53 protein-coding genes and 1 pseudogene (1 of these 54 running past the window's edge) are annotated in these 56,951 nt (G+C 69.3%); 26 read left to right on the top strand and 28 right to left on the bottom strand.

Features of this window, described 5'->3' with window-relative positions; translation table 11 throughout:
- Window positions 1-401: 401 nt before the first annotated feature.
- From OO71_RS39765 to OO71_RS39775, 3 genes are read right to left on the bottom strand one after another with little or no spacing between them, the layout of a single operon-like run.
- Entirely contained in the window at window positions 402-1,310 is a 909-nt protein-coding gene (locus OO71_RS39765; protein ID WP_033295228.1) for a glycine betaine ABC transporter substrate-binding protein, read from the bottom strand.
- Between the two features lie 26 nt (window positions 1,311-1,336).
- Window positions 1,337-2,227: an ABC transporter permease gene (locus tag OO71_RS39770; protein WP_033295229.1), complete on the bottom strand. Its 891-nt coding sequence runs from the start codon at window positions 2,225-2,227 to the stop codon at window positions 1,337-1,339.
- Window positions 2,220-3,413, bottom strand: coding sequence for a quaternary amine ABC transporter ATP-binding protein (locus OO71_RS39775; protein WP_033295230.1), 1,194 nt, complete (start codon window positions 3,411-3,413; stop codon window positions 2,220-2,222). Before OO71_RS39775 ends, OO71_RS39770 begins: the two co-directional genes overlap by 8 nt.
- A gap of 132 nt (window positions 3,414-3,545) precedes the next feature.
- On the opposite strand from OO71_RS39775, the gene OO71_RS39780 reads away from it, so the two are divergent.
- Window positions 3,546-3,683: a hypothetical protein gene (locus tag OO71_RS39780; RefSeq protein ID WP_156096793.1), complete on the top strand. Its 138-nt coding sequence runs from the start codon at window positions 3,546-3,548 to the stop codon at window positions 3,681-3,683.
- Window positions 3,684-3,945: 262 nt separating this feature from the next.
- Here the strand turns inward: OO71_RS39780 and OO71_RS39785 are convergent, their stop codons facing one another.
- From OO71_RS39785 to OO71_RS39795, 3 genes are all read right to left on the bottom strand, one after another.
- The gene (locus tag OO71_RS39785) at window positions 3,946-4,821 is read right to left on the bottom strand and encodes a cyclase family protein (RefSeq protein WP_033295232.1); all 876 of its coding nucleotides are present in this window, start codon (window positions 4,819-4,821) and stop codon (window positions 3,946-3,948) included.
- Between the two features lie 266 nt (window positions 4,822-5,087).
- The gene (locus OO71_RS39790) at window positions 5,088-5,696 is read right to left on the bottom strand and encodes an HU family DNA-binding protein (protein WP_033295233.1); all 609 of its coding nucleotides are present in this window, start codon (window positions 5,694-5,696) and stop codon (window positions 5,088-5,090) included.
- Between the two features lie 409 nt (window positions 5,697-6,105).
- On the bottom strand, window positions 6,106-6,807 hold the full coding sequence (locus OO71_RS39795) for an IclR family transcriptional regulator (protein WP_051792855.1): 702 nt from the start codon (window positions 6,805-6,807) through the stop codon (window positions 6,106-6,108).
- Window positions 6,808-6,948: 141 nt separating this feature from the next.
- Between OO71_RS39795 and leuC the strand changes: the two genes are divergently transcribed.
- From leuC to OO71_RS39810, 3 genes are all read left to right on the top strand, one after another.
- On the top strand, window positions 6,949-8,373 hold the full coding sequence (gene leuC, locus OO71_RS39800) for a 3-isopropylmalate dehydratase large subunit (RefSeq protein WP_033295235.1): 1,425 nt from the start codon (window positions 6,949-6,951) through the stop codon (window positions 8,371-8,373).
- A 32-nt stretch (window positions 8,374-8,405) separates the two neighbouring features.
- Window positions 8,406-9,008, top strand: coding sequence for a 3-isopropylmalate dehydratase small subunit (gene leuD / locus OO71_RS39805; protein WP_033295236.1), 603 nt, complete (start codon window positions 8,406-8,408; stop codon window positions 9,006-9,008).
- A gap of 242 nt (window positions 9,009-9,250) precedes the next feature.
- Entirely contained in the window at window positions 9,251-9,883 is a 633-nt protein-coding gene (locus tag OO71_RS39810) for an HU family DNA-binding protein (protein WP_033295237.1), read from the top strand.
- A gap of 603 nt (window positions 9,884-10,486) precedes the next feature.
- Here OO71_RS39810 and OO71_RS39815 read toward each other — a convergent pair.
- Window positions 10,487-11,860, bottom strand: coding sequence for a UDP-N-acetylmuramoyl-tripeptide--D-alanyl-D-alanine ligase (locus tag OO71_RS39815; protein WP_033295238.1), 1,374 nt, complete (start codon window positions 11,858-11,860; stop codon window positions 10,487-10,489).
- On the bottom strand, window positions 11,857-12,813 hold the full coding sequence (locus OO71_RS39820) for a D-alanine--D-alanine ligase family protein (protein ID WP_033295239.1): 957 nt from the start codon (window positions 12,811-12,813) through the stop codon (window positions 11,857-11,859). Before OO71_RS39820 ends, OO71_RS39815 begins: the two co-directional genes overlap by 4 nt.
- Window positions 12,814-13,018: 205 nt before the next feature.
- Between OO71_RS39820 and OO71_RS39825 the strand changes: the two genes are divergently transcribed.
- On the top strand, window positions 13,019-13,717 hold the full coding sequence (locus tag OO71_RS39825; RefSeq protein WP_033295240.1) for an aspartate/glutamate racemase family protein: 699 nt from the start codon (window positions 13,019-13,021) through the stop codon (window positions 13,715-13,717).
- A gap of 6 nt (window positions 13,718-13,723) precedes the next feature.
- Here OO71_RS39825 and OO71_RS39830 read toward each other — a convergent pair whose 3' ends face one another.
- The 4 genes from OO71_RS39830 to cofC all read right to left on the bottom strand — a co-directional run bounded on the left by OO71_RS39830 (window position 13,724) and on the right by cofC (window position 19,909).
- Window positions 13,724-15,730, bottom strand: a complete 2,007-nt coding sequence (locus tag OO71_RS39830; RefSeq protein ID WP_051792857.1) for an ATP-binding protein — start codon at window positions 15,728-15,730, stop codon at window positions 13,724-13,726.
- Window positions 15,731-15,874: 144 nt separating this feature from the next.
- The gene (locus OO71_RS39835) at window positions 15,875-16,822 is read right to left on the bottom strand and encodes an NUDIX hydrolase (protein ID WP_033295241.1); all 948 of its coding nucleotides are present in this window, start codon (window positions 16,820-16,822) and stop codon (window positions 15,875-15,877) included.
- Window positions 16,819-19,221: an RNA degradosome polyphosphate kinase gene (locus OO71_RS39840; protein ID WP_211260812.1), complete on the bottom strand. Its 2,403-nt coding sequence runs from the start codon at window positions 19,219-19,221 to the stop codon at window positions 16,819-16,821. Before OO71_RS39840 ends, OO71_RS39835 begins: the two co-directional genes overlap by 4 nt.
- A gap of 55 nt (window positions 19,222-19,276) precedes the next feature.
- The gene (gene cofC / locus OO71_RS39845; protein WP_033295242.1) at window positions 19,277-19,909 is read right to left on the bottom strand and encodes a 2-phospho-L-lactate guanylyltransferase; all 633 of its coding nucleotides are present in this window, start codon (window positions 19,907-19,909) and stop codon (window positions 19,277-19,279) included.
- A 112-nt stretch (window positions 19,910-20,021) separates the two neighbouring features.
- Between cofC and OO71_RS39850 the strand changes: the two genes are divergently transcribed.
- The 3 genes from OO71_RS39850 to OO71_RS39860 all read left to right on the top strand — a co-directional run bounded on the left by OO71_RS39850 (window position 20,022) and on the right by OO71_RS39860 (window position 23,036).
- A complete protein-coding gene (locus OO71_RS39850) occupies window positions 20,022-20,726 on the top strand; it encodes a lysophospholipid acyltransferase family protein (RefSeq protein WP_425388742.1) in 705 nt (234 codons plus the stop codon).
- On the top strand, window positions 20,726-21,745 hold the full coding sequence (locus OO71_RS39855) for an NAD(P)H-dependent glycerol-3-phosphate dehydrogenase (RefSeq protein WP_033295243.1): 1,020 nt from the start codon (window positions 20,726-20,728) through the stop codon (window positions 21,743-21,745). The genes OO71_RS39850 and OO71_RS39855 overlap by 1 nt, the downstream gene beginning before the upstream one ends.
- A gap of 811 nt (window positions 21,746-22,556) precedes the next feature.
- Window positions 22,557-23,036 carry a cysteine dioxygenase gene (locus OO71_RS39860; RefSeq protein WP_033295244.1) on the top strand — a complete coding sequence of 160 codons (480 nt, stop codon included), beginning with the start codon at window positions 22,557-22,559 and terminating at the stop codon, window positions 23,034-23,036.
- Here OO71_RS39860 and OO71_RS39865 read toward each other — a convergent pair whose 3' ends face one another.
- Genes OO71_RS39865 through OO71_RS39890 form a run of 6 tightly spaced genes read right to left on the bottom strand, consistent with a single transcriptional unit; the run spans window position 23,037 to window position 27,673 of the window.
- Window positions 23,037-24,014, bottom strand: coding sequence for an asparaginase (locus tag OO71_RS39865; protein WP_033295245.1), 978 nt, complete (start codon window positions 24,012-24,014; stop codon window positions 23,037-23,039).
- A 10-nt stretch (window positions 24,015-24,024) separates the two neighbouring features.
- Entirely contained in the window at window positions 24,025-24,846 is an 822-nt protein-coding gene (locus OO71_RS39870) for a class I SAM-dependent methyltransferase (RefSeq protein ID WP_033295246.1), read from the bottom strand.
- Window positions 24,843-25,214 (bottom strand): VOC family protein, encoded by a 372-nt coding sequence (locus OO71_RS39875; RefSeq protein ID WP_033295247.1) that lies wholly within the window; start codon window positions 25,212-25,214, stop codon window positions 24,843-24,845. Before OO71_RS39875 ends, OO71_RS39870 begins: the two co-directional genes overlap by 4 nt.
- Complete coding sequence (locus OO71_RS39880; protein ID WP_051792859.1) at window positions 25,211-25,960, bottom strand: FAD:protein FMN transferase; 750 nt, start codon at window positions 25,958-25,960, stop codon at window positions 25,211-25,213. Before OO71_RS39880 ends, OO71_RS39875 begins: the two co-directional genes overlap by 4 nt.
- The gene (locus tag OO71_RS39885; protein ID WP_033295248.1) at window positions 25,957-26,337 is read right to left on the bottom strand and encodes an FMN-binding protein; all 381 of its coding nucleotides are present in this window, start codon (window positions 26,335-26,337) and stop codon (window positions 25,957-25,959) included. The genes OO71_RS39880 and OO71_RS39885 overlap by 4 nt, the downstream gene beginning before the upstream one ends.
- A 10-nt stretch (window positions 26,338-26,347) precedes the next feature.
- The gene (locus OO71_RS39890; protein WP_245633933.1) at window positions 26,348-27,673 is read right to left on the bottom strand and encodes a ferredoxin reductase family protein; all 1,326 of its coding nucleotides are present in this window, start codon (window positions 27,671-27,673) and stop codon (window positions 26,348-26,350) included.
- Between the two features lie 112 nt (window positions 27,674-27,785).
- Between OO71_RS39890 and OO71_RS39895 the strand changes: the two genes are divergently transcribed.
- Window positions 27,786-28,487, top strand: coding sequence for a response regulator transcription factor (locus tag OO71_RS39895; protein ID WP_033295249.1), 702 nt, complete (start codon window positions 27,786-27,788; stop codon window positions 28,485-28,487).
- Window positions 28,484-29,920 (top strand): sensor histidine kinase, encoded by a 1,437-nt coding sequence (locus OO71_RS39900; RefSeq protein WP_033295250.1) that lies wholly within the window; start codon window positions 28,484-28,486, stop codon window positions 29,918-29,920. Before OO71_RS39895 ends, OO71_RS39900 begins: the two co-directional genes overlap by 4 nt.
- On the opposite strand, the gene OO71_RS39905 is transcribed toward OO71_RS39900, so the two are convergent.
- Window positions 29,892-30,566: a pyridoxamine 5'-phosphate oxidase family protein gene (locus OO71_RS39905; protein ID WP_033295251.1), complete on the bottom strand. Its 675-nt coding sequence runs from the start codon at window positions 30,564-30,566 to the stop codon at window positions 29,892-29,894. The genes OO71_RS39900 and OO71_RS39905 overlap by 29 nt on opposite strands.
- 87 nt (window positions 30,567-30,653) lie before the next feature.
- Here OO71_RS39905 and pdxR point away from each other — a divergent pair, with 87 nt between their 5' ends.
- Together pdxR and OO71_RS39915 are read left to right on the top strand one after the other, a co-directional pair.
- Entirely contained in the window at window positions 30,654-32,024 is a 1,371-nt protein-coding gene (pdxR, locus tag OO71_RS39910) for a MocR-like pyridoxine biosynthesis transcription factor PdxR (RefSeq protein ID WP_033295252.1), read from the top strand.
- A 168-nt stretch (window positions 32,025-32,192) separates the two neighbouring features.
- Entirely contained in the window at window positions 32,193-33,290 is a 1,098-nt protein-coding gene (locus OO71_RS39915; RefSeq protein ID WP_033295253.1) for a D-alanine--D-alanine ligase family protein, read from the top strand.
- 27 nt (window positions 33,291-33,317) lie between these two features.
- Here OO71_RS39915 and OO71_RS39920 read toward each other — a convergent pair whose 3' ends face one another.
- Both OO71_RS39920 and OO71_RS39925 read right to left on the bottom strand, forming a co-directional pair.
- Window positions 33,318-33,851 (bottom strand): DUF3515 domain-containing protein, encoded by a 534-nt coding sequence (locus OO71_RS39920; protein ID WP_033295254.1) that lies wholly within the window; start codon window positions 33,849-33,851, stop codon window positions 33,318-33,320.
- Window positions 33,852-33,870: 19 nt separating this feature from the next.
- On the bottom strand, window positions 33,871-34,104 hold the full coding sequence (locus OO71_RS39925) for an Lrp/AsnC ligand binding domain-containing protein (RefSeq protein ID WP_033295255.1): 234 nt from the start codon (window positions 34,102-34,104) through the stop codon (window positions 33,871-33,873).
- A 145-nt stretch (window positions 34,105-34,249) separates the two neighbouring features.
- On the opposite strand from OO71_RS39925, the gene OO71_RS39930 reads away from it, so the two are divergent.
- The 5 genes and pseudogenes from OO71_RS39930 to OO71_RS39950 all read left to right on the top strand — a co-directional run bounded on the left by OO71_RS39930 (window position 34,250) and on the right by OO71_RS39950 (window position 38,000).
- Window positions 34,250-35,209 carry a thiamine-phosphate kinase gene (locus tag OO71_RS39930; protein WP_033295256.1) on the top strand — a complete coding sequence of 320 codons (960 nt, stop codon included), beginning with the start codon at window positions 34,250-34,252 and terminating at the stop codon, window positions 35,207-35,209.
- A gap of 25 nt (window positions 35,210-35,234) precedes the next feature.
- Window positions 35,235-35,714 (top strand): GNAT family N-acetyltransferase, encoded by a 480-nt coding sequence (locus OO71_RS39935; RefSeq protein ID WP_033295257.1) that lies wholly within the window; start codon window positions 35,235-35,237, stop codon window positions 35,712-35,714.
- 11 nt (window positions 35,715-35,725) lie between these two features.
- Window positions 35,726-36,257: pseudogene (locus tag OO71_RS46795) on the top strand (gamma carbonic anhydrase family protein).
- 206 nt (window positions 36,258-36,463) lie between these two features.
- A complete protein-coding gene (locus OO71_RS39945; RefSeq protein WP_033295258.1) occupies window positions 36,464-37,141 on the top strand; it encodes a uracil-DNA glycosylase in 678 nt (225 codons plus the stop codon).
- A 67-nt stretch (window positions 37,142-37,208) separates the two neighbouring features.
- Entirely contained in the window at window positions 37,209-38,000 is a 792-nt protein-coding gene (locus tag OO71_RS39950; protein WP_033295259.1) for an alpha/beta fold hydrolase, read from the top strand.
- 51 nt (window positions 38,001-38,051) lie between these two features.
- Here OO71_RS39950 and rpmB read toward each other — a convergent pair whose 3' ends face one another.
- Window positions 38,052-38,243, bottom strand: a complete 192-nt coding sequence (gene rpmB, locus OO71_RS39955; protein WP_003091970.1) for a 50S ribosomal protein L28 — start codon at window positions 38,241-38,243, stop codon at window positions 38,052-38,054.
- A gap of 134 nt (window positions 38,244-38,377) precedes the next feature.
- Here rpmB and OO71_RS39960 point away from each other — a divergent pair, with 134 nt between their 5' ends.
- The 3 genes from OO71_RS39960 (at window position 38,378) to OO71_RS39970 (ending at window position 42,650) form a co-directional block, all read left to right on the top strand.
- Complete coding sequence (locus OO71_RS39960; RefSeq protein ID WP_033295260.1) at window positions 38,378-39,967, top strand: DAK2 domain-containing protein; 1,590 nt, start codon at window positions 38,378-38,380, stop codon at window positions 39,965-39,967.
- Between the two features lie 2 nt (window positions 39,968-39,969).
- Window positions 39,970-42,123 (top strand): ATP-dependent DNA helicase RecG, encoded by a 2,154-nt coding sequence (gene recG, locus OO71_RS39965; RefSeq protein ID WP_033295261.1) that lies wholly within the window; start codon window positions 39,970-39,972, stop codon window positions 42,121-42,123.
- A 110-nt stretch (window positions 42,124-42,233) separates the two neighbouring features.
- The gene (locus tag OO71_RS39970; protein ID WP_281178527.1) at window positions 42,234-42,650 is read left to right on the top strand and encodes a GNAT family N-acetyltransferase; all 417 of its coding nucleotides are present in this window, start codon (window positions 42,234-42,236) and stop codon (window positions 42,648-42,650) included.
- A 457-nt stretch (window positions 42,651-43,107) separates the two neighbouring features.
- Here the strand turns inward: OO71_RS39970 and OO71_RS39975 are convergent, their stop codons facing one another.
- Window positions 43,108-43,722, bottom strand: coding sequence for a TetR/AcrR family transcriptional regulator (locus tag OO71_RS39975; RefSeq protein WP_033295263.1), 615 nt, complete (start codon window positions 43,720-43,722; stop codon window positions 43,108-43,110).
- Window positions 43,723-43,753: 31 nt separating this feature from the next.
- Here OO71_RS39975 and OO71_RS39980 point away from each other — a divergent pair, with 31 nt between their 5' ends.
- Window positions 43,754-44,971 (top strand): erythromycin esterase family protein, encoded by a 1,218-nt coding sequence (locus OO71_RS39980; RefSeq protein ID WP_051792862.1) that lies wholly within the window; start codon window positions 43,754-43,756, stop codon window positions 44,969-44,971.
- A 1-nt stretch (window position 44,972) separates the two neighbouring features.
- Here the strand turns inward: OO71_RS39980 and OO71_RS51080 are convergent, their stop codons facing one another.
- The gene (locus tag OO71_RS51080) at window positions 44,973-45,305 is read right to left on the bottom strand and encodes a DUF4288 domain-containing protein (RefSeq protein ID WP_033295264.1); all 333 of its coding nucleotides are present in this window, start codon (window positions 45,303-45,305) and stop codon (window positions 44,973-44,975) included.
- A gap of 139 nt (window positions 45,306-45,444) precedes the next feature.
- Here OO71_RS51080 and OO71_RS39990 point away from each other — a divergent pair, with 139 nt between their 5' ends.
- The 3 genes from OO71_RS39990 (at window position 45,445) to OO71_RS40000 (ending at window position 50,815) form a co-directional block, all read left to right on the top strand.
- A complete protein-coding gene (locus OO71_RS39990; protein ID WP_084145609.1) occupies window positions 45,445-46,377 on the top strand; it encodes a S8 family peptidase in 933 nt (310 codons plus the stop codon).
- Between the two features lie 143 nt (window positions 46,378-46,520).
- Entirely contained in the window at window positions 46,521-49,898 is a 3,378-nt protein-coding gene (locus OO71_RS39995; protein WP_033295265.1) for a pyruvate carboxylase, read from the top strand.
- 119 nt (window positions 49,899-50,017) lie between these two features.
- Entirely contained in the window at window positions 50,018-50,815 is a 798-nt protein-coding gene (locus OO71_RS40000) for an arginase family protein (protein WP_033295266.1), read from the top strand.
- 142 nt (window positions 50,816-50,957) lie between these two features.
- Here the strand turns inward: OO71_RS40000 and OO71_RS40005 are convergent, their stop codons facing one another.
- From OO71_RS40005 to OO71_RS40015, 3 genes are all read right to left on the bottom strand, one after another.
- Window positions 50,958-51,344 carry a GntR family transcriptional regulator gene (locus OO71_RS40005; RefSeq protein ID WP_033295267.1) on the bottom strand — a complete coding sequence of 129 codons (387 nt, stop codon included), beginning with the start codon at window positions 51,342-51,344 and terminating at the stop codon, window positions 50,958-50,960.
- Complete coding sequence (locus OO71_RS40010) at window positions 51,345-52,073, bottom strand: hypothetical protein (protein ID WP_033295268.1); 729 nt, start codon at window positions 52,071-52,073, stop codon at window positions 51,345-51,347.
- A gap of 267 nt (window positions 52,074-52,340) precedes the next feature.
- Entirely contained in the window at window positions 52,341-54,137 is a 1,797-nt protein-coding gene (locus OO71_RS40015) for an alpha/beta fold hydrolase (protein WP_051792864.1), read from the bottom strand.
- A 52-nt stretch (window positions 54,138-54,189) separates the two neighbouring features.
- On the opposite strand from OO71_RS40015, the gene OO71_RS40020 reads away from it, so the two are divergent.
- Window positions 54,190-54,849, top strand: coding sequence for a response regulator transcription factor (locus OO71_RS40020; protein WP_033295269.1), 660 nt, complete (start codon window positions 54,190-54,192; stop codon window positions 54,847-54,849).
- Window positions 54,846-56,066, top strand: a complete 1,221-nt coding sequence (locus tag OO71_RS40025; RefSeq protein ID WP_063740174.1) for a sensor histidine kinase — start codon at window positions 54,846-54,848, stop codon at window positions 56,064-56,066. The genes OO71_RS40020 and OO71_RS40025 overlap by 4 nt, the downstream gene beginning before the upstream one ends.
- A 390-nt stretch (window positions 56,067-56,456) precedes the next feature.
- Here the strand turns inward: OO71_RS40025 and OO71_RS40030 are convergent, their stop codons facing one another.
- On the bottom strand, window positions 56,457-56,951 hold the 3' portion of the coding sequence (locus tag OO71_RS40030) for an alpha/beta fold hydrolase (RefSeq protein WP_033295270.1). It continues 306 nt past the right edge of the window; 495 of the gene's 801 nt are visible here — the last part of the coding sequence; the start codon falls outside the window, past its right edge; the stop codon is at window positions 56,457-56,459.

A 56,951-nucleotide genomic window follows, 5' to 3' on the forward strand; every position in this document is an offset into this window, starting at 1 on the left:
GACGGCATACGAGATCATGCCTAGTCTCGTGGGCTCGGAGATGTGTATAAGAGACAGGGCTGAGGAAAGGGCGACGGGGAAGGACGGGCGGAAAGAGCGAAGGGGAGGGGCAGAGGAGGGCAGAGTGGAAAGGGCGACGGGAAAGAGCGGGCCAGGGCGAGGGGTCGTGAGGGGAGTGAGGCCGGACGAGTGGAGGCTGAGGTTTGTAGCCGGAACGGATCGGGCCGTGGGAGGGAGTGGAACCGAACCAGCGGAGGCAAAGGTTTGCAGCCGGGTCGGATCGGGCCGCGGGGAAGGCACCGAACCACCATCCAGCACCCGGAGACGGAGACGGAACCGGGAAGACGAAAACGGCCCCGCACCCCCAAGCCAAAGGGGATGCGGGACCGCCCGCAGAAAGGTCAGATACCCGCGAAAGCCTGGTCCACGAACTGCTTGTGCTGGTCCGCCCACTGCTTTGCCGCGGCCTTTTCCTGGCCTTTCGGGGCCTTCTGGATCGCGTCCTCCAGTGAGCCGAGGTCCTCGTCCGTCATCTTCAGTTTCTTCGACACCCCCGCCAGTGCCGGGAAGTCCTTCTCGAAGCCCTTGCGGCCGATGGCGTGCAGTTGTTCGCCCTTGCCCATGGCGCCCTTCGGGTCCTGCAGGTCCTTCAGCTGGTACCTCGAGTATGCCCAGTGCGGGTGCCACAGCGTGACCACGATCGGCTTCTTCGCCTTGATCGAGCTGTCCAAAGCGGCGAGCATGGCGGTGGTCGAGGAGCTCTGCAGGGTCATCGTGCCGTTCAGGTCGTACTGGGGGATCGCGTTCTTCTCCACGATGCCCGTTTCGCCTGCGCTGGCTTCGATTCCGGTGATCTTGCCGCCGAACATGCTCGCCTTCGCCTTGAGGTCGGCGATGCTGTTGACGTCGCTCACGTAATCCGGTACGGCCAGGTTCAGGGTTGCGTTGTCGTACCACACGCCCAGATCCTCGATCTGGTCCTTGTACTGGTCCCAGTACTGCTTGTGCGTTGCCGGGAGCCAGGAGTCGAGGAACAGGTCGACGTCGCCCTTTGCCAGGCCTGCGTAGATCGGGCCGACGTCGAGCAGCTGTGTCTTGACCTGGTATCCCTTCTCCTCCAGTACTGCCTGGTACAGGTTGGTCAGCGCGACGTCCTCGTCCCAGTTGATGTAGCCGATGGTGACGCTCTTCGCCCCCTGGCTGCCCCCGGACTGGGCCTCCCGCCCGCCGCACGCTGCGGTGAGGCCGATCAGGGCCGTCACGGCGGCGCCTACGGCGAAGATCCGGGTGAAGCGTTTCGTGATGCGCACTCGTTCGTCCTTTCTGGGTAGGGAGGTCAGGCGGCGGCAGTCCGGCGCAGTGCGCGGCCGACTGCCGAACGGGCCCCGAGCGACGAGGTGAGCCGGTCGAGGTAGATCGCCAGTACCACCACGCCGAGGCCGGCGTTGAAGCCAAGGTCCAGCTTGAGACTCGTGACCGCGGCGTACACCTCGGCGCCGAGCCCGGGCGCGCCGACCATGCCCGAGATCACGACCATGGACAGCGACAGCATGATGATCTGGTTGATGCCCGCCATGATCGACGGCATCGCGAGCGGGATCTGGATCTCGGTCAGGATCCGCCGCGGCGGCGAGCCGAACGCTTCGCCCGCCTCGACCATTTCCGGGTCGACCTGGCGGATGCCGAGCTCGGTGAGCCGTACGCCCGGCGGCAGCGAGAACACCACGGTCGCCACCACGCCCGGCACCGGGCCGATCGAGAAGAAGAAAATGACCGGGATCAGGTACACGAACGCGGGCAGGGTCTGCATGAAGTCCAGTACCGGCTTGACGATCCGGCTCACCGCTTCGCTGCGCGCGGCCGCGATCCCGGTCGGCACCGCGATCACCACCGCCACCACCCCGGCCACGAGCACCTGCGACAACGTCTGCATCGCGGACGGGAACTCGCCGAGACTGTCCATCAGCGCGAACCCGATCGCCGACCCGAGCCCGAACTTCCAGCCGCGCAACCACCAGCCGAGCAGTGCGAAAACCAGCGCGAGGGCCAGCGACGGCGGCCAGGTCAGCGCCGAGGCCAAACCGGTGACCGCGCCGTTCACGACCTTGTCGACGAAATCGAAGAACGGGCCGATGTTGCCCTGCAGCCAGTCGACGATCGCCTTGAACCAGCTGCCGACCGGGATCTGGGGCAAATGCCAGTCCACGGCGAGGACGCTCTCAGGCATGTGCGTCCACCTCCTGTCCCACGCTCAGTGCATTCAGCAGCGCTTCCCGCGTGACCATGCCGAGCAATGCGCCGTCGCCGTCGACCACCGCGAGCGGCGCGGGCGCGGACGCGGCGTGCCCGAACAGGTCTGCCACCTGGGTTTCCGGACCGGTCTGCGCGGCCGACCGGTCGACGACGTCCGCGATCGAACCGGCGTCGCCGTCCGCGGCTTTCGCTACCGCCGCGCGGGTGACAGCTCCGGCGAACCGGCCGTTGTCGGTCACCAGGACCCCGGAGAGTTCGTTCCGGCGCATCGTTTCGAGCGCTTCGGCAGGCGAAGTGGCCAGGGTGAACGAGATTTCCGCGGGCGCCATGACCGCGGACGCGGTGAGCACGCGCGTGCGGTCGACGTCGCGGACGAACCTCGTCACGTACTCGTCCGCCGGCGCGGTCAGCATTTCCTGCGCCGTCGCGACCTGGACGATCCGGCCGTCGCGCATCATCGCGATCCGGTCGCCGAGCCGCATGGCCTCGTTGAGGTCGTGGGTGATGAAGACGATCGTCTTGCCGAGCCGCCGCTGCAGGTTCAGCAGCTGGTCCTGCATCTCCTTGCGGATCAACGGGTCCAGCGCGCTGAACGCCTCGTCCATCAGCAGGATCTCGGTGTCCGCGGCCAAGGCGCGGGCCAGCCCGACGCGCTGGCGCATCCCGCCGGACAGCTCACCCGGCAGCCGGTCCTCCCAGCCGGTGAGGCCGACCATCTCGAGCGCTTCGGCGGTGCGCTCCCGCTGCCGGTCCCGCGGAGCGTTCTGCACACTCAGGCCGTACGCGACGTTCTCCGCGACCGTGCGGTGCGGGAACAGCGCGAAGTGCTGGAATACCATGCTCATCCGCCGTTGCCGCAGCTCGCGCACCTGTGCGGCGGACATCGCGGTGAGGTCCATGTCGTCCACCAGCACGCGTCCCGCGGTGGCCGGCAGCAGGCCGTTGAGCATGCGCAGCAAGGTCGATTTGCCGGAGCCGGACAGGCCCATCACGACGAAGATCTCGCCGCGCTCCACGGTGAACGAGGCATCGATCACCGCCGCGGTGACGCCCGGAAGGTCCACCTCGGCGCGGTCGGCGCCGTCCTCCAGCCTTCGTACCGCTTCCGGTGCCCGGCGGCCGAACACCTTGTACAGCTTGTCCACACGAACTATCGGCACTGTCTTCCCAAGTTCTCGAGCGGGGTCCTTGCCGGGCGACATGATTGCATATACCAACACTTAGCGGTGCTGATTGCGCCACCCTTTTACCGCCGGAGCTCGGTTTTCGTGGCCTGGCACCCACTTTTCCCGGTGCCTCGGACGGTGCCGCCGGACCTGCCTGCGGTACCCGGGAAAACCGGGTGTGCGCTGGCGAAACCGGCCGATTTCCGGCGGTTCGCCCGTACCTGTGGCACCCGGCCGCCGGACGCGGTGGTCACGTTCGCATAACAACCCGGAAGTCCGTTGTGGACAGTGCGCGGCCCGCGTGACGGCCGCCACCCCGCAGGCACCCACTGTGCCGGACCGGGCACCACGGGGCAACCGGCTTGCCCGGCGGATCCTTGTGAAGCCTTGACGCGAGGATCCGCCGGGAAGTGCCTGTCCCGGGCGATCCGCCGGACGCCGGAGAAGGAAGTCCCTCCACCTCGGCGGGAAATGCCGGTGTTCCTCGGGATTTCCATGCTCCGGCCAGCCTAGGGTCGGGCGGGTGTCAGAAGATCGCCTGCGGGTTCACCGGCACCCCGGTGAGGCGGTGGATCCGCGGCGGGGCCACGGACAGCAGGAACGAATACCGGCCCAGTTCCGCGCACACGGCAGCGAGCTCGCCGACGGCTGCGGCGTCGATCAACGGCATCCCGAGCAGCGGCAGGGCGATCAGGTGCAGCGGTCCGGGGTGGTCCGGTTCGATCGGCGGCTGCGGGTCGCCGCGGTCGCCCGCGTACAGTGAAACCCCGCGCTCGTGCATCCACCGCACCGCATCCAGTGTGACCCCGGGCGAAGGGCGCGCCGGATCGGACGTCATCGGCCAGCCGAGGCGCAGGACGAGCGCGTCGCCGGATTCGACGCGGGTGCCAAAACGCTCTTCCGCCGCTTCGAAATCCGCGGACGTGACCGCGTATCCCGGCGCGAGCGGACCGTCCGCGGCGAGGTCGAGCAGCACCCCGCGGGTGAGGATCCCGGCGGCGAACGCGGTGGTCGACCCGTGCCCGGCGCCCGCTGCCGTCACGCTTTCGGCCGCCGGGCGGCCCGGGTACACCTTCCCCTCGCGGCCGATGTGGCACAACGCGTCCAGATGCGTGGCGAGCGGATGGTGGCTGGTGATGGTGAGGAGGTCGGCGGCGGCGTCCGGGAGACCGGTGTACGTCATCACTTGCTGCACCGGTGAGTACGGCCCGTCGGCGCGCGCGAACGGGCCGCTGAGCACCGGTGTCGGATCGATCGGCAGGGCCAGGGAAACGACCCGGCCGAGCCGTACCTCGCCGGCCGCGCGGGCGCGGACCTCTTCGGTGATCAGGTTGAGGGTGCCGAGTTCGTCGTCGGTACCCCATCGTCCCCAGTTGCTCGGCAGTGCGCCGGTGTCGGGCATCGTGCTCCGTTCGGTCGATCGGCTGGTCCCTCGATGGTGGCAGGTACCCGGAGCACGCTGCAGGGGGCCGATCGGCCGGGTGCGCGGGGGAAGGTGTTGTGCCGCACGGGGAAACGGCGGGACCCGCAAGCGTCCGGGGACAGCGCGGTTCTTCCCGATCGTGCCGCAACCGGGGACAAAACGGGAAGCCCCGGACAAGCAACAGGCCCCGCCCGGGGAGAAGCCGGGCGGGGCCTGTCGGTGATGCTTTCCGGAAAATCCGGACGTTACTTCTTCTTCGCGGCCGAGGTGCGCTTGGCCGGTGCCTTCTTTGCGGTCGCCGTGGTCTTCTTGGCGGCCGGCTTGGCAGCGGCCTTCGCGCGGGTGGTGGTGGCCTTGGCCGCAGTGGCCTTGGCGGGAGCCTTGGCGCGGGTGGTGGTGGCCTTCGCGGCGGTGGCCTTGGCGGGAGCCTTGGCCGCGGTGGCGCGGGTCCGCGTGGCAGCCGGCTTGGCTGCGGTGCGGGTGCTGCGGGTGGCCGTGGTCGCCGTGGCACGCGTGGCGGTGGCCCGCGTGGTGGTGGCGGTCGCCCGCTTGACAGCGGTGGCCTTCGGCAGCTTCTTGGAGCCGGAGATCACGTCCTTGAACGTGGTGCCGGCCCGGAATGCGGGCACGTTGGTCTTCTTGACCCGCACGGCTTCACCGGTGCGCGGGTTGCGCGCAGTGCGGGCGGCACGAGCGCGCTTCTCGAAAACACCGAAGCCGGTGATGGTGACCTTTTCGCCCTTGTGGACGGTGCGGATGATGATGTCGACGAGACCGTCGACGGCTTCCGCGGCTGCCTTCTTGTCGCCGATACGCTCCGACAGAGCTTCGATCAGCTGGGCCTTGTTGGCCATTCCAGTTCCTCCAACCAGAACTTGTCTTATACGGCCAATACAGGCCGAACGAGGCCATTATCACCTATGAGCTCGGCAAGTCCAATCGGGACCTGCCTTTTTTCGTTGGAGAGCCCTGATCGCGCGACCCCGGCCGAAGCCGTCCGGGCCGGATTCTTTCACTGGCCGGAAGACTCGCGAGAGTGCTTGCGGCACCGGCATTGTCGCATGTAGACACCCCGTGTACTGGGGTTTTGTCCCGGGTGCGGCTTCGCGTGATGGTTCGCGGACGGCCCTTCCGGCGACCACGGAAGCGTCGCGACGGTCTACTGAGGACGATCGAAAACCGTACTGAAAAGGCCGCCCCCCCACCGGCGTGGCGGGAGGCGGCCCGAGGCGTTTCGCGGTGGGAGCAGTGGGGTCAGGTGGGTCAGAGACGTTCCTGAAGGGCGTCCGCGGCGGCGAGGAGGTCGGCCGCCCAGCGCGCACCGGGCTTGCGGCCGATGCGCTCGATCGGACCGGACACCGACACCGCGGCCACGACCGCACCGGAGGAATCGCGCACGGGTGCCGAAACGCTCGCGACCCCCGGCTCCCGTTCGGCGACGCTCTGCGCCCATCCGCGGCGGCGCACCTCGAGCAGTGTGCGCTCGCCGTACACCGCGTCGGCGAGGATCGTGCGCTGCGTGTGCGGATCCGACCAGGCGGCAAGGACCTTCGCGCCCGAGCCCGCGGTCATCGGCAGCCGCGAACCGATCGGAACCGTGTCGCGCAGCCCGCTCGGCGGCTCGGCGGTGGAAACGCACACGCGCTGCACGCCGTCGCGACGGTAGAGCTGCACGCTTTCGCCGGTGATGTCGCGAAGTTTCGGCAGCACCGAACTCGCCGCGTCGAGCAACGGGTCGGTCGATCCGCCCGCGAGTTCCGCCAGTGCCGTACCCGGCCGCCAGCGCCCGTCCGGCCCGCGCCGCAACAGGCGATGCACCTCGAGCCCGACCGCGAGCCGGTGCGCCGTCGCTCGCGGCAGGCCGGTACGCGTGCAGAGTTCCGCGAGCCCGCACGGGTCCTCGGCGACCGCCTGCAGTACGGCCACGGCTTTGTCCAGTACTCCGATACCGCTATGCTGTCCCACGACGCGATACTATCTTCCCGCACTGTGGGAAGTCCAGATTCTGGGAAAAACGAACCCGGGCTGCGCCACGGGCGTGGCTCGCCCCGCCTCGGACGTACCCGAGTTCCGTGCTCCCGGCCGATCCCCTGGAAGGAGCCGGAGATGACCAGCCCGACCGGCAAAGCCCGTACGCTGGCGGAGAAGGTGTGGGACAGCCACCTGGTGCGCCGAGGCGAAGGCGCCGAACCGGATCTGCTCTACATCGACCTCCACCTCGTGCACGAAGTCACCAGCCCGCAAGCCTTCGACGGCCTGCGGCTGGCCGGGCGGCAGGTGCGCCGCCCCGACCTCACCATCGCCACCGAGGACCACAACGTCCCCACCGTCGACATCGACCTGCCCATCGCGGACCCGGTGTCCCGCACGCAGGTGGACACCCTTCGCCGCAACTGCAAGGAGTTCGGCGTCCGGCTGCATCCGATGGGCGATGCCGAACAGGGCATCGTGCACGTGATCGGACCGCAGCTCGGCCTGACCCAGCCGGGAACCACCGTGGTGTGCGGTGACAGTCACACTTCCACCCACGGCGCGTTCGGTGCGATGGCGTTCGGCATCGGCACTTCGGAGGTCGAGCACGTGCTCGCCACCCAGACGCTGCCGTTGCGCCCGTTCAAGACGATGGCGATCAACGTCGACGGCGCGCTGCAGCCGGGCGTCACCGCGAAGGACGTGATCCTTGCGGTGATCGCCAAGATCGGCACCGGCGGCGGGCAGGGGTACGTCCTGGAGTACCGCGGCAAGGCGATCGAAGCCCTGTCCATGGAAGCCCGGATGACCATCTGCAACATGTCGATCGAGGCGGGCGCGCGCGCCGGGATGATCGCGCCGGACGAAACGACGTTCGAGTACCTCAAGGGCCGTCCGCACGCGCCGAAGGGCGCGGACTGGGACGCCGCGGTCGCCGACTGGCGCGAGCTTCGTACCGACGAGGGCGCGAAGTTCGACGAAGAAGTGCACCTCGATGCAGACCGGCTGACGCCGTTCGTGACGTGGGGCACGAACCCGGGACAGGGCCTGCCGCTGGGTGATTCGGTGCCGGACCCGGCCGCGATCGCGGACGAGAACGAGCGCTTCGCCGCCGAGAAGGCGCTGACGTACATGGATCTGGCGCCGGGTACGCCGCTGCGCGAGATCGCGGTGGACACGGTGTTCCTCGGCTCGTGCACGAACGGCCGGATCGAGGATCTGCGTGCCGCGGCGGAGGTGCTGCGCGGGCGCAAGGTGGCCGATTCGGTGCGGATGCTCGTGGTGCCCGGTTCGATGCGGGTGCGCAAGTCCGCCGAAGAGGAAGGGCTGGACAAGGTCTTCACCGCGGCCGGCGCCGAATGGCGGCAGGCGGGATGCTCGATGTGCCTCGGCATGAACCCGGACCAGCTCGCCCCCGGCGAGCGCAGCGCGTCCACGTCCAACCGCAACTTCGAAGGACGGCAGGGCAAGGGCGGGCGCACGCATCTGGTGTCGCCGCTCGTCGCCGCCGCCACGGCCGTGCGGGGGACGCTCTCGTCCCCGGCCGACCTTCCCGCCTGACCCCGCCGCCCGATCGGAGAGGAGCTCCCACCATGGAACCGTTCACCCAGCACACCGGCATCGGGGTGCCGCTGCGCAGGTCCAACGTGGACACTGACCAGATCATCCCCGCCGTCTACCTGAAGCGCGTCACCCGCACCGGATTCGAGGACGGGCTGTTCGCGGCCTGGCGCGGACAGGACGACTTCATCCTCAACCAGGAGCCGTTCTCCCGCGGCTCGGTCCTCGTCGCGGGCCCGGACTTCGGCACCGGCTCGTCCCGCGAGCATGCCGTGTGGGCATTGATGGACTACGGCTTCCGCGCCGTGATCTCCTCGCGGTTCGCCGACATCTTCCGCGGCAACTCCGGCAAGGGCGGTCTCGTGGCCGCGCAGTGCGATCAGCAGGACGTCGAACTGCTGTGGAAGCTGCTGGAGAACGAGCCCGGCACCGAGGTGACCGTCGACCTCCAGGACAAGACAGTGCGGGCCAAGGACTTCACCGCGCCCTTCGAGATCGACGACTACGTCCGCTGGCGGCTGCTCGAAGGACTCGACGACATCGCGCTCACCTTGCGCCACGCGGGGGACATCGGCGAGTTCGAGTCCGCCCGCCCTTCGTGGAAGCCGCTGACGCTGCCCGCGATCCCCTCCTGACCGGCAGCGGCGGGGTACGGATTCCCTGCTCGGAAAGGGAATCCGGACCCGCCGCGCCCCCTCTTCATCCACGCCGGACGGCACCTTTCGAAGGCCCGGAAAGGGTCCCTCGGGAGGCGGAACTGTTCCCTTCGCCGGGTCCATTTCCGCGTGCCGTTTGGAATTTGTGCTGCATTGGTAATACCGTATGCATCAGTCGGCCGACGTGGCCGTGGACGAAGAGTTCTTCTTGGAGGACTGGAATGGCCAACAAGGCCCAGCTGATCGAGGCGCTGTCGGAGCGTCTGGGCGACAAAAAAGTTGCTTCGGAGGCCGTCGACGGTCTCGTCGACATCATCATCCGGACGGTCAACAAGGGCGAGAAGGTGAACATCACCGGATTCGGGGTGTTCGAAAAGCGCGCCAGGGCCGCCCGTACCGCGCGCAACCCGCGTACCGGTGAAGCCGTCCGCGTGAAGAAGACGAACGTGCCGGCCTTCCGCGCGGGCACCACCTTCAAGGACGTGATCTCCGGAACGAAGAAGCTGCCGAAGGCGGCGGCGGTCAAGCGGGCCACCGGCACCGCAACGCGGACGACCACCACGCGCGCTGCGGCATCGCGTCCGGCTGCCACCCGCAGCACGACCACGCGCACCCGCGCCACCGCGGCAAAGGCTCCGGCCAAGGCCACGGCAACCCGGGCGGCCAAGGCGGCGCCGAAGACCACCACGCGCGCCAAGGCAACCGCGGCAAAGGCGGCCCCGAAGGCCACCACCACCCGCGCGAAGGCAGCCGCGAAGCCGGCCGCGAAGCGCACCACTGCGGCAGCGAAGAAGACGTCGGCTGCGGCCAAGAAGGCCCCGGCGAAGCGCGCTTCGGCGGCGAAGAAGAAGTAACGTCGATTCGACTGCTTCACGGCAGGGCCCCGACCCCGTTACCGGGTCGGGGCCCTGCCGCGTTTCGGCTCGGGTGGTGGGCTTGATCCGCCGATCGGGCGGGATTTCGGGGTGGTCAGGGAACGGGGGAGAGGCGTTGGTGGGCAAGCTTGGTGGGGTGGGGGTTTCGGGCTGGCCGGGGAGCCGTGGGGGAAGCGTTGCCGGGCGAGGGTTGGTGTGCATGAGTGCCGCAAAGCCGCGGGAGAGGCGTTGACAGGCAAGCGTTGGCGGGGCTCAAACGGCACGAGAGCGCCGTTGGCCGGACAAAGGAACAGGGCAGCAGGGAAGCGCCCCGGAGCCACTGCGGCAGTTTGCGAGCCACCCCAGCACCCCGCGAGGGATACCCGGGCGAAACCGCAAAACAGCTGGCCGGAATGCTTACCCGGGCATTGCCGAAGCCGGGTAATCCGCGCGTACCAAAGCGGTGTCGGCACCCGAAAGGCGGCACTCTATAGAATCCCGGACCCGGACAATATCCGCGGCAATACCCATCCGCGCGGGTTGCTTGCGGTAGCTAACCAAAATAGGTGTTCTGCGCCGGAATTCCGGCGCAGAACACCAGTGTCAGGAATTCGCCAGTTCGCGTGCGCAGCCGAAGAGGCTCGAATCGCTCGACGACTTCACGAACACCACGTCTCCCGATGCGATCAGTTCGTTTGCCACCAGCGCAGCCTCGGCCGCGTCCTGTACCGGGTGCACCGCGACCGCCGCGCCGGATGCTCCCCGCGCCATTGCTCGCGGGTCGCCTTCGCCTACGGCGATCAGGATGTCGATGCCCAGTTCGGCCACCAGACGGCCCATTTTCTCGTGCTGCGCCTCCGACGCATCGCCCTGCTGGCCCATTGCACCGAGTACCGCGATGGTGCGGCGGGCTCCGGCCAGCGCGTGGAAGGCGTGCAGCCCCGCGCGCATGGACTCCGGGTTCGCGTTGTACGCGTCATTGATCACAGTGACGCCGTCAGGCCGCTCGGTGATTTCGAAACGACCCGACGAGCGGCGCCTTGCCGCATTGAGCCCGGCGGCGATTTCCTCGGTGGACAGCCCCAGCGTGCCTGCCGCGGCCGCGGCGCCAAGGGCATTGGCCACCTGGTGTTCGCCGATGAGTTCGAGTTCCACCCTGGCCCGGCCGGTCGGCATGACGAGATCGAACGAGGGCCGGACCCGGTCGTCGAGGCGGATGTTCTCGGCTCGTACGCTCGCGTCCGGCGTCCGGCCGTACAGCACGATCTTGCCCTTGGTCCGGTCCGCCATCCCCATGACGTACGGGTCGGCGGCGTTGAGCAACGCGTACCCGTCCGGCGCGAGCGCCTCCACCAGTTCGCCCTTGGCCTCGGCCACATCCGCCAGCCCGCCGCCCATCCGCGACACGTGCGCGGCGCCGACGTTGAGCACCAGGCTCACGTGCGGCGGCGCGATATCGGTCAGGTATGTCAGGTCGCCCTTCCGTCCGGCGCCCATTTCCAGCACCAGGTAACGGGTTCCGGGGCCGGCCTGCAACACCGTGAGCGGCAGCCCGAGCTCGTTGTTGAATGAGCGGTCAGTGGAGATCGTCGGTGCGAACGGTTCGAGGATCTGGGCGAGCAGGTCCTTGGTTGTGGTCTTGCCGACGGAACCCGTCAGCGCGAGGACCGTGCAGTCGAGGTGGGTGAGCACGTGCCGGGCGAGTACGCCGATTGCCGCCTGGACGTCGTCCACCAGTATTGCCGGTGCCGCAACAGGGCGGGAGGCCAGCACGGCCACGGCGCCGCCGGCAACGGCCTTGTCCGCATAGTCATGTCCGTCGACGCGTTCGCCGACCGTTGCGACGAACAGGCCACCGGCCGCCACCTCGCGCGAATCGACGGCCGCCGGTCCGGTCACGACCACCTGCGGGTCCGGGACGTTGTCCAGCCTCGCGTCCAGGACTTCGGCGATCTCGGCCAGTGTCATCGGGATCATGCGGCGCTCCGGGCAAGGGCGAGTTCGATGAGCCGGTCAAGCAGCTGCGGGTACGGAAGGCCGCTCGCCGCCCAGCCCCTGGCGTAGACGGAATGCGAGGTGAAGCCCGGCATCGTGTTGACCTCCAGCACGTACAGCCGGCCCGTCTGCTCCTCGTAGAGGAAATCGACCCGGGACAGGCCATAGCCGCCGATCGCCCGGTACGCCTGCAGCGACAGCTCGCGGACCTCTTCGGCGATCGGATCGGGGATCGGGGCGGGAATCGTGGCGAAGTCGGTGTCGCCGTGGTACTTCGCCTCGTAGTCGAACCACACGCCGTCGACGTTGAGCTCGACGATCGCCGACGCCTCGGCGGTGTCGTAGTCGCCGAGCACACCGCAGGCCAGCTCGCGGGCGGCAATGCCTTGCTCGACCACGATGACCCGGTCGTACCCGAGGGCCAGCTCGACGGCCGCGTCCAGTTCCGCCATGGAGGTGACGCGGGAAATGCCGATGGAGGAGCCGAGGTTGGCCGGTTTGACGAACATCGGCCAGGCGAGCGACTTCACCAGCCCCCAGCGGTCGGTCGTGGTGCGCCAGCCGTGTTCGGTGAACCAGACGTGCGGCGTGACCGGAAGGTCCTCGGCCACGAACGCCCGCCGCATGGCGGCTTTGTCCATCCCCACGGCCGACGCCAGTACGCCACATCCCACGTACGGCAGGCCCAGCGTCTCCAGATGCCCTTGGACGACGCCGCTTTCGCCGTACGGACCGTGCAGCGCGGGGAAGACGACGTCCACCGTGTCGCGGTGCAGGTTCTGCGACCAGGTGCCCTGCCGGTCGATGACGACGAGGACCGGGTCGTACCGGTCCTTGGACAGCTGGTCGAGCACCGCCTGGCCCGATTCGAGCGAAACCTCGTGCTCGGCAGAGGGCCCGCCTGCCAGCACGGCCACGCGCAGGCGTTCAGTCATGATCGTTCAGCCTTTCTTGCCTAAGCCAACCCGGAAGTCGGCGCAGTGTCGGGGATCCGCCCGTCCGGTTGCCAGAGCATTCCCTGCCCACTTTCTGGTCACCTGCCCCACCGGGCGCTCCGCCGCGGCGAATGGACAGTTTTTGGTCTGCGAAATGAGCATGGTCTCGCTCTAGCCTTGCCGGGACGGTGACGAACGGAGTGCCATGCGGACGATCGGGCTGATCGGTGGATTGAGCTGGGAATCGACGGTCATCTATTACCAGGCCGTCAACCAGCGGGTACGCGAGCGGCTCGGCGGCAGCCATTCCGCTGACACGCTGGTGTGGTCCGGGGACTTCCAGCCCGTCGAGGACATGCTCTTCACCGGTAAGTGGGACGAGCTCGGTGAGCTGCTCGCCGGTGCGGGCCAGAAGCTCGAAGGCATGGGCGCCGAGCTGCTGCTCATCTGCAGCAACAGCTGCAGCCGGGTGAACGACGCGCTGGAGCGCGTCGCGAACGTGCCGGTGCTGCACATCGCCGACGCCGTGGGTACCGAGATCAGCGCCCGGGGAATGCGCAAGGTCGGCCTGCTCGGCACCTTGTACACCATGGACCTCGAGGAGTCCTTCTACCCGGAGATGCTGGCGAAGTACGGCGTCGACGTGATCGTCCCGGAGTTAGAGGACCGCGAAGAGGTCCACCAGGTGATCTTCGAGGAGCTCGTGCGCGGGGTGCTGAGCCCTTCGTCCCGGGACGCGTTCGTGCGCACGATCGACAAGCTCGCGGCCGCCGGGGCGGAGGCCGTCATCCTCGGCTGCACCGAAATCGAGCTGCTGATCACCGACAAGGACACCGCGATCCCGTTGCTACCGAGTGCCCGGCTGCACGCGGAGGCCGCGGCCGCGTTCGCACTGGCCGACTGACCGCAGTCAGGCCGACCCGGAAAGCTCGCGGCGCCACAGGTCTTCGCAAAGCCGTTCGATCCCGGTGATCAGGTGTCGCCGGTAGGTGGTGAACGGCAGGCCGAGCCGTTCGGCGGCGGCTTCCTGGGTCGGGGCGCCACGCAGGTAGGTGACGTCGAGCGCGCGATGCAGCTTGCCTGCACGCGGATCCCCGCCCAGGTCGCGGATGCCTTCTTCGAGCACCTCGCGCAGGGCTCTCGCCGGATCCTCCCGCCCGGCCAGCAATCTGCTGCGGGTCAGGGGATTCGCGGCCAATTCCCCGTATCTGGACAGGTGCCGCAACGCTTTCCGGACCGCGTCGGTGAATTCCTCCTGAGACAGCACGGCCAGGGCCGGCTCTTGCGGTACCGGCGTTTCCGGCGCACCGGCGGTCAGCAATCGGTCGAGCCAGGACTGCGCCGGAACGGCCCGCCAGTCGTGGGCGTACAGGACGTACTCGACGTCGCCCTCCCGCGCCGGTTCCCCGAGATCGTGCAGGCCGTAGTACGGATAGCGGCCCCGCAAGGGATCGTCACTGCGGATTGCGACGAACGACCAGGCCAGGCGTTCCGAGCGAAGGAACGAACCCACCGCCCGCCACTGGATCAGGTTCATCACCGGCGACGTGCCGCGATGCCGTTTGCGTACCCAGCTCCGGTAGACCGCGAGGTGTTCGCCGGGCCGCAACGGCGCGGTGGCGTGCGCGGCGGCCCAAGCAGCAGCAGTGACCGGGTCCGCCTGCGCCGCTGCCGCCGAATCCAGGCGCAGCCAGGCGGAGGCCCCGGCGAGTTCGCCGTTCGCCGTGCGCCGGTAGAGGCGAAACGACTGTGGCTGCCGGGCCATCCAGTGGGCGAGACCGGTCACCGAGTCCGCTTCTTCGGTGGCCAGCCGAAGCAGGTCCTCGCTGTCTTCGGGACGGAAGACGTCCTCGTACACCTCGTCCGTACCGCGCCAGACGTGCGGTTTCGGTACCCGGCCTTGATCGCGGTGCAGGTGCAGCAGCGAACCGACGGCGCCGAGCACGTCCGCGTCGTCGGCGGTGCGGATCTGATGGGTCAGGTGGGCCTTGACCTGCCGGTGCAGTTCGGCGTACCCCTGCGGATCGCGCCAGCGCAGGTCGGCTTCCAGTGCCGCGCGGACGACGTCGTGCGGATACACGCCGAACGGGCTCGACTCGACGAACGGCAGCCGCCGCAGCCAGGCGAACAGCTCCGGCACGTCCGCGCCGGGCAGCACTGCCCGCAGAATGTCCTGTGTGGACATATAGGTGTGCGCGCAGACCTCCAGCGCGTGCCGGTGCGCCGGACTGGGCACCTCGCCGACGAGCTGGTCGAGCAGCATGGCGACCATGTCGGGTGGCGGGGCCCAGCGGGAGTCGGGGGCGCTGTCGCCGATCGTGGCGGCGAGCGAAAGGGCGAGCGGGTGTCCACCGGCGAAGGCGAGCAGCGGATCGTGCAGCTCACCGGCGACCCCGCGGGAGTACAGCAGCGCGGCGGCTTCCGCCGGCTCCAGGTCGCGCAGCCCGAGTACCTGCACGAGACCGGCCCATCCCGGATCGGCCTGCCACATCAGGTCCGGGGGAGTCCGCCCGGCCAGTACGACCAGCGCGCCGACCGGCAGCGCCGGCAGGAACCGCTCGCGCAGCCAGCCCTGCAGGCCGTGGATGTGCTCGGCGGCGTCGACGAGCAGCACCGCCCGCTCGTCGGCGACCATCGGACCGGTCTGGACCAGGAAGGCCGCGGGGGACGGGTCGAGCATCCGCCCGTCGAGCATCGTCACGGTGCGCCCGGCGCCGGTGGCCCGCTGGGCGAACTGCCCGAGGAGCGCCGACTTGCCGATGCCGCCCGGACCGTGCACGAACAGCACCCCGCCACTGCCCATCGCCTCGTCGAAAGTGGCGAGCTCCTCCTTCCGCCCGACGAAGGCACGGTGCCTCGCGGCCTGCAGCCGCTCTTCCACTAGCCCCGGATGTGGTCCCTCGGGGGGTATGCCCATGAGCACTGGCTACCACCGGATGGGTGACCCTCACCAGTTACGAGGGACATGAGGGCACTACCTTCGCCCGGTTGCAACGGGAGAAAAGGCACAAAGTCACAGCCCGTGTCGCTCCGAGCAGCACCGGGTAACGCCACCGGGAATTCAGGACACCGACGGGACCGGGGCGGGCAGCGGGCTCGGGTAGTAGTCGGCGCCGACGAGGATCGGGCCGTCCGGGCCGGGGTGGAACGACAGCACCCAGAACGATCCCTTCTTGCTCGGCACCACGCCGTCACGCGCGGCGGGCAGTTCCAGGCCGTCGCGGTCGGCGAGCGCGCTCACCAGGTCCGGGATCACGCCGCCCTGGCTGCTGACCAGCGGCGTGCCGCCCTCGGCCACGATGGCCAGCAACCGGCGGATGCCCAGCAGCGGATCGGGCCAGTACCCCTCTTCCGACAGCAACGGCTCGTGCCGCACCTCGACGCCGAGCGCGTCCGCGATCCCGCCGACCGTCTGCACGCACCGCAGCCGCGGCGCGGAAAACACCCGGTCCGGGCCGAAAAGCGGCAGCAGTTCCCGCAGGGCCGCCGCCTGGCGCTGGCCGGCTTCGGAAAGCGGGCGGAGATCGTCGTCGCCGATCCAGTCCTCGCGTTTGCCCGCTTTGGCATGGCGGACCAGCAACACCGTGGCCGGGGCGGGCGGCAGCGCGCAGAATTCGCGCAGCACCTGCACATCCGCCGGTCGCGTGAGCAGCCGTTCGGCCGCCACCGGGTCGAGCCAGCGAAGTTCGTCGACCTCGTCGTTGGGGACGAAGGCGCCGGAAACGGCTTCGCCGCTGAAGTAGTCGACGCTCTTGCGCAGCAGCCGCCCGTTGTCCTTGGCCGGGACCTGGTACGTCGTCTGCCCGACATAGCGGCCCAGCACCGCGCGGAACCCGGTCTCCTCGGCGATCTCGCGGACCGCGGTGGCCACGATCGTCTCGCCGGGGTCGACTTTTCCCTTCGGCAGGGACCAATCGTCGTAGCGGGGCCGGTGCACGAGAGCGATCTCGATCCCGGCGCCCGCCCGGCGCCACAGCACCGCCCCCGCGGCACGGACGTCCACGCTCATCCGACGGCTCCGTGCAGCTTCGCGAGTTCGACCTGGTGATCGCGCACTTGCGAACCGGCGGCCGGGAACGGCTGCCATTCGCCGGACGCGGTGAGCACCCAGCAGCGCGTGGCCGGGTCGAGCGCCGAATCGAACACGGCGTCCAGCTGCCGCGTGAGCTTCGCATCCTTCACCCGCACCAGTGCCTCGATCCGCCGGTCCAGGTTGCGGTGCATCATGTCCGCGCTGCCGATCCAGTGCGTGCCGCCCGCCCGGAAGTGGAACACGCGCGAATGTTCGAGGAACCGGCCGAGGATCGAGCGGACCCGGATGTTCTCGCTCAGCCCCTCCACGCCCGGCTTCAGCGAGCAGATCCCGCGGACCACCACGTCGACCGGAACCCCGGCCTGCGAAGCGTGGTACAACGCGTCGATCACCTGCTCGTCGACGAGCGAGTTGCACTTGATCCGGATCCCGGCTTCCAGCCCGGCCCGCGCCAGCTCGATCTCCTCGCCGATCGCGCGCACGATGCCGCGGCGGATCCCGTGCGGCGACGTGAGGATCGTGCGGTAGGTGTCCTGGCGCGAGTAGCCGGTGAGGACGTTGAAGAGGTCGGTGACGTCCGCGCCGATGCTCGGATCCGCCGTGAGCAGGCCGAGATCCTCGTACAGCCGCGCGGTTTTGGGGTTGTAGTTGCCGGTGCCGATGTGGCAGTAGCGGCGGATGGTGGACCCCTCCTGCCGCACCACCATCGACACCTTGCAGTGCGTTTTGAGGCCCACCAAGCCGTACACCACATGCACGCCCGCGCGTTCCAGTGTGCGCGCCCAGGTGATGTTGGCCTGTTCGTCGAAGCGCGCCTTGATCTCCACCAGCGCCACGACCTGCTTACCCGCTTCGGCCGCGTCGATCAGCGCATCGACGATCGGCGAATCACCCGACGTGCGATACAGCGTCTGCTTGATCGCGAGCACCTTCGAATCGGCCGCGGCCTGCTCGATGAACCGCTGCACGCTCGTCGAGAACGAATCGTATGGATGGTGCACCAGGACGTCGCCCTCGCGCAGCGTCGCGAACACGCTCTTGGGCGTCTCGCGTTCGCCGAAGGCCGGATGCGTTGCCGGGACGAACGGCCGGTCCTTCAGCTCCTTGCGGTCGACCGCGGAAAGCTGGTGCAGACAGGTCAGATCGAGCAGCCCGGGTACCTCGACGACGTCCGCCGGGTCCACCTCCAGCTCGCGCAGCAGCAGTTCGAGCATGTGCTCGCTCATGTCCTGCGCCACTTCGAGCCGCACCGGCGGGCCGAACCGGCGTTGCGCCAGTTCGCGTTCGAGCGCCTGCAGGAGGTCCTCGTCGCGGTCTTCCTCGACCTCGAAATCGGCGTTGCGGGTGACCCGGAACACGTGGTGCTCGGTCACTTCCATGCCGGTGAACAGTTCGCCCAGATGTGCGGATATGAGCTCCTCGAGCGGAAGGAAAGTGGCCGACCGGCTGGCCCGCTCGGTTTCCACGCGCATCAGCCGCGGCACGTTGCTCGGCACCTTCACCCGCGCGAACCGCTCGGTACCGCCTTGCGGATCCCGCACGGTGACCGCGAGGTTGAGCGACAGCCCCGAGATGTACGGGAACGGGTGCGCCGGGTCCACCGCGAGCGGCGTGAGCACCGGGAAGATCTGCTCGGAGAAGTAACTCGACAGCCGCAGCTGGTCGGCGCCGGCCAGGTCGGCCCAGCCGACGAGCCGGATGTCCTGCTCGGCCAGCTGCGGACGCAGGTGCTCCTCGAACGCGACAGTGTGCCGCTCGACCAGGTCCTGGTTGCGCTTGGCGATGTAGTCCAGCTGTTCGCGCGGGGTGAGCCCGTCCGCGCTGCGCACCGAGAGGCCGGTGTCGTCGCGGCGCTTCAGCCCGGCGACGCGGACCATGTAGAACTCGTCCAAATTGGACGCGAAGATGGCGAGGAACTTGGCGCGCTCGAGCAGCGGCTGCGACTCGTCCTCGGCCAGCGCGAGCACCCGCGCGTTGAAGTCGAGCCAGGACAGCTCACGGTTGAAATAACGGTCGTCCGGCAATGTTTCGACGGCCGTGGGCGCCGAGGTGACGGCAGGCGGCGCCGACGGGACCGCGCGGAACTCCTCGCCGGTTTCCGTGGTGGTGCGGCGTCGCACGGTGGCTGACGGTGGTGGCGGCGAGGCGGCCTTCTTCGCCGACGCCGGAGTGCGCAACGGGCTCGACGCGCGCTTCGCGCCTTCTGTCTTGCTTTTTGTCCTACGGGCCACTGTGCCGTCGGCATTCCCGCGCGCGGTCGTCTTCCCGGCCCCGGTGGTACGCCGGGCCGGGGACGCACCGGTTTCGGACTTTGCCGTACCGGCCCTGCGCCGTCGTGCAGGAGTGCTGCCGTCGTCTGTGCTCACGGAGCCCATTGTTCACTACGAAGCTGCTGTTTGCGCAGACCACGATGAAGGTCGAGTGAACACGTCAGCGCTTTTGTGCTTGCCCTGCTGGGTACAACGCCGCAGTGCGCTTGCCGAGACCGAGCGATGCGGCGTGGCGGAGATCATCCTCGGTGTCCACGTCACTGCGAAGGGATGGCAGTTCACGTTTCAGCGGGACCGCGCCGGACGCTGTGTGCCGCGCCGCGGAGCCTTCGCCGAACTGCGGGTCAAGCGGTTCACCCGGTGCCGACAGCAGCAGCGTGGTGCCGGTGCCTTGCCGATCGACGACCACGGCGCGTCGGCCCGCTGCTTCCGTCAACGCCTGCTCGAGGTCGACCGCGCGCAGTGCGGGGAGGTCTGCCTGGAGCGCGCCGACCACGCCCGGTGGCGCGTCTGCGCGTAGCAACTGCTCGCCGTATCGGAGCGCCGCGTTGAGCCCGCCGTCGGACGGCTCGGGTACCAGTTCCACGCCGAGACCGGCCAAATCGGACAGTGCGGCCGGTTCGGCAGTGACGACGAGCACTCGCCGGACCCGGGCGACCGACGTCACCGCGGCCAAGGTGTCGCAGGCCAGCGCCAGTACCAGGTCGGCATGCCGGTGTGCGGCGACCGCGCCCCGCAGCCGCGACTTGCCCGCGCGCGGGTGCTTGAGGGGCACGACCAGGTCAACGTCCACCCGTCCATGATGACCGAAACCGCTGTTGCGGGTGATGTGCGCACCCTCCCTGGACTGCGTGAACCGGCGCGCGGCAGGATCAGGCCGAGCAGATGCGATCCGAGGAGGAGTCTTGGCACGGCGTGAGAAGGGCGGCTTCTGGGTGGGGCTGGCCGCCGCTGCGTTCTACCCGCTCACCGCGATCGGCAAGCGGGTGTACCTCGGCGCGGAGAAGATCCCGCGGCAGGGTCCCGCGGTGCTGGTGATGAACCACATCTCGCACCTCGACCCGGCGGTCGACGCGGTGTTCGTGCACCGGCAGAAGCGGGTGCCGCGGTTCTTCCTCAAGGACAGCCTGAAGGGGGTGCCGATCTTCGGCCGGATCGTCACCGGGTCCGGGCAGATCCCGGTGTCGCGCGGGTCGAGCGCGGCGGGCGACAGCCTGAAGGCCGCGCACCAGGCGCTGGACGAGGGCAAGATCATCGTGATCTACCCCGAGGGAACCATCACCAAGGACCCGGCGGGCTGGCCGAAGGACGCGTACACCGGCGCCGCGCGGCTGGCGATGCAGAACGATGTGCCGGTGATCCCGATCGCCAGGTGGGGCACCAACTACATCTTCAACGGGTACACGAAGAAGTTCACGCCGTTCCCGCGCAAGACGGTCACGCACCTGGTCGGCGACCCGATCGACCTGACGGCGTACCGCGGCGGCAACCCGCGCAGCGCGTCGACCTTGCGCGAGGTCACCGCGGTGATGATGGACGAGGTCACCCGGCTGCTGGCGGAGATCCGGCACGAGGAGCCGCCCGTCAAGAAGCAGGAGGACGGCGCCTGATGTCCGCTGCCGATGTTCAGCGGGTCACCGTGCTGGGCGCGGGCTCGTGGGGCACCGCGTTCGCGAAGGTGCTCGGCGACGCCGGCCGCGACGTCACGCTGTGGGCGCGCCGGGAAAGCGTGGCCGAGGAGATCCGGACGCGGCACACCAACGAGTCGTACCTCCCGGGCACCCAGCTGCCGGACCGCATCACGGCGACGGCCGACGCCGCGGCGGCGCTGGACGGCGCGCAGGCCGTGGTGCTCGGGGTACCGAGCCAGAGCCTGCGCGCGAACCTCACCGGCTGGCGGCCGCTGCTGCCCCGCGACGCGATCCTGGTTAGCCTCGCCAAGGGCGTGGAGCTGGGCACGCTCAAGCGGATGAGCGAGGTGATCGCCGAGCTCGCCGAGGTGGACCCGGGCGAGATCGTGGTGGTGTCCGGGCCGAACCTGGCACTGGAAATCGCCGCCGGACAGCCCGCGGCGGCGGTGCTCGCGTGCACCGACCACTTGCGCGCGATGGCGGTGCAGCGGGCGACGTCGAACCAGTACTTCCGGCCGTACACCAACACCGACGTGGTCGGCTGCGAGCTGGGCGGCGCGTGCAAGAACGTGATCGCGCTGAGCTGCGGAATGGCGGCCGGAATGGGCCTGGGCGCAAACACGATGGCGACGCTCATCACCCGCGGCCTCGCCGAAATGGCCCGGCTGGGCGCAAAACTAGGCGCCGACCCGCTGACCTTCGCCGGACTCGCCGGACTGGGCGACTTGGTGGCGACGTGCTCGTCGCCGCTGTCGCGCAACCGCACCTTCGGCGAGCGTCTCGGCCGCGGCGAAACGCTGGCCGAGGCCCAGGCGGCGGGCGGCGGCCAGGTCGCGGAGGGGGTGGCGTCGTGCTCGTCGATCCGCGCGCTGGCGCAGCGGCACGGAGTGGACATGCCGATCACGGACGCGATGCACCGCGTGTGCCACGAGGGCGTCGACCCGCGACAGGCGGGGGCGGAGCTGCTGGGCCGGTCGCAGAAGCACGAGTGGAGCTGAGTGCTGGGCCTGGCGGGGTGGGGTTGCCGGGCCGCTCGCGGGAGCTTGGGTGGCCGGTTTGGCGGGGTGGGGTCGCTTGGCCGCTCGCGGGAGCTTGGGTGGGGTTGAGCGGTCGGTTCGGCGGGGGCATGAGTGGAGTTCACCGGCCGGTCCAGCTGGGCGGGGATGCTTGGCCGCTCGCTGAAGCGTAAGCAGAGTCGCGCGCCGGTTGCGTGGCTGCGTGGCTGGTCGCGGTGCGGTTCGTTGTCCGTGAAGGGAACCTTCACGGAATCAGATTCCCTCATGGTTCCCTTCACGGACTTCACGGGACTTCTGGGGTGCACGCCGTGCCAGCGGAGTTGCGTGGCCGTCGCCGGGGGCGGAGCTGCTCGGCTGGTCGCAGAAGCACGTGTGCCGCCGAACACCGGCCCCGCCGGGGTCCGGCAGGGCATTCCGGCTGGCCCCGCCGAGGTACGCTGGGGTCCGGCAGGGCATTCCGGCTGGCCCCGCCGAGGTCCGCTGGGGTCCGGCAGGGCATTCCGGCTGGCCCCGCCGAGGTCCGCCGGGGTCCGGCAAGGGCATTCCGGCTGGCCCCGCCGAGGTCCGCCGGGGTCCGGCGGGGCATTCCGGCTGGCCGCGAGGGCGGTCCACGGGCTGGGAAGGCTTGACCGCAGCGCCGGGGGCTGGTTCGCTGTGCCGCATGCTGACGTGCGAGATGACTGTGCGGCCGGGGTCGTGTGACCTCCGCCCGGTCATGGGCATGTCGTGTTGCTGTTGTCGGTGAACCCAGCCCCGGCCCAGCTCACCCTCTTCCTCAAGGACCCGTTTCGTCATGTTCGCCGTCCCGGACAACACCCTGCTGCGTCCCGAGAACCCCGCCCTGCGCCATCCCGTGCGCGTCGCCATCGACGTGGCGGCCGATCGCGAGCGGTGGGGCAGCCTCCTTCGCTACGACCCCGACGAGCGGTTTTCCGCCCTCGTCGAGCGTACCGAGGGCCAGGAGGTCTGGCTGCTCAGCTGGCTCCCCGGCCAGTACACCGACCTGCACGACCACGCTTTCGCCACCGGGGCGTTCACCGTCGTGTCGGGGCGGCTCACCGAGACCGTCTCGCGGAAGGCTCCGGGCGGCCGTGCGGTGACCGAAGTGCACGCGCTGTCCGCTGGCCAGTCCCGGGTGTTCGGGCCGGGGTACGTGCACGAGGTCCGCAACGACGGCCCGGACCCGGCGGTCAGCGTGCACGTGTACCGCGAAGGCGGTCGCCAGATGCGCTCGTACGCGGCGAACCCCGTGGACGGCCCGTACCGCGTGTGATCAATGGTCCAGATCGCCGCGTAAGCGGAATTGCCGTTCGATTTCCTCGCGACCAGTATTCGCGGCCAGCAGCAATTGCAGCAATACCCGGGATTTCCGCGGACACAGCCAGCCCGCCATCGTCACGCCCATGCGGATGAGGCTCGATTCGGAACCGTGGAAACCGTAAGTGCCGCGCAAAGTCGGGCCCGCGCCGGTACGTGATGCGACGACAATCGGCACTTCAGCCGCCGCAATGACATCGGCGGTGGCGGCGGATACGTGTCCGGCGCCGTTGGCCGCCAGCACGACACCGCGGGCACCATTCTTCAGGACCATGGCGAGCAGTTCACCGGAATCGTCGAGACCGGATTCCAGCAGCGGGACCAGTTCGGCGGACAACGTCGGCGGCACCGTGGGCAACCGGGGCGACGACGGGTGGAAGTAATGCACCGTGCCCTCGGAGACCATGCCGAGCGGACCTGCCGGTCGAGACGAAAACGCTTCCACGTGGCTGGTATGCGTTTTGCGGACCCACCGCGCGGCGTGTACGTCGTCGTTGAATGCCACCAAAGCACCGCGACCGCGGCTGCGCGGGTCGGCGGCGATGGTGAGCGCGGCGAGGAGGTTGGCCTGCCCGTCGGGGCTGGGCAGGCTCGGGTTGCGCATGGCGCCGGTGATCACGACCGGCGTGTCGAAAGGCCAGGTGAGGTCGAAGAAATACGCCGTCTCCTCCAGCGTGTCCGTGCCCTGCGTCACGACGAGACCGTCAGCGTCGGCGTCGATGCCCCACTGCCGGGTACGCGCGAGGGTGGCGTAGTCCATGGACGCGCTGGACATCCCGGCGAGCGTCGCCGCGGTGACCTCCATCGGCAGCCGGGCGCCGAGTTCGCCGAGCAGGTCTTCAGCGCTCAACCGCGGCACCACGCCGTCCTCGGGCGAGCTTCCAGGGGTCATGGAAATGGTGCCGCCGAGTGCGGCGACGGCAATGCGAGTCATACCCCGCACTCTATTCGGGGCGCCGCGCCTGCAGGGTGTAGCTCGCGGCCAGCCGCCGCGGGTTCTCGCGCAGCCGCCATTCGCCATTGCCGCTCACAGCCATCTCGTGCGGGAGCGCGTTCCACGGCACACTGTCGTGCTCGGTCAGGCCGGTCAGCGCCAAACCCTGGTCCAGCAATGCCGTGACGATCTCGCCGAGCGAATGGTTCCAGCTGTGCGACGTGGTGGTACGCAGCGGTTCTTCGGTTTCGACGTACGTGGCCGCGTCGCTGAACACCAGCGGTTCGGCGTGCTCGAAGTAGTCGTATTTCGGCCACGCGCGCTCGGCTTCGTCGTCGAGACCCCACAACATCGGATGGCCTTCGCGCACGAACAACCGGCCGCCCGGCCGCAGCAGCCGCGCGACGACCTCCGCCCACTGCGCGATCCGCGGCAGCCAGCACAACGCGCCGACCCCGGTGTACACCAGGTCGAACACCTCCGGGCCGAAAACGTCGACCGCGTCGTAGACGTTCGCCTCGTGGTAGTCGATGTCCGCGCCGGTGCCGGCGGCGAGCTTGCGTGCCTCGGCGAGGGACGCCGGGGAAAGGTCCAGACCTGATACCCGGGCGCCGAGCCGGTGCAGCGACAGCGTGTCGGTGCCGATGTGGCACTGCAGATGGACCACGCGCAGCCCGGAAATGTCGCCGAGCCGCGGCCGGTCGAACTGCACGACCTGGCTCAGGTGCGCCGGATCGGCGTGGAACCGCTCGAATCCGTAATCCGCGGAGCGGGCGTGCACCGGCGCGAGGCTGTCCCAGTGCTCCCGGTTGACCGCGGACGAATCGGTCACGCCCGTTCCGCCGCGCTGCGCAGGACGCAGAACTCGTTGCCTTCCGGGTCCTGCAGCACCGCCCAGCCGCTGCCGTCCGCGCGCCGGTGGTCGGAATGCAGGGTGGCGCCGAGCGCAAGCAGCCGGTCCACCTCGTCCTCGCGCCGGACGTCCGGCTTGAGGCACAGGTGCAGCCGGTTCTTGCCCGCTTTCGGTTCCGGGACGGCGATGAAGAGCAGCGTGACGCCGGACTCCAGCTCGATGCCGACCTCCTCGTCACCAGGCTGGTCCTCGTCGCTCACCGGGCGCCCGGTGACCTCGGTCCAGAACTTCGCGAGCTGCCACGGGTCGGCACAGTCGACGGTGATGTTCTCCACGACGGACGTCATCGGGGCAGTCTGCCCGGAATGCCCGCTGCCGCGCGAGAGGTTTTCCGGTGGACCCGGCGCCGGTCGTCGACGATCAGCAGGTCGACGTCCGGTTGTCCGGCGGCCCAGGCGATCCCGTCGGCGCCGAGGGCGAAAATCGCGGTCGCCAGTGCGTCGGCGTGGACCAGATTGTCGGTGGCCACCGTTACACTCAGCAGATCATTAGCAGGCAAACCAGTGCGACCGTCGAGGATGTGCGCGCCGCGTTCGTAGGTGGCTGACGTGGCGACGGCGCCGTCGAGTGAGTCGAGCACCGCGCAAACCTCTTGCGGCTGCTCGGGATGCCGGATGCCCACGTGCCATGGCCGTCCGGGCTCCGGCTCGCCGGACGTCACCACGTCCCCACCCGCGTTGAGGCAGAACCGCTTCGCGCCCGCTGCGTGCAGCAGATCCGCCGCGCGTTGCACCGCCCAGCCTTTGACGATGCCGCACGGATCGAACCCGCGGCCCGGCAGCCGCGCGGTGAAAGCGCCGCCGGACAGGTCTTCGTAGTACGCGCAGAGCGAAAGGATTTCGTCGAGGTCGTCGCTCAGTTCGGACAAGGTCAGCTCGCCCCGGCCGTACCGGCTCACCTCACTGTCCACTTTGTACGGACTGAACCGGGCGTCGGCCTCGTGCAGCCACGCGAAGGCCGTGGTGAAGTCGGCTTCGTCGCGCAGGTCGAGCGAGATCGGCAGCCCCATCGCGTACTCCACGTGGCGGGTCACCGGGCGTCCAGGGCAGCTTGCAGTGAGTGGATGTACGCCTCGCTGGTCATGGTCGCGCCGGAGACGGTGTCGATCTGCGCACTTTGTGCCTGCAGTGCTTCCTGGTGCAGTTGAGGCAACGCGGCGACTCCGCGGCCGCTCGTCGGTTCCTGGACGAGCGTGACGTCGGAAATCCGGGTGCCGGTGAACGTCACGCGCACCTGGACCGTGCCGAAGTCGGTGTCCTCCGCGGTGCCGACACTCGAATTGCCGGAAACACCCGGCGCGGCGACGGACGCGACCGGCGCGACCGGTGCCGGGGCCCGGCTCGGTTCGAACTGCCACACCCCGATGAACCCGGCAATCGACAGCGCCACCACGAAAATCGTCTTCTTCACTGGTCTCTCCTCACGCTGCCAGGCTGAACCGCTCGGCGTGCACCCGTGGTCCAGGCACGCCCAGCTCTCGCACGCTTCGCAGGACCGCGGCCGTCATCCCGGGCGGCCCGCACACGAACACGTCGCGCTCGGCTATGTCGGGTACGAGTGCGTACAGGCTCTCTGGGCCGAGAACCGGCCCGTGCGCCCCGCGCAGATCCGAAGGACCGCTGAGCACGTAAACGATTGCGCCTCGCGCTTTCGCGATCTCCTGCAGTTCGGGGAGGAGCACGGCGTCGTCTGGCGTGCGTATGCGATAGAGGACGACAACGTGTCCCGCGATGTCTTCGAGAAGCGCGCGGATCGGCGCAATGCCGACGCCGCCTGCGATGAGGAGAGCATTGGGCAACTGTTGGTGAAGCGTCGTGAAGGCGCCGTACGGACCTTCGGCAAACACGCGGGTCCCGACAGGCAACGTACGCAGCTTCGCGCTCGACTCGCCGACGGCTTTCGCGGTAAGCCGAAGCGTCTGGCCGTCAGGCGCGGCGGACAGTGAGAACGGGTTCGCCTGCCACCAGCGGTCACGGGTGAGAAATCGCCACAGGAAGAACTGTCCGGCGCGCGCGGGTAACAGGTCGAGGTCGCGGCCGGAGATGTACACCGACACCGTGTCAGCTGACTCCGGGACCACTGCGACCACTCGAAACTGATGCCGCACGTTACGCCACAACGGCAGCACAACGCGTCCCGCGAGCACCGCAGCACCGGCGCCGAGCCACAGCGTCCACCAGTAGGTGCGCGCGAGCACAGAGCCCGCGAAGGACTGTCCGACGGCCACCTGATGCGTGAAGGCCAACAGCACCGCCGCGTACGCGTACAGGTGCACGAAATGCCAGGTCTCGTACGCCATCCGGCGGCGCGCGAACCGGGCCGAAGCAGCCCCAACCACCAGAATCAGCACGAACGCGACGATCGCGCGGAGGATTCCTTCGAGAGTGTTGGCCAGGACGATGATTTCGTCGGCCGGATTGTGGTTCTCCAGCCCGGCGTACCCGAACACCACGAACACGACGTGCGCGACCAGCAGCCACAGCAGGCCGAAACCGGTCCAGCGGTGCAGCGACGTGAGCCGGTCCATCCCCAGCCGACGGTCCAGCCACGGCAGCCGCGCGACGAGCAGCAGCTGGAACGCCATCGCCTGCGCGGCGTACAGCCCGGCGAGACGTCCGGCACTGATCAGCGGCCGGTCGGAAACGCCACCGGCGAAGAAGAACACCGTCACGAGCACGACGTTCGCCGCGAGGAACACCGACAGCCACGTCCTGGCCGCGGCCCGGGGAGGAACGTTCGAGGTCACGAAGGCCAGCGTCGTCGCGAAACCTGTGCTGGGTCTGGGCGGAACCTGTCGACTGGCTGTCGGCTCGGGGCTCGGCTCGCGCGCGCCCGCGGGAGTCACGGAGGATGGTGGGGTGGAGAACCCGAACCCGGTGCGGCTGCTCGTCGTGGACGACGAACCGCACATCGCCGACCTGGTCGCGACCGTCGCCCGCTACGAGGGCTGGCAGGCCGCGACCGCCGGGTCCGGCGCCGGAGCGCTCGCCCGCGCCGCGGAGTTCGCGCCCGACATCGTGGTCCTCGACCTCATGCTGCCCGATTTCGACGGGTTCACCGTGCTCGACAAACTCCGTGAGAAGTACGGCACGCTCCCGGTGGTCTTCCTCACCGCGAAGGACGCGACCGCCGACCGCATTGCCGGGCTCACCCGCGGAGGTGACGACTATCTCGTCAAGCCGTTCTCCGTAGAGGAGCTGATGGCACGCCTGCGCGCGGTGCTGCGGCGGACGTCCGGCGCGGACAAAGACGTCCAGCCGGTGCTGCAGGTCGGCGACCTCGTGCTCGACGAGGAAACCCACCAGGTCCGCCGCGGCGGACGGCTCGCCGAGCTCACGCCGACCGAGTACGAGCTGCTGCGGTACCTCATGCGGCGCTCGCCCGCGGTGCTCACGAAGGCGCAGATCCTCGACCACGTGTGGGAGTACGACTTCGGCGGCCGGTCCAATGTGGTCGAGCTCGCGATCTCGCGGCTGCGGCGCAAGCTCGACACGGAGGACGAACCGTTGATCCACACCGTGCGCGGCGTCGGGTACGTCGTGCGGCAGGCGGGCCGGTGAGCCGGGCCGGCCGCTGGGTCCGCCGCTGGTACGGGGCCTGGCGGGCGTCGCGGCTGGGTACCCGGCTGGCGTTCGGCCTCGGCGCGGTGTCGCTGGTGGTGTTCGCGATCGTCGGCGCGCTCACCGTCGAGCTGATGCACGACTACCTGAACCGGCGCCTCGACGAGCAGCTCAAGACCAGCCAGGTCACGCAGGTACCGCACCTGCGGGAGTCGAAGGACAACCCGGAGGTCGTGTACTCCTGGTACTCCGCGGTTTTCGAAGTGCGGCAAGGGGTTGCGGTGCCGCAGCCGGGTAGCACCCTGCCCGCCGACGTGCGGCCGCTGGCCAAGGTCGCCGAAGAAGCGACGCGCGGCGACGTCTTCCGCACGGTGTACCTGCACGACCAGGGTTCGTACCGCGTGCGGGCCTGCCCGGTGGACGCCGGGACCGTGCTGCTGAGCGCCGCGCCGCAGGCCGATCTCGACAGCACCGTGCAGCAGCTGGTGCTCATCGAGGTGGTCGCGTTCCTGGTCGCGCTGGCGATTCTCGTCATCGCCGGGCGGCTGGTGCTGCGGCGCGGGTTGCGGCCGTTGTCGGACATGGCCGGTACCGCGCACGACATCGCGTCGCACGACCTCACCGGAACGGCGAACCTGCCGGTGCGCGCGTCCGGTACCGGCGGCGGCGCGGAGGTCGAGGAGCTGCGGACGGCGTTCAACCTGATGCTGAGCCACATCGAGTCTTCGCTCGCCGCGCGCACCGCCGCGAACGATCGGTTACGCCGGTTTGTCGCCGACGCTTCGCATGAGCTGCGTACGCCGTTGACGTCGATCCGGGGCTACGCCGACCTTTTCCGTTACGCCGCCGCGAACGAGCCGGAGGAACGCGAAGCGCACCTGGAGAAAATCCGTGCGGAGACCGCGCGGATGAGTGTGCTCGTCGACGACCTGCTCCTGCTCGCCCGGCTCGACGCGAACGACGCGGAACCGCCGGTGCGTCCGCAGCGAATGGACCTCACGGAGATCGCCGTGGCCGCCGCGGACGCCTTCCGCGCGGGCCGCCCCGGCCACCCGCTGACGCTCGAAATCCCGGACGATCCGGTGATGCTGCACGCGGATCCGGTGCGCCTGCGGCAAGTCCTGGACAACCTGCTGGCGAACGCGGCCGTGCACACTCCCGCGGGAACCCGGGTCGACGTCACGGTGGCGGTGGCCGACGGAATGGCGGTGACCCGGGTGACCGATGGCGGTCCGGGGATTTCGCCGGAAGCCCAGGAGCGGATTTTCGACCGGTTCTACCGTGTCGACGATTCGCGTACGCGTGCTGGTGGCGGTACTGGCCTTGGGTTGGCGGTGGTGCATTCCTTGGTGCTGGAACACGGCGGCACGGTGGCGGTGGAAAGCGAGCCGGGCCGGACGACGTTCACCGTATGGTTGCCGCTGTCGGCGTGACCCGCGCCCGGACGTGCTCAGGTACCGCCCACCCCGAGGGCAGGTCAGCCGACGGTTCCGGCTCGCCGAAGACCGTCCGGACCGGCAGCACCCCAGCCCACGCGGCGTCGGCGGCGACGTCCGAGGGCTCGTCGTCCGGACCTTCGGCGCGAAGTTTCACCGACGCCTCCGCCAGGTCGAGTGCGATCACCGAAACCGCGGCGAACTCCTTGGCGTTCACCCCGCGCGCGTGTTCCCACGAACCGGGGGAGAGGTGGTCGGTGAGCACGTGCAGGCCGTGCATTTTCTCGTCGCGATCGGTCACTTCCCTCGGCCGGCCGAGGATCACCGCGCTGCGGTAGTTCACCGAATGGTTGTTCACCGAACGGCAGTACACGATCCCGTCGAGCAGCGTGACCGTGACACACACGTCGATTTCGCCTGCCGCGGTTCGCAAACTCGTCGCGCCCGTGGAACCATGCAGGTAGAGGGTGTCGCCATCGCGGCCGTACCCGGTGGGCAGCACGAGCGGCGCACCGTCGCGGAGCACGCCGAGGTGGCAGATCAGGGCCTCGTCGAGCACGGCGTACAGCGTCGCGCGCTCGGTGGCGGCGCGGTTGCGCTTGCGGCCGAGGGTGGTGCGTGCGGTGGGCGAGAGGCTGGTCATGCGCTCAGTGTGCCGCCGGAAAGTGGACCTGTTGAACGGCCACTTCTTCTACACTTGAGAAGTCCACTTTCCTGACGGAGGTCTCCTGTGTCCTACGCCGACACCGCGCTGCCGGTGCGCCTCGACCGCGAAACGGCCACGCCACTGGCCGTGCAGCTGGCCGATGCGCTGCGCGAGGCCGCCGCCGGGGGACACCTCCGCGGCGGCGACCGGCTGCCGTCCACCCGCGCACTGGCCGAGCGGCTGGGCGTGTCCCGCACGGTGACGTCCGCCGCGTACGAACAGCTGCACGCGGAGGGCTGGATCGCCGGGCGGCACGGGTCCGGCACCTATGTCACCACGCCGCCGACCCGCGCCGCGACCTCCGTTTCCGCCCCGGGCTCGCTCCTCGCCGAAGCCGAAACGGCGCCGATGCTCGACCTCACGCCGGGCGCGCCGTGGGCCGCTGGTCTGGACCGGGCAGCGTGGCGGCGAGCGTGGCGCGCGGCCGCCGACCCGGACCCGCTCACCCGCGCCCACCGCGCCGGGCTGCCCGAATACCGCGCCACCGTGTCGGAACATCTGCTGCGCCACCGCGGTCTGGCCGCGGGTTCGGTGCTGGCCACCGGCGGGACCACGGCGGCAGTGGTGGAACTGGCCGCCGCGGTCGTGCGGCGCGGGTCGGTGGTCGCGTTCGAGGAACCCGGGTACCAGCGCGCGGTGCAAGCGTTCCGGCAGGCGGGGATCACCGTGGTCGGCGTGCCGGTGGACGAGCAGGGCCTGCGCCCGGACGCCATCCCGGCCGGGGCGCGGGCGGTGTATTGCTCGCCCGCGCACCAGTACCCGATGGGCAGCCGGATGAGCGCGGCCCGGCGCGTGCAGCTCGTGGAACGGGCTCGCGCCGAGGGAATGCTGGTGATCGAGGACGACTACGACGGCGAGCTGCGTTTCGACGTCGCCCCGCTGCCGCTGCTGGCCGCGCTCGCCCCGGACGTCGTGGTACACCTCGGGACCACGAGCAAAATCCTCACGCCCACGCTCGGCGCAGGCTGGCTGGTCGCGCCCGCGGAGGTCGCCGATTCCGTGCTGGCGTACCGCGATCTCACCGGCACCCGCCCGTCCCCGGCAGGCCAGCGGGTCCTCGTGGAACTCGCCCGGACCGGCGACCTCGGCCGCCACCTGCGGAAGCTGCGCCGGGAAATGGCGGAACGCCGGTCGCTGCTGTCGGCCGCCCTGTCCGGGGCGGGAATCCCCCTCCTCGGTGACGACGCCGGTGCGCACCTGGTGGTCCCGGCCGATACTGCTGACGCGGAGACGCATTTCCTCACCGCCGCCGAGCGGCACGGCATTCGGCTGGACGGCCTTTCCCGCCATTTCGCCGGTACGCCGACTGCGTATGGCATCGCGCTGGGGTATGCGGGTTGCTCACGGGAAGCGCTGATTGCCGCGGTGCCGACGCTGGTGGAGCTGTTCCGTTGAGTACTGCCCCAATGTGGCATTCGCTGCATCTGACGCAACCAATGCCGCATTGGGTGCGTCGCATGCACCCAATGCCACATTGGGGCCGCTTCCGGTCGGCACCGCGAGGCGCCTGCCGACCCCCGGGCGCGCGGCCCGGCCGGTGGCCACCGGGTACCGTGACCGGCTATGAGTGCTGAGAAGATCCGGGTGGCGGTCGTGTTCGGCGGGCGCAGCAGCGAGCACACCATCTCGTGCCTGTCCGCGGGCAGTGTGATCGCGAACCTGGATCCGGAGCGCTTCGAGGTGCTCCCGGTCGGCATCACCCCCCAGGGTGGCTGGGTGCTCGGCACCGGCGATCCCGCGCAGCTCAGCATCCAGGGCCGCGAGCTGCCGTCGGTGGAATCCGGCCGTGCGCTCGTGCTCGCCGGCGACCCGACCACCCGCGAGCTGCGCACGATCGACCCCGGTCAGGCCACCGAGGTGCTCGGCGCCGTCGACGTCGTCTTCCCGGTCCTGCACGGCGCTTTCGGCGAGGACGGCACCATCCAGGGGCTGCTGGAACTCGCCGACATCCCGTACGTCGGCCCGGGCGTGTTCGCCAGCGCCGCGGCGATGGACAAGGAGTACGCGAAGAAGCTTCTTGCCGCGGAAGGGCTGCCGGTCGGCAGCTACGCCGCACTGCGCCGCGGACAGTCCACAGTGGACCAAGCAGACCGGGAACGCTTGGGGCTGCCGGTGTTCGTGAAGCCGTCCCGGGCCGGCTCGTCGGTGGGGATTTCCCGGGTCGCCGAGTGGTCCGAGCTGGACGACGCGATCGAGCTGGCCCGGCGCACCGATCCGAAGGTGCTCGTGGAGGCCGCGGTGCGCGGACGCGAGGTCGAATGCGGCGTGCTGGAGTTCCCGGACGGGCGCGTCGAGGCGTCGCTGCCCGCGGAGATCCGCGTGCTCGCCGAGGGCGAGGATGCCTGGTACGACTTCGAAACCAAGTACCTCGGCGAGGACGCCGAGCTGGACATCCCGGCCAAACTGGACGACGCGCTCACCGAACGCCTTCGCGCGATGGCCGTCGCGGCTTTCCGCGCCCTCGACTGCCAGGGCCTCGCCCGCGTCGACTTCTTCGTGACCGATACCGGCGACCTGGTGATCAACGAGGTCAACACGATGCCCGGCTTCACCACGAAGTCCGCCTACCCCAAGATGTGGGAGGTCACCGGCGTGGACTACGCGACGCTGCTGGCCACGCTCGTCGACACGGCGCTCGCCCGCGGCACCGGCCTGCGCTGACTGCCCTTGCCACGCAAGGAAACGGCGCTACTTGACCGGTTTCACCGGCAGCTGCGCCGCGACCGTGTCCGAGATCGCCTGCAGCGGACCGGTCCCCGCGCTGTCCGGCACGGTGAGCGCGGCGTAGACCGGGCGGTCGACGACGTACCAGGTGGCCGAGCCGTCCTGCGTGACCTGCAGCCACTGCACACCGTTCACGACCCGCAGCGGGGACGTCGGCGTGAGCTCCGGCGGCCGGTCGAGCCCGCAGCGCAGCACGATCGGGTCCGGCGTACCCCAGGCGATGGTCGCCTTCGGCGCCGGTTCGGCGAGCGTGCGCGGGGAGATTTCCTTGCCGTTGGACGTGAGCGTCGCCGGGACCGCGGAGATCAGCTTCGTGCAGTCGGCCGAGCCGGACTGCGGCGCGGGGACGGCAACGAGCGCGAGCGGTCCGTTCGCGTCCTCGCCGGACGAGCGGTTCGTCAGCGCGACGACGGCCACCACGGCCGCGAGCACGGCGACCAGCACGGACGCGGTGACGAGGACGACCTTCGGAGGCGCCCCGGTGTCGGTGTCTGCCACCGCACCAGTGGACCACGGGTCAGAGGTGGACCACCGGGCAGGTCAGCGTGCGCGTGATCCCGTCCACGTTCTGCACCCGCGCGACCACGAGCTGCCCCAGCTGGTCCACCGTCTCCGCGGTGGCGCGCACGATCACGTCGTACGGGCCGGTGACATCCTCGGAGCTGGTCACCCCGGGGACCCCGGCGATCTCCGCAGCCACCGCGGCGGCCTTGCCGACCTCGGTCTGGATGAGGATGTATGCGTGGACCACGGCGTGCCCTTTCGTCGATGGCTTACGAGTCGGGGTAGGAAACGGGTAGGCGGTGTAGGAAACGTAGCGCCGGCCCCGGGAAAAACCTAGGGGATCCGATTGTCGGGGGCCATCCGGCACAGGTGAGGGAAACGGGAGGTGACCGGTGTCACCGGACGAGCACTCGGTGGCCGGGACAGGCGAGTTCGGCCTCATCCGGCGGATCACGGAAGGACGGCGGCAGCCGCCGTCGACATTGCTGGGCCCCGGCGACGACGCGGCGGTGCTCGCCGCGCCGGACGGCCGCGTGGTCGCCACCACCGACGTCCTGGTCCACGGCGTGCATTTCCGGCTCGACTGGTCGAGCCCGGAGCAGGCCGGGCGCAAGGCCGTCGCGGTGAACCTCGCCGACATCGCGGCCATGGGCGCGAAACCGACGTCGGTGCTCGTCGGGCTGGCCTGTCCGGCCGACACCCCGGCTCAGGTCGTGACCGAGATCATGGACGGGATGTGGGCGGAGGCGGCCAAGGTCGGCATCGGCGTCTCCGGCGGTGACCTCGTGAGCGCGGACCAGCTCGTGATCAGCGTCACCGCATTGGGTGACCTCGAAGATCGCGAACCGGTCACGCGGGCGGGCGCGCGACCCGGTGACGTGCTGGCCGTGTGCGGACGGCTCGGCTGGGCCGCGGCCGGTCTCGCCGTGCTGCGCCGCGGGTTCCGGTCGCCGGTCGGGGTGGTGAACGCGCAGCGCTGCCCGGAACCGCCGTACGCCGCCGGTCCGCAGGCCGCGCTGGCCGGCGCCACGGCGATGATGGACGTGTCCGACGGGCTGCTCGCCGATCTCGCGCATCTTGCTGCGGCGTCCGAGGTGGGTCTCGACGTGGACACCGCGTCGGTCGAGGTTTCGTCGCGGCTGCAGGAGGTCGGCAGCGCACTGGGCGCGGACCCGCTGCGCTGGGTGCTGACCGGCGGCGAGGACCACGCGCTGGTCGCCACGTTCCCGCCGTTCGACGACCTGCCCGAGGGCTGGCACAAGATCGGCGCGGTCACCATGCCCGGCTCCGGCGTCACGGTCGACGGCAAGGAGTACGGCCACGAGGGTGGCTGGGAACACTGGCGGCAGTAGGCCGGTCCGCGATTAGGGTGATCGGGTGGACATCCGTGCCGTCGCCTTCGACCATCCCGACGCGGCCAAGCTGATGGCCGAGGTCCAGCTGGAGTATGTGCGCCGCTACGGCAGCGAGGACGTCACCCCGATGGATCCGGCGGAGTTCACGCCGCCGCAAGGGTTGTTCCTGGTCGGCTACCTCGCCGACGTCCCGGTGGCATCCGGCGCCTGGCGCGCCCACGACGGCCCGGCGCCGTCGTTCCGGCCGGGCGACGCGGAACTGAAGCGGATGTACGTCGCGGAATCCGCGCGGGGCCGGGGTTTCGCCCGCGCGATGCTCGCGGAACTGGAACGGACGGCGTGGCAGGCGGGCCGCCGTCGCCTCGTACTGGAAACCGGCACCGAACAACCGGAGGCAATCGGCCTCTACCGTTCGTCGGGCTACGCGGAGGTCCCCGGTTTCGGGGTCTACGCGGACACGCCCGAAAGCCGGTACTACGGCAAAAATCTCGCACGCGACTGACGGAGGCGGCTTTGGCCCTATACGCGCTGGGCGACCTGGTCCCGACCATCCACCCGGACGCCTACGTACACCCCGACGCAACCATCATCGGCGACGTCCGAATCCGGTGCCCGCGCGTCGGTGTGGCCCCAGACCGTCCTCCGCGGCGACCACGGGTACATCGAAATCGGCGAACGCTCGAACGTCCAGGACGGCTGCATCGTCCACTGCACCTCGCAACACCCGACGATCCTGGGCCCATCGTCCGCAGTAGGCCACGCCGTACACATCGAGGGCGCGAAAATCGGGTCGGGCTGCCTGATCGCATCCGGCGCAGTGGTACTGAACGGAACCGTGATCGAAGACGGCGGAATGGTCGGCGCAGGCGCGGTACTTTCGTACGAATCGCACGTCAGCACCGGCGAAATCGCGCTGGGGGTACCGGCAAAGACCCGCCCGAACAATTCCTTCACCCCGGAGCAGATCGCCTCGGTAGTGGACTCCTACGTCCGCCGCGGCGCACGTTTCCGCGAATCTCTCCGCCGCATCGACCCACCCATCTGACCCATCCCACCCAGCTGACCGCCACCCGCGCACCCACCCCGGCCCCGGCACCCAGACCGTAGTCACAATTCCGGCTTCGGGGTGCCCCATCGCAACATTCCGTGAAGGGAACTTCACGGAATCAGATTCCCTCATGGTTCCCTTCACGGAATCCCCAGCAGGCCCGCCCGGGTGACCTCCCCCACTCCACGCTAGGCTCGCGGCCCGTGACCGCACGACCGCTGGCCGACATCGTCGAAGCAGGCTGGGCGCAAGCCCTCGAACCCGTCGCCCCGCAGGTCTCGGCAATGGGAGAGTTCCTCCGCGCCGAGATCGCCGCAGGCCGCACCTACCTGCCCGCGGGCGAGCACGTGCTACGGGCCTTCAAACAGCCCTTCCAGGACGTCCGCGTGCTGATCGTCGGCCAGGACCCGTACCCGACCCCCGGCCACGCGGTCGGCCTGAGCTTCTCCGTCGCACCCGACGTGCGGCCGATCCCCAAGAGCCTGATCAACATCTACCAGGAGTACGCCGACGACCTCGGCCACCCCGCGCCCGCCACCGGCGACCTCACGCCGTGGGCGGGTCAGGGGGTGCTGCTGCTCAACCGGTCGCTCACCGTGCAGCCGCACAAACCCAACTCCCACCAGGGCAAAGGCTGGGAGCAGGTGACCGAGCAGGCGATCAAGGCGCTGGCCGCGCGAGGCGGTCCGCTGGTCGCCATCCTGTGGGGCCGCAACGCCCGCAACCTGCGGCCGATGCTCGGCGAGGTGCCGTGCATCGAGTCGGCGCATCCGAGCCCGCTGTCCGCGCGCAACGGTTTCTTCGGGTCGCGTCCGTTCAGTCGCGCCAACCAGCTGCTCACCGAGCAGGGCGCCCAGCCGGTGGAGTGGAAACTGCCCTGACCCGGCGCGTCCGGTCCGGCCGTCCGGCTCCGACCCCGGGGAAACACCGAAACCCCGGAGGAGAGCCATGACCGCCACCGTCCCGTCCGCCGACGGCACCCCCATCGCGTTCGACACCTACGGCTCCGGCTCGCCGGTCCTGCTGGTCGGCGGCGCAGTGAACGACCGCACGACCGTCGCCGCCCTCGCCACCGTGCTGGCCGACGCGGGATTCACCGCCGTCGCCTTTGACCGGCGAGGCCGCGGCGACAGCGGCGACGCACCCGTCTACTCGGTGGAACGCGAGATCGACGACGTTGCCGCGCTGATCGAGACCGTCGGCGGGCAGGCCGCGGTGTTCGGCCACTCGTCCGGCGCGATCCTGTCCCTGGAAGCGGCCGCGCGGGGCCTGCCGATCACGAAAGTCGCGGTGTACGAGCCACCGTTCATCCTCGATGGCGCACGTCCTCGCCCCGCACCGGACCTCGTGGACCGCGTGAACGCCCGCCTGTCCGCCGACGACCGTGACGGCGCTGTTGAGCTGTTCCTGACCGAGGGCACCGGCGCCCCGGCGGAGATCGTGGCGGCGATGAAGGCAGCGCCGGTGTGGGGCTGGTTCACCGGCCTGGCGCACACGCTGCCGTACGACCTCACCATCTGCGGCCCGGGCAACCCCTTCCCGGCCGACCACCTGTCCGCGATCACCGCCCCGGCCCTGTCCCTGTCCGGCGGCGCCGGGGAGGCGTGGATGAAGGCCGCTGCCCAAGCCGTGGCCACCGCCGTCGCCCATGGCCGGTGGGAGGAGGTCCCAGGTCAGGACCACGGTGTCCTCAACGCGCCGGAGTCCCTGCGGGAAGTCCTGACGACCTTCCTGAAGTGACGAAAAAGGGCGAGTGCCCTCGGCACTCGCCCTTCGATGAAGCTCGGAAGCTCAGCCCCTGACGACCTTGCCCGCCTTGATGCACGACGTGCAGACGTTCAGGCGCTTGCGCTGGGACACGCCGACCTTGGCGTGCACAGTCTGGATGTTCGGGTTCCACCGGCGGTTGGTACGCCGGTGGGAGTGCGAGACCGACTTGCCGAAGCCGGGTCCCTTGCCACAGACGTCGCACACGGCAGCCACGTCGAACTCCTCTGGATATGGGACAAAGAATGCGCGCCCGAACGTGCCGGGCAACTCGACCATAGTAACGACTGGTTTCGGGGGGCTCGCCGCGGGGTCGTTACCCTCGCGGGGACCGAGCGGGAGGTTACGGGGTGCGGGTGCTGGACGCGGCAGCGGTGTCGGCCTGGGCGGCGGCCGCCGTGCGCAGCCTTGGCGGGCTGCGCAGAGCGATCGACGGCATCAACGTGTACCCGGTCGCCGACTCCGATACCGGCTCGAACCTGCTGTACACGATGACCGGCGCGCACGAGGCCCTCGCCGCCACGGAACCGTCCGACGCCGCCGAGGCGCTGGCGATCCTGGCCCGCGGCGCGGTGGCGCACGCGAGGGGCAACTCGGGCGTGATCCTTTCCCAGGTCGTGCGCGGGATGGCCGACTGGGCGGCAGTCGGCGGAGACCTCGACGGCGCCGGTCTGGCCGCCGCGCTCGGGCACGCCGACCGGGTCGCCACCGGGGCGGTCAGCAGGCCGGTCGCCGGGACGATGCTCACCGTGCTGCACTCCGTCGCCGCTGCGGTGCGCGGCGAGACGCGGACGCTGCCGGAGGTCGCGCGCGAGGTCGTCGCCGTGGCCGCGGTAGCGCTGGACGAGACGCCCAAACAGCTGCCCGCCCTGGCGAAGGCCGGGGTCGTGGACGCCGGGGGCCGCGGGCTCGTCGCGTTCCTCGACGCGCTGGCCGGGGTCATCACCGGGGAGGCCGACGAACCCAGGCACGACCTGGAGGTGGCCGTCGCGCCGGTGCTGGAGCAGGCGCCGTACGCGTGGGAGGTCATGTACCTGCTGGACGGCGTCGACGAGGCGCGGCTCCCGGCGCTACGCAAGGAGCTGGGTGGCTTCGGCGACAGCGTCACGGTGGCCGGCGACGGTTCGGGCAGCCACGCGGTGCACGTCCACTGCGCGGACATCGGCGCGGCCATCGAAGCCGGGCTGCAGCTGGGCCGTCCCCGCAAGATCCGCGTCGAGCCGCTGATCACGCCGACCCCGATCGAACCCGGCGGCGGCCTCGACCGGTCCGTGGTCGCGGTGGTGCGCGGCGGCGGGCTGGCCGAGCTGCTGCGGGCCGAAGGGGTCGCCGTGCTGGCGGTCCCGGACGGGGAAACACCCAGCGTCGAGGACATGATCGGGCTGTTCAACGAGGCCGCCGGACAGCACTTGAGCGTGCTGCCGGGCGGTCCGGACCTGACCGCTGCCGCCGACGCCGCGGCCGGGCACGCGATGGCCGGTGACCGCGACGTCGTGGTGATCCCGTGCGCGTCGCCGGTGCAGGTGCTGGCCGCGCTCGCGGTGCACGATGGGGACCGCCGCGTCAACGACGACGTCGTCGCGATGGCCGAAGCCGCTGCCGCGACCAGGCGTGGCGAGCTGCGGATCGCCACCGAGGAGTCGCTAACCTGGGTGGGCCGGGCCCAGTCCGGTGACGTGATCGGCCTGGTCGACGACGAGGTGGTGCTGATCGAGCCCGCCCCGGCGACGGCGACGAACCTCGTCGCGGCCGCGGTCGGCGTGCTCAACCGGATGCTGGCGCTCGGTGGCGAGCTGGTCACCGTCCTGAACGGCGCGGATGCGCCCCCCGGCGTGGCCGCGGAGCTCGCCGGGCAACTGCGGCTGGAGCACCCCGAGGTGGAGTTGACGAGTTATGCCGGCGGTCAGGCCGACGCCGTGCTGCTGATGGGGGTCGAATAGACATGGCCGGGCTGCGCGACAAGCTTCCGCTCCTGCTGGGCGCGAAAACGGCGAAGGCACTCGCCGGTGCGCTCGACATCGAGACCGTCTCCGACCTGCTGCGCCATTACCCGCGCCGCTACGCCGAACGCGGCGAGCTCACCGACATCGCCGGGCTGGAGCTGGGCGAACACGCGACCGTGCTCGCGCGGATCGAGAAGATCAGCAAGCGGCGCATGAAATCCCGTAACGGCACCATCCTCGACATGGTGATCACCGACGGCAAACGGCGGCTTGCGTGCGCGTTCTTCAACCAGGCGTGGCGCGAGAAGGAGCTGGCGCCGGGCAAGACCGGGCTGTTCGCGGGCAAGGTCACCGCCTTCCGCGACACGCTGCAGCTGGCCAACCCGGAGTACGAGCTCCTCGACGCCGAACGCGAAGCCGAGGCTGTCGACAACTTCCTCGCCGAGATCATCCCGGTGTACCCGGCAGCGCAAGGCATGCCGACGTGGTCGATCGCGAAATGCGTGCGGCAGGTGCTCGACGTGCTGGAGGTCGGCGACGACCCGATGCCGGAAGACCTGCGCAAGCGGCACGGCCTGCCCGGTCTGGAGCGGGCGTTGCGCGGTATCCACCGGCCCGAGGACTGGGCGCACCTGGAGTCGTCGCGGCACCGGCTCAAGTGGGACGAAGCGATGGCCGTGCAGCTGATTTTCGCGCAGCGAAGGCATTCCGCGGTGTCGCGCCCGGCGAAACCGAGCCCGCACACCGACGGCGGCCTCCTCGACGCGTTCGACAAGCGCCTGCCGTTCGACCTCACCGCAGGTCAGCGCGCGATCGGCGACGAGATTTCCGCGGACCTGTCGTCCGAGCACCCGATGAACCGGCTGCTGCAGGGTGAGGTCGGTTCGGGCAAGACGGTGGTCGCGCTGCGGGCGATGCTGCAGGTCGTCGATTCCGGACGGCAGGCAGCCATGCTTGCGCCCACCGAGGTGCTGGCGGCACAGCATGCGCGTTCGCTGCGGGAGATGCTCGGCTCGCTGGGGATGGCAGGCGAGCTGGGCGCCGCCGACAACGCCACCCGGATCACGTTGCTCACCGGGTCGATGGGCGCGAAGGAGCGCAAGAAAGCGTTGCTGGACACGGTGAGTGGCGAGTCAGGCATTATTGTCGGTACGCATGCGCTGATCCAGGATACCGTACAGTTCGCCGATCTGGGGCTCGTGGTGGTCGATGAGCAGCACCGATTCGGCGTCGAGCAGCGGGATGCGTTGCGGTCGCGCGGTTCCGATTCGACGAGCCCGCACGTCCTGGTCATGACGGCCACGCCGATCCCGCGCACGGTCGCGATGACGGTGTACGGCGACCTGGAAACGTCGGCGCTGCGCGAAATGCCGGTCGGCCGCTCGCCGATCAAGACGACGGTCGTTCCGGTGGCGGAGAAACCGGCGTGGCTCGACCGGGTGTGGCAGCGAGTCCGCGAGGAAGTCGGGAAGGGGCACCAGGCTTACGTCGTGTGCCCGCGGATCGGCGACGAACCGCCGTCGGACAAGAGTGACAAGCGCCCACCGCTCGCGGTGCTGGACATCGCGCCGGATCTGGCCAACGGAGCCTTGCAGGGCTTGAAGATCGCCGCTCTGCACGGCCGGATGCCGACGGACGAGAAGGACGCCGTCATGCAGGCATTCGGCGCAGGCAAGGTGGAAGTGCTGGTCGCGACGACGGTGGTCGAGGTCGGCGTGAACGTCCCGAACGCGACGGCGATGGTCATCCTCGACGCCGACCGGTTCGGCGTGAGCCAGCTGCACCAGCTGCGTGGCCGCGTCGGCCGGGGGAGCGTGCCCGGATTGTGCTTGCTGGTAACGGAAACCCTGGACGGCACTTCGACTCGCGAACGACTGGCCGCCGTCGAGTCCACCACGGACGGTTTCGAGCTCTCCCGGCTGGACCTGGAACTACGCCGCGAGGGCGACATCCTGGGCGCGGCCCAGTCGGGCAAGCGGTCGGGCCTGAAGCTGCTGTCCCTCCTGCGCGACGAGGACGTAATCACCGAAGCGCGTACGCAAGCACAGGAAATCGTCGTGCGGGACCCGTCGCTCGGTTCTTATCCCGGCCTGGCGCAAATGGTGGCCGACGTCGTCGACCTGGAGCGGGCCGAGTACCTGGAGAAGAGTTGATCCGCACTGCTTTGCCGGGTGACGCAGCCGGCATCGCCGCGGTCCACGTAGCTTCCTGGCAAGCGGCTTACGCGGGTCTGCTACCGGACGATTTCCTGTCCGGCTTGTCGGTGGATTCTCGTACGGATTTCTGGGCTTCTCGCCTGGCCGACCCTTCGGCGCAGCACACAGTCCTGGTGTCGACCGACCCAGCCGGGCTCATCACGGGATTCGCCGCTTTCGGCCCAAGCCGGGACGAGGATGGTGCCGGTGCTGTTGCTGGTGCTGGTTTGACGGGCGAACTAGCGTCGCTGTACCTCCTGCCGTCCCACTGGGGCCGCGGAACAGGCCGAATCTTGCACGAACGATGCGTGGAGCTGCTTTCGGAGCGATTTCGCGAGGCGACGTTGTGGGTCCTGTCGACCAACGCCCGTGCGCGGAGGTTCTACGAACGAGCAGGCTGGATCGCCGACGGGACAACAAAAGTAGAGGCCCTGAGCACGGTGACTTTGGAAGAGGTCCGGTACCGGCTTGCGTTGCGTGGCTGAGCTTGAGTACCGGCTTGCATTGCGTGGCTGAGCTGCAGCCTGGCGGGTCCGCCACCTGGTCGTCGGTGCTCCCCCCCCCGGTGGGATGCTGCGAGGCCGAGCTACGGTCGGCTCGCTTCGGGCAGAGCTGACGAGCGCGCTCCAGCGAGCACGATCCGCGGCCCGGTCGGGCGACAATTCGTTTTCGGGAAGCCCGCTGGGTTTCGGGAAGGCCGCGCCGCACTCCACCACTCGCTTCGCCGCTCGCCTTGCCATCTGCCTCACCCCGCCCCGCGCTCCGCGCCTTGCGTCTCGCACCTCACCCCGCCCCGCGCTCCGTGCCTCGCCCCTCGCACCTCACTTCGCCGTTCGCCGCTCCGCGCCGCTCGCCTTGCCATCTGCCTCACGCCGCCCGGCTTTATGCCGCCCCGCCCGCGCCTCGCTTCGCCGCTCGCCTCACCCTCAACCCCCCGCTCCCTCAAACCCCCCGCTCCCTCAGCACCCCCGCCCGCGCCGCAATAGCCGCCGCCTCCGCAGCCATTCCCGCACTCTCCTCCGAAACCGGCTCACGCGACACGAACAGCCGGTAGAAAACCGGCCCACACGCCAAGCGGGTCACCTCGTCCGGATCGGTGTCGGCAGGCACCTCTCCCCGCGCCACCGCCCGCTGCACTACCACCGCCGCCCGCGAATGCCGGTCCCGGTAGAACGCACGCAACGCCTCCGCCGCGCGCTCCGACTGGAACCCCGCCAGCACCGCAGCCATCGGCAGTTCCCGAGACCCCGCGGTCGTGAAGGTCCGCACCACCTCCAGCACCATCTCGCGCAAGTCACCGGCCAATGAACCGGTGTCCGCCGGGCTCCACGGTTCCTCCGCGCCCAATTCGAGCGCAGCCGCGACCAAGCCCTCCCGCGATTCCCACCGCCGGTACACCGTCGTCTTGTGCACCCCCGACCGCTCGGCCACCGCCTCGACGCTCAGCTCACCGAACCCGACCTCCGCCAGCAGGTCGAGCGTTGCCCGCAAAACGGCGACGCGCGTGCGTTCCGTCCGGCCGCCCGGTCGGCGCGTGCCAGGCAATTCGGTTGCCAATCACTACTCCCGTTGCGTTAGTGTCGCCAGTATGACACTACTCGGCGCCCGTTCGCCGCTGGACGGCGACGTCACCCCGATCACCGACCTGATCGGCGACGCGCGCATCGTCGCGATCGGCGAGAACAACCACCACATCCGCGAATTCGGTGAGCTCCGCTTCCAGTTGCTGCGCCGGCTCGTGGAGGACCACGGGTTCACCGTGCTCGGCTTCGAATCGGGCTTCGCCGAGGGCGACCGGGTGGAGCGATGGCTGCGTGGTGGCCCCGGCGACGTCGCCGAAATCGCGCGAGACGGATTCACCTTCACCCTCGGCGACTCGCCCGAGATGCACGACATGCTCACCTGGCTGCGCAGCCACGGCGGCGTCCGCTACACCGGCCTTGACCTGCCGAGCTCGAGTGGCTCTCCGCAACCGGCACTGCAGGCGGTCCGGAGCTTCATCGAGGAGGTGGATCCCGATGTCCTTCCGCTGGTCGACGCCGCAATCCGGGCGGCCGGGCCGTACTCCGCGGTCAGCAACGCCGTCGCGCCTGGCCGTTACGAGGCAATGGCCGATTCCGAACGCGACGCTGCTACCACGGCCTTGACGACGCTCGTTGCCCACCTTCGCTCGCTGTCGCCCATTTATCGGCAACGGAGCGAAGGCCACCGCTACACCATTGCCGAGCATCACGCGGTCGGCGCGCTTCGCGTTGACATGTACCTGCGAGAGCTGAAGGCGATGATGTCGGGAACAGCGCCGTCGCTACAGAGCTCTTCGCGCGACACGTACATGGCGTCGACCGTGAAGCTGCTTCGCCGGCTGTACGGCGAAGGCGAGAAGATCGTGGTGATGGTCCACAACGGACACCTGCAGCGCGTACCGTTCGCCGCTTTACCGACCATGACGTTCCCTTCGGCGGGTACGCACCTCGCGGAGGCCTTCGGTGACGACTATTTCGCTCTCGGTCTCACCGCCGGTACCGGGACCACCACCGGTCTCGAGCCGGATGGCGGCGAACGACTCGGCTTCCGCGCCTTTGCGCAAGATTTGCCACCAATCGCCGATGGAAGCGTCGAAGCGGCGTTGACCAGCGCGGATCCGTGTGTGGTCGATTTTCGGCAACACCGCGCAAGCGGCATCGCGGGACCGTCGAGCATCCGGCACGCGCACATGTTCTCGCCAGTCGACGTCGCGCAAGCCTTCGACGCGCTCGTCTACCTGCCAACCATGTCGGTCAGCGCGCACCTCGCCTCCGCGAAGTAACTCACTCGGCCAACAGCGGCTCAAACCGGCGGTACGCGTCGTAGTTGCGGAAGTGCCGGGCGTACAGGTCGGCGTCGCGCGTCAGGTCCTCATCGAGGGCTCGCGCGACGTCGACGATGCGCTTGCACGTCCACGTGATCACCTCGCCTTCTTCGTTGCGGTAGCTGCCCGTCTCACGCTCAGCGCGGCGACGCACCGCTTCGCGCGCTTCGTCCTCGCTGTCGGCGTACACGAGCACGAAGTCTTCGCGATACAGCGCTTCGTACGTCGGCGAAGCGCTCGTTGCCTCGTACAAGACCACGGCGACGTAAACCGTTTCTCCTTGACCGATCATGCTGAAAACTGTCCCCGGGGTGGGTGCCGCGGGCCAAGCGATTTGCGGACCGGGACCAGCCGATCGGGTGCCCCCATCGAGTGCCCCCATCGTGTGACGTCGAGTTGCCGTTCGATGGCGACCGGGATACGACGCAGGCATGCGGAACCGAGTGGCGCGTGGTCTTTTTCTGGCAACTCTGACGTTTCTCCTGGTCATCGGCATGCAACCGGCTGCCCTCGCGGCCGGCGGGACCCAGCTCAACCCGCCGAGCTGGGCACTCGACCGGATCGATCAGCGGACCGGCCTCGACCAGAAGTACCACTACGACACGGACGGTTCGGGCGTCACCGTTTACGTGATCGACAGCGGCGTCGATGCCAAACATCCCGATCTGCAACACCGCGTTCTTCCGGGCAAGGATTTCCTCACCAACGGCACGGACACGTCGGACACCAACGGCCACGGCACCCGGGTCGCCGGGATCATCGCCGGGCATAGCTATGGCGTCGCCAAGGGCGCCCAGATCTTCCCGGTCCGCGTACTCGACAAGGCGGGTGGCGGAGCCACCGACACGATCATCGCGGGCCTGAACTGGGTTGCCGAAAATGCGCATCAGCCGGCGGTCGCCGTGCTGGGTATCGGTGGCGTCCCGAACGAGCAGCTCGACAATGCGGTCAGCGGCGTTGCCGCTGTGATGCCGATCGTGGTCCCGGCGGGGGAGGGCGGCACCGACTCGAGCCAGGTTTCGCCCGCGCGGGTCGCGGCCGCGCTGACCGTGGGCGCGAGCGACGTCCAGGACCAGGTCGCGAGCTTCTCGAACTTCGGCAGCCCGCTCGACCTGTACGCACCCGGCGTCGACATTCCGGCGCCGATCGCCGGCACCGCGGACGTCGCCACGCTGTCCGGCACCTCGATGGCGGCGGCCGTCGCCGCGGGCGCAGTTGCCATTTACCGGTCAGCGCACCCGGATGCGGCGCCCAACGCGGTCGGTGAGGCCATCGTCCGGAATGCGACCCCGGACGCGATCAAAAACGTGCCCGCCGGGACGGCGAATCGCCTGCTGTGCACGCTGTCCGCGGAGAAGCCCTGACGGTTGCGGGACCAGCGCTCGAACCAGCATCATGCACGCAGGTCGACGCGCATGATGTCCATCACTTGGACTACGGCTCCCGTACCGCGGGATGAACCGGGTAACGTGCCTTCGATACCGATCCGAAACGGGAAGGACCGGGCATGTTCCGCAAAGTGCTGGTGGCCAATCGCGGCGAAATCGCGATCCGGGCGTTCCGCGCAGGTTACGAACTGGGCGCGGGCACAGTTGCCGTGTTTCCGCACGAAGACCGCAACTCGCTGCATCGGCTGAAGGCCGACGAGGCATACGAAATCGGTGAGCCGGGGCATCCGGTCCGCGCATATCTTTCGGTCGAGGCGATCGTCGAAGCCGCCAAGAAGGCGGGTGCGGACGCGGTCTATCCGGGCTATGGCTTCCTGTCGGAGAACCCCGACCTGGCCAAGGCCTGTGAAGAGGCGGGGATCACTTTTGTCGGCCCGAGCGCCGAAATCCTTGAACTGACCGGTAACAAGGCCCGCGCGGTCAAAGCGGCACGCGATGCCGGTGTCCCGGTACTCGGTTCCTCGCAGCCGTCCAGCAATGTCGACGAGCTGGTGGCCGCAGCCGACGAGCTCGGTTTCCCGGTGTTCGTCAAAGCGGTTGCCGGAGGTGGTGGCCGCGGCATGCGGCGGGTCGAGGACCCGGCCCTGCTGCGCGAATCGATCGAGGCCGCGGCCCGAGAGGCCGAATCGGCGTTCGGCGACCCGACCGTGTTCCTCGAAAAGGCCGTCGTCGAACCGCGGCACATCGAGGTCCAGATCCTCGCCGACGGCGAGGGCAACGTGATTCACCTCTTCGAGCGTGACTGTTCCGTGCAGCGCCGGCACCAGAAGGTCGTCGAGCTGGCTCCGGCGCCGAATCTCGATCCCGAGCTGCGGGACCGGATTTGTGCCGATGCCGTGAAATTCGCCCGGCAGATCGGCTACCGCAACGCCGGTACCGTCGAGTTCCTGCTCGACCGGCAGGGCAACCACGTCTTCATCGAGATGAACCCGCGCATCCAGGTCGAGCACACGGTGACCGAGGAGGTCACCGACGTCGACCTCGTGCAGTCCCAGCTGCGCATCGCGTCCGGGGAAAACCTGGCCGACCTGGGCCTTTCGCAGGACAAGATCTACCTGCGCGGCGCCGCGCTGCAGTGCCGCATCACCACCGAGGATCCGGCCAACGGCTTCCGTCCGGACACCGGCATGATCAGCGCGTACCGCTCACCTGGCGGTTCGGGCATCCGGCTCGACGGCGGAACTGCGTTCTCCGGCACGGAAATCAGCGCCCACTTCGACTCGCTTCTGGTCAAACTCACCTGCCGCGGCCGCGACTTCCGCACCGCAGTCGGCCGCGCCCGCCGCGCGGTCGCCGAGTTCCGTATCCGCGGAGTGGCGACGAACATCCCGTTCCTCCAGGCAGTGCTCGACGACCCGGACTTCCGCGAGGGCAACGTAACCACGTCGTTCATCGAGGAACGACCGCACCTGCTCACGGCGCGCCACTCCGCCGACCGCGGCACGCGGCTGCTCACCTACCTCGCCGACCAGACGGTGAACCGTCCGCACGGCGAACGTCCGCGCACGCCCGAAGCCGCCACGAAGCTGCCGAAGCTCCCCGCCGACCTCACGCCGCCGGACGGCTCCAAGCAGAAGCTGACCGAACTCGGCCCGGAAGGCTTCGCACGCTGGCTTCGCGAGTCGCCGCTGCTCGGCGTCACTGACACCACCTTCCGCGACGCGCACCAGTCACTGCTCGCCACCCGGGTGCGCACGAAGGACCTGCTCGCCGTGGCTCCGGTCGTCGCCGCGACCGTGCCGCAGCTGCTGTCCCTGGAATGCTGGGGCGGCGCGACCTACGACGTCGCCCTCCGCTTCCTCGCCGAGGACCCGTGGGAACGGCTGGCGCAACTGCGCAAGGCGGTGCCGAACATCTGCTTGCAGATGTTGCTGCGCGGCCGCAACACCGTGGGCTACACGCCCTACCCGACCGAGGTCACCACGGCCTTCGTCGAGGAGGCCACCGCAACCGGCATCGACATCTTCCGCATCTTCGACGCCCTCAACGACGTCGAGCAGATGCGTCCGGCCATCGAGGCGGTCCGCGGCACCGGTACTGCGGTCGCCGAGGTCGCACTCTGCTACACCTCCGATCTGTCCGATCCGAACGAAAAGCTGTACACGCTCGACTACTACCTCAAGCTCGCCGAGCAAATCGTGGGCGCCGGCGCGCACATCCTGGCCATCAAGGACATGGCCGGTCTGCTTCGCGCCCCCGCCGCCGCACGGCTGGTCACCGCGCTGCGCAAGGAGTTCGACCTCCCGGTGCACATCCACACGCACGACACCGCAGGCGGCCAGCTGGCCACCTACCTGGCTGCGATCCAGGCCGGTGCCGACGCGGTGGACGGCGCCGTTTCGTCGATGGCGGGCACTACGTCCCAGCCGTCGCTCGGCTCCATCGTCGCGGCCACCGACCACTCGGACCGCAGCACCGGTCTCGACCTGCACGCGATCGGCGACCTGGAGCCGTACTGGGAGAGCGTCCGCAAGATCTACGCACCGTTCGAGGCCGGACTCGCATCGCCCACCGGTCGCGTCTACGACCACGAGATCCCCGGCGGCCAGCTCTCCAACCTGCGCACGCAGGCCATCGCGCTGGGCCTCGGCGACCGGTTCGAGGACATCGAAGCCATGTACGCCGCGGCCGACAAGATCCTCGGCCACCTCGTGAAGGTCACGCCTTCGTCCAAAGTGGTCGGTGACCTCGCGCTGCACCTCGTCGGCGCCGGCGTGTCCCCGGCGGACTTCGAGGCGGAGCCGAACAAGTTCGACATCCCGGACTCGGTGATCGGCTTCCTGCGCGGCGAGCTCGGCGACCCGCCCGGCGGCTGGCCGGAACCGTTCCGCACCAAGGCACTCGAGGGCCGTTCCGCGGCCAAGCCGGTCGCCGAACTGTCCGAAGAGGACCACAAGGAACTCACCGACGACCGCCGCGCGGCGCTCAACCGGCTGCTGTTCCCCGGGCCCACCAAGGAATTCCTCGCGCACCGCGACGCCTACGGCGACACCAGCGTGCTCCCGAGCAAAGACTTCTTCTACGGTCTGCGCCCGGGTGAGGAGTACCGGGTGGACCTCGAGCCCGGCGTCCGGCTGCTCATCGAGCTGGAAGCCATCGGCGAGGCCGACGAGCGTGGCGTGCGGACCGTCATGTCCACGCTCAACGGCCAGCTCCGGCCGATCCAGATCCGCGACCGTTTGATCGCCTCGGACATCCCGGCGACGGAAAAAGCCGAGAAGGGCAACCCGAAGCAGATCGCCGCGCCGTTCGCGGGCGTGGTGACGCTGCAGGTCGCCGAGGGCGACGAGGTGGCGGCCGGGGCGACCGTGGCGACGATCGAGGCCATGAAGATGGAAGCGTCCATCACCGCTTCGGTGGCGGGCAAAGTGGGTCGGCTGGCAATCACCTCCGTTCAGCAGGTCGAGGGCGGAGACCTTCTCATCGTGCTCGAATAGGCCGCGGCAGCGCCACTTTTCGGTGCACGAGGGGTCCCTTCGCGCGTATTTGCCGCGAAGGGACCCCTCGCACCATTTGTTGCTCGCCTTCGACCGCCTGGTCGCGCTAGCGTCGACGCATGCTGATCAACGCGGTGCCGCAGTGGCAGGGCGCGATCGGTCCACGGGCACGAGGACTGGTCGAGGGCTGCCTCGCGCTTTCCGAACTCGCCGGGCACGTGCTCGGCAAGCCGGTGCATCACGTCCGCCAGGACCGTGCCACGTCCGGCGTCGTGGCCGGGATCGCCAACCGGGCGGTGCTCACGGGCCCGAACCGGCAGGCGCACCTTGCTGCGCTCGAAGCGCCGGAAGGTCCGGTGCTCACCATCGGCGGCGACTGCGGAGTGGAGCTGATCCCGGTCGGGGTCGCGCGTTTCCGTTACGGCGCAAGGCTCGGAGTCGCGTGGTTCGATGCCCACGCGGATCTGAACACAGCCGAATCATCGCCGTCGGGCGCCTTCCACGGCATGGTCCTGCGGTCGTTGCTCGGTGACGGCGACGAGGAATTCGCCGCCAGCCCGGCGCTCGAACGCGGCCGGGTGGCGTTGTTCGGCACCCGCTCGTTCGACTCGGCGGAGGAGGACGCCATCGCCGCCGGCCTTGCCGTGCGCACCGATGACGTTGCGGCCACGCTGAATGCCGCGGGCGCACACCAGCTTTATCTCCATCTGGACTTGGACATCCTGGATCCCGGCGAATTCGCCGGGCTCAACTACCCGGAGCCCGGTGGGCTCTCGATCGCCGAATTGGCCGCGGCCATCGACGGACTGTCCGGAATGGACGTCGTCGGTGCCGGCATCACGGAGTGCGTCGGAACCGAAGTCGCCGCGCTGGAACCCGTGCTCGCCGCAGTGGGGAGGGTGCTGATGGAGGGCTGAACCTCCACGTCGAGGCGGAGATCCGCGCCTCATCCGGTAAGTGGACCACGGGACCGCACGGGCAGAAGGAGGTGCCCGCAAGCCGTGCGGAAGACGGTTCACAGAACGGCGAAAACCGCGCCGGCCGGATGATCGCCCGGATTCAGTGCTCCGGCGTGTCCAGGTTCGCCAGCGCCACGCGTAGGGCAGCAACGGCTCCGTCCGGCGCGACCCCGAGTTCCCGAGTGTGACGGGCAAATTCGGCGGCCGCGTTGCGGAGCAGCGTGCCCGGGTCCGGTCGGTCGGCCGGTCCGGTCACGACGGTTCCGCGTGCCCGCGCAGTGGTGACCCAACCGGCGGTCTCGAGCTCGCGGTACACGCGGGCGACGGTCCCGGAGGCGAGCCCGAGGTCCCTCGACAGCTGACGGATCGGCGGAAGCCGAGCATCCCGCATCAGCGTGCCGGTGGTGATTGCGCGGACTATCTGGTCGTGCACCTGGCGCCAAGGCGGAACACCACTCGCGGCGTCGACCACTACTCGCAGCGGCATCTACCGCGCTGCCGTGGTTGTCGTACGCGGTTTCGGCGGTGGGCCGACAATCGCCAGAAAAGCGGCAACGGTCACCACGAACGCGAGGAACGACGCCAGGTTGCCGGCGGTCCAGCCGAGCGTGGCGGCCGTCCCGGTGCCGAGCCCGAGTGCGACCCGAGCGCTGCGAATGCGTAGCGCCAGGTCGACTTCGGGGTCGCCTGCAGCTGGCCTGCGAACGGCGAGCAGCACGACGAGCCACGAAACCGCGGCCGCACCCGCAGTCACCGCGAGCTGGGTCCATTGCCTCGTCGCGGCGAGGTGCGCCACAGCGGCAATCGTGGCAAGCCCTGCGACGATGATCGTCCACAGTGGAACGAAATCGAGCACCCCGCGCGGCGCGAGCACGGCTTCCCGTCGTGGTTGCCGCGACGGACGCTGGGCGAAAATCTCGGCGATGAGTCCGCCGAGCAGCACTACGACGAGCACGCTCGTGATCGTCGTTTTTTCGCCGACGACTTGCTCCGCGCCGGGAAGAAGAGGCAGGCCGACGAACAGCCACGGATACCAGAACCGCCGTCGGCGCAGGTAGCGCACGGCCACCGACACCTGGTCGGGGGCCGGGTTCCGCACGCCCCATTTCGTGAGCAGCCGGACGCCTTGCCGTTCCCCCGGCCACAACACGACGAGGATGACGAGGCCGAACAGGCCGGTGACCCCGGCGACGGCCAGCGTGGTACCGAAATCCATGGCGGCTCCCTCCCTCTTGTATCAAGAGTATGATACAAGAGGGCTGCTTGTCATGCGAACCGGTTCGGTTACCGCGGTTTGGTCATCCGGTGAGTCGTTGTTGTCGCTGAGGGGCTAATGGCTCCGTGGGCCGGGATGCCGCCTGCACAAGGTGGACTCGAGCAGCGGGATGCCTTCGATACACACCGGGTGGATGCCTGGCCTGCTGATGCGATCGGTGAGCCAGACACCCACCCGGCCAGCGGTCGTAGCCAGCGTCGGTTCGCGCTACCGCCAGGGCAGCCGTTTTTCGGCAACAGCCTGGACGCGGGCTTCTTTCGACGTCTGGACGGACGAGGTGCTTCGGCCGGTGTCGTCTTTCGCCGGCGAACCGGCCGGAGGCGCGGCCTTGTCCGCCGGGACCTGGGGCCGTGGCTCGGCGGCACACTCCGACCTCGACGACGGCAGGATGCCGTTGATCAGGTAGTTGTCGACCCTCTCCGTGACGCACTTGTTCGTGCCGTAGTGCCCGTGGCTGCCGCTGTCCCGCACGGAGATCAACTGGTCTGCCAGGGTCGCAGCCATTGCCGGACCACCGTCGTATTGAGTAGCCGGGTCGCCGTCGGCTTGGATGACGATGCCGGTCGGGTAGCCGTCCCGTTTGAGGGGGACCAGGCTTTCGGGCGGAGTGAACGAGCGGAAGGTGCAGTTGTTCGGCGCGACACCGACGATGCCGCTGCCGTTTCCGTCCGCGTAGGGCGCGTAGTCCCGGAAGGCGCGCATGTCTTCGTAGTAAGTGCTGAGATCGGTCGGCCAGTCTGCTTCGCACGTGACGGTTTCGTACACGCCGTCTCGCACGCGGGCGATACCCTTCTGGTGCAGCAAACCGATCGCTTTGCCACTGTCGGGCGAAAGCGCAGTGGACTTCTCGGCTGCCTGCCGGACCTCGCCGATCACCTCGGCGACCACGTCCCAGATCGGACGCGGCTGGGTGCCTTGGGCGAGGAAGCGGTCCAGCTCGTTTCGGCTGAACTCCTTCGGCCACGAGACCGGCCAATCCTCCGGCCGCGGACGGGTGAACGGGACCGATCGGGTCGCGAGCTTGGCGGCCAGCGCCTCCGTGGTCGCGAGCACCTCCGCCTGGGATTTGCCGAGGTGATAAGTGTTGTCCCGCTCGCCGGTCCAAGCAGCCCACTGCTCGACGTTGAACCGCGCCGCAACGGATTGCTGTTTCGCTTGCTCTCGCCACATCCATTGGGGATGGATCGAGGAGTCGAGGACGCTGCGGTTCAGATGTTGCGGGTAGAGGCTGCCGTAGACGGCGCCGAGGTAGGTGCCGTAGGAGTAGCCCAGGTAGTTGATTTTGCTTTCACCGAGCGCAGTTCGGATGAGGTCCATGTCGCGGGCGGCGTTTGCGGTGTTGATGAACGGGCGGATGCCGCCACCAGCACGTTGGCACGCGGCCTCCATCGCGCGGGCGTATGCGGTGTACTGGGCGAACTGCTCCTCTGTCGGACGCGTAGTGTCCGGCAGTTTCTCTTTCACCGTCTCGCATTTGAGCATGTTCGTGCTGCTGGTGCCTCGCGGAGCGAAGCCGATCAGGTCGAAGTGCTTCGCGATCGGCGCTGTGCGAGCGCCGAGCGGCATGGTCGTCCCGCTACCGCCCGGACCGCCTGGGTTGAGCAGGAGAACGCCTCGGCGTCGGGCCTGGTCGGTGGCTTTGATCCGGGTGACGTCGATGCTGAGTTTGCCCGCGCTCGGGTTGCGGTAGTCGAGTGGCACCGTGACTTGTGCGCACTCCATCAGTTTCCATTGCCCCTTCCACGGGTCGATGATGACGCCGTCCTCGGGCAACTCGGACGGGTCCGGCGGGGGCGGGTCCGAGCACTGCTGCCAGGTGAGTTTCTGGTGCTGGAATCCGGCGAGCCCGTCCGCGGCGGTGGCTGGCGGCGTCAGCCCGGCGGCCAGCAGGAACGCCAGCCCGGCCGTGGTCGCAGCCCGGCGTTTCCGGCTCGGGCGGCAGTTGATGATCTTCATGTCGCACAGGTGTACCCGTCCGGGCGTTTCCGGCCGGTTGCCGATCATCGAAACACTTCGGAAACGTTCTTGGTGGTACCTTCGAGAGCAGGGAGGAACAATGCGCGTTCTGGTCGCCGAGGACGAGCGTGCCCTTGCTGATCTGGTGGCGGCCGGGCTGCGGGCGGCGGCGATGGCGGTCGACGTCTGCTACGACGGGCTCGCGGCGCAGGAGCGGCTGGCCGTGCACGACTACGACGTGCTCGTGCTGGACCGTGACCTGCCCGGGATACACGGCGACGTGCTGTGTCGTGAAGTGGTCGAAAGTGCTTGCCGCACCAGGGTTTTGATGCTGACTGCAGCAGCGGCTCTCGGCGAGCGAGTCGGTGGCCTCGAACTGGGTGCCGACGACTACGTGACCAAGCCGTTCGAGTACCCGGAACTCCTGGCTCGCGTGCGCGCGCTCGGCCGGCGGACGCAGGCGGCGCTCCCGCCGGTGCTCACCGCCGCTGACCTCGTGCTGGACCCGGGGACGCACTCGGTGACCCGCCGCGGGTTGCCGATTCGCTTGGCTCCGAAGGAATTCGCCGTACTGGAGACGCTGCTGCGGGCAGGCGGCGCGGTCGTCAGCGCCGAGCAGCTCCTGGAACAAGCGTGGGACGAATGCGCGGACCCGTTCACGGCTGCGGTCCGGGTCGCGATGTCCAAGCTGCGCGGTAAACTCGGAGATCCGCAGCTCATCGAAACCGTGCCCGGCACGGGATACCGGATCGCGCCGTGAGGATCACCGTTCGCGCGAAGCTCACCGCGTGGTACGGGCTGCTGTTCGCCGCTGGCGGGCTAATCCTGGTGCTGGCGGTCTACCTGCTGGTCGAGAGCGGGTTGGTCGTGGAGCTGTCGGCCGCGGTCGTGAAGGTGACCGACGACGCGGCCGGACCTGCGGCGCAAGGGACAGGTCCGCCGGCGATCGCCCTTGCCGCTCGCGTCTCGTCCGACACCGTGCTGACCAAACTTCTTGTCGTGTCGGGCATTTGCCTGCTGGTGCTGGCGGTGATCGCGGTGGCGGTCGGCTGGTGGATGTCCGGACGGGTGCTGCGGCCGTTGCGCCGGATCAGCGCCACTGCGCAGCAACTGTCGTCCGAAACCTTGCACGAACGCATCGCGATGTCCGGCCCCCGCGACGAGCTGACCGAACTGGCCGAGACTTTCGACCGGATGCTCGACCGGCTGGAGGCGTCGTTCGAGAGCCAGCGGCGGTTCGTCGCGAATGCCTCGCACGAGCTGCGGACCCCGCTCGCCATCCAGCGGGCCGCGGTCCAAATCGGACTCGAGGGCGCCGCCGATCCCGTGCTGGTCGGGCAGTTGCTCGCCGCGAACCGGCGCAGCGAACGGCTCATCGACGGCCTCCTGGTACTCGCCCGCAGTGACCGTGGCCTGGAGCGCCGGGAGCCGGTGCCGCTGCACGAGGTGGTCCGGCGGGAGCTTGCGCGCTTTGCTGCGGAGATCAGTGTCAGGAACCTGCGGGTGGTCGACGACCTGCAGGAATGCTGGGTGTCCGGCGATCGGCTCCTGGTCGGCCAGCTCGCCGGGAACCTGATCGGCAATGCGGTTCAGTACAATGTGGACGGTGGGGAGCTGCGGCTGGGCGTGAGTCCCGACGGCGGATTCTCGGTCAGCAACGACGGACCGGAGGTGGACCCCGGCAGCGTCGGCGAATTGTTCGAGCCGTTTCAGCGCGGGGCCGAGCGGATTACGTCGGACTGCGGCGCCGGTCTGGGGCTTTCGATCGTCAAGTCGATCACGGCGGCGCACGGTGGGACAGTCTGCGCGAAGGCTCGAACCGGTGGTGGGTTGGTTGTCCACGTCGCGCTGCCGGTGGTACCTGCCGAGGCGGCCGATCGCCGGGATCACGTAGTGGGCCGGGGCCAGGCGATAGTGGACCTGGGTCAACTAGGAGCGGACCAGGGTCAACCGGTGGAGCATCGGGTCAGCCGGTAGTGGACGCGGGTTAGTGGACCGAGGTCAGCCGTTGGCGCACCAGGGTGGGCCGGTCGGACCAGGGTAAGCCGGTCGTGGACCGGGGTCGGGTGGTCGTGGGCCAGGGCCAGCCGGTAGTGCACTGAGGTCAGCCGGTGGCGGACCAGGGTGAGCCGGTCGTGGACCGGGGTCAGCCAGTCGTGGCCAGGGGCAGCCGGTAGCGCACCGAGGTCAGCAGGTCGTGGACTGGGGCCAGTCGGCAGTGGGCCGGGGTCAGGCGGCAGTGAACTGCGGCCAGCCGGACGCCACGGTCGACTCGCCGGGAGCCACGTCGGTGCAGGAAACGTCGGCCGGATCACGGCGAGTGCACCACTTCCGATAACTGCGGTGAAAGCGCCGCGATGGAACGGTTCAGCGAGCCAGCCACCGGTACAGCACGGCGGTGAGCGCCTCCGGGGCGTCGAGCTGGATCAGGTGCCCGGCTGACCGGACGAGTTCCAGTCCGGCGCCTGGGATCAGACCGGCGAGCCGGTGCGCGCGGTCGACCGGGATCCAGGTGTCCTCGGTGCCCCACACCACCAGCGTGGGCACGCTGACGGCGCGGTAGCGCGGCTCGATCTCGTCGGTGTACCGCTGATCAGCCTGCGAGATTTGCCGATAGAAGGCCGCCTGCCCCGTGGAGCCGAGCCACGGGGCGACGAGCATGTCGTGCGCTTCGGCCGACAGCGGGCGGTGTGCTGCGCCCGCGATGTACTCCCGTACCAATGCCTCGTGCAACGTCGGCGGCAGCTGCGCGAAGACGGATGCGTTTTCCGCCACCAGGCGGAAGAAATCCGACCCCCATGGCGCCAAAGCGACCACGTCCACCAACGCCAATGAACGGTAAGCCGCGCCGTGCAACAGATA

It is taken from the genome of Amycolatopsis jejuensis, assembly GCF_000717335.1.
GTDB classification, from domain to species: Bacteria; Actinomycetota; Actinomycetes; order Mycobacteriales; family Pseudonocardiaceae; genus Amycolatopsis; species Amycolatopsis jejuensis.

What these genes read in the sequence shown, in the direction of transcription:
- OO71_RS39770 (WP_033295229.1), bottom strand. Translation starts at nt 2,227, where the DNA reads ATGCCTGAGAGCGTCCTCGCCGTGGACTGGCATTTGCCCCAGATCCCG.
- OO71_RS39785 (WP_033295232.1), bottom strand. Translation starts at nt 4,821, where the DNA reads ATGCCCGACACCGGCGCACTGCCGAGCAACTGGGGACGATGGGGTACC.
- OO71_RS39790 (WP_033295233.1), bottom strand. Translation starts at nt 5,696, where the DNA reads ATGGCCAACAAGGCCCAGCTGATCGAAGCTCTGTCGGAGCGTATCGGC.
- leuC (WP_033295235.1), top strand. Translation starts at nt 6,949, where the DNA reads ATGACCAGCCCGACCGGCAAAGCCCGTACGCTGGCGGAGAAGGTGTGG.
- leuD (WP_033295236.1), top strand. Translation starts at nt 8,406, where the DNA reads ATGGAACCGTTCACCCAGCACACCGGCATCGGGGTGCCGCTGCGCAGG.
- OO71_RS39810 (WP_033295237.1), top strand. Translation starts at nt 9,251, where the DNA reads ATGGCCAACAAGGCCCAGCTGATCGAGGCGCTGTCGGAGCGTCTGGGC.
- OO71_RS39815 (WP_033295238.1), bottom strand. Translation starts at nt 11,860, where the DNA reads ATGATCCCGATGACACTGGCCGAGATCGCCGAAGTCCTGGACGCGAGG.
- OO71_RS39820 (WP_033295239.1), bottom strand. Translation starts at nt 12,813, where the DNA reads ATGACTGAACGCCTGCGCGTGGCCGTGCTGGCAGGCGGGCCCTCTGCC.
- OO71_RS39825 (WP_033295240.1), top strand. Translation starts at nt 13,019, where the DNA reads ATGCGGACGATCGGGCTGATCGGTGGATTGAGCTGGGAATCGACGGTC.
- OO71_RS39830 (WP_051792857.1), bottom strand. Translation starts at nt 15,730, where the DNA reads ATGGGCATACCCCCCGAGGGACCACATCCGGGGCTAGTGGAAGAGCGG.
- OO71_RS39835 (WP_033295241.1), bottom strand. Translation starts at nt 16,822, where the DNA reads ATGAGCGTGGACGTCCGTGCCGCGGGGGCGGTGCTGTGGCGCCGGGCG.
- OO71_RS39840 (WP_211260812.1), bottom strand. Translation starts at nt 19,221, where the DNA reads ATGGGCTCCGTGAGCACAGACGACGGCAGCACTCCTGCACGACGGCGC.
- OO71_RS39855 (WP_033295243.1), top strand. Translation starts at nt 20,726, where the DNA reads ATGTCCGCTGCCGATGTTCAGCGGGTCACCGTGCTGGGCGCGGGCTCG.
- OO71_RS39860 (WP_033295244.1), top strand. Translation starts at nt 22,557, where the DNA reads ATGTTCGCCGTCCCGGACAACACCCTGCTGCGTCCCGAGAACCCCGCC.
- OO71_RS39865 (WP_033295245.1), bottom strand. Translation starts at nt 24,014, where the DNA reads ATGACTCGCATTGCCGTCGCCGCACTCGGCGGCACCATTTCCATGACC.
- OO71_RS39875 (WP_033295247.1), bottom strand. Translation starts at nt 25,214, where the DNA reads ATGACGTCCGTCGTGGAGAACATCACCGTCGACTGTGCCGACCCGTGG.
- OO71_RS39905 (WP_033295251.1), bottom strand. Translation starts at nt 30,566, where the DNA reads ATGACCAGCCTCTCGCCCACCGCACGCACCACCCTCGGCCGCAAGCGC.
- OO71_RS39915 (WP_033295253.1), top strand. Translation starts at nt 32,193, where the DNA reads ATGAGTGCTGAGAAGATCCGGGTGGCGGTCGTGTTCGGCGGGCGCAGC.
- OO71_RS39950 (WP_033295259.1), top strand. Translation starts at nt 37,209, where the DNA reads ATGACCGCCACCGTCCCGTCCGCCGACGGCACCCCCATCGCGTTCGAC.
- recG (WP_033295261.1), top strand. Translation starts at nt 39,970, where the DNA reads ATGGCCGGGCTGCGCGACAAGCTTCCGCTCCTGCTGGGCGCGAAAACG.
- OO71_RS39980 (WP_051792862.1), top strand. Translation starts at nt 43,754, where the DNA reads ATGACACTACTCGGCGCCCGTTCGCCGCTGGACGGCGACGTCACCCCG.
- OO71_RS51080 (WP_033295264.1), bottom strand. Translation starts at nt 45,305, where the DNA reads ATGATCGGTCAAGGAGAAACGGTTTACGTCGCCGTGGTCTTGTACGAG.
- OO71_RS39990 (WP_084145609.1), top strand. Translation starts at nt 45,445, where the DNA reads ATGCGGAACCGAGTGGCGCGTGGTCTTTTTCTGGCAACTCTGACGTTT.
- OO71_RS39995 (WP_033295265.1), top strand. Translation starts at nt 46,521, where the DNA reads ATGTTCCGCAAAGTGCTGGTGGCCAATCGCGGCGAAATCGCGATCCGG.
- OO71_RS40000 (WP_033295266.1), top strand. Translation starts at nt 50,018, where the DNA reads ATGCTGATCAACGCGGTGCCGCAGTGGCAGGGCGCGATCGGTCCACGG.
- OO71_RS40005 (WP_033295267.1), bottom strand. Translation starts at nt 51,344, where the DNA reads ATGCCGCTGCGAGTAGTGGTCGACGCCGCGAGTGGTGTTCCGCCTTGG.
- OO71_RS40010 (WP_033295268.1), bottom strand. Translation starts at nt 52,073, where the DNA reads ATGGATTTCGGTACCACGCTGGCCGTCGCCGGGGTCACCGGCCTGTTC.
- OO71_RS40015 (WP_051792864.1), bottom strand. Translation starts at nt 54,137, where the DNA reads ATGATCGGCAACCGGCCGGAAACGCCCGGACGGGTACACCTGTGCGAC.
- OO71_RS40020 (WP_033295269.1), top strand. Translation starts at nt 54,190, where the DNA reads ATGCGCGTTCTGGTCGCCGAGGACGAGCGTGCCCTTGCTGATCTGGTG.